Here is a 55,515-nt window from a genome sequence, read left to right on the forward strand (position 1 = left end):
TCCATCGCGCGGGCCTCCTCGAAGAGGTCGATCACCGCGTGGCTGTCGCTGCCGAGCGAGAGCGGGGAGCCGGCGTGCTGGAGGGCGGCCGCGGGGCCGATGCCGTCGGCGAGATCGCGTTCGGTGGTCGGGCACATGCAGGTGCCGGTGCCGGTCGAGCCGATGAGGGCGATGTCCTCGTCGGTGAGGTGGGTGTTGTGGACGCCGGTGGTGCGGAGCCCGAGGACGCCGTGGTCGGCCAGGAGCCGGGCCGGGGTGCGCCCGTGGGCGGCGAGGCAGGCGTCGTTCTCGGCCGTCTGCTCGGAGAGGTGGACGTGCAGGGGAGCCTGCCGCTCCTCGGCCCAGCGGGCGACGGTGGAGAGCTGCCCGGCCGGGACCGCCCGCACGGAGTGGACGGCGGCGCCGATGACCGTGTGGTCGTCGCCCTTGAGGAGGGCGGCGCGTTCGGCCCAGGCGTCGGCGGTCCCGTCGCTGAAGCGGGCCTGGTGCCGGTCGGGTTCGCGGTAGTCGTCGGGCCCGGAGCCGAATCCGGCGGAGAGGTAGGCGGTGTCGAGCAGGGTGATCCGGATGCCGGCCGCGCGGGCGGCCGCGATCAGCGCCTCGCCCATGGCGTTGGGGTTGTCGTAGGGCGTGCCGCCGGGCGCGTGGTGCAGATAGTGGAATTCGCCGACCGCGGTGATCCCGGCGAGCGCCATCTCCGCGTACACGGCGCGGGCGAGCGCGTAGTAGCTGTCGGGCGTGAGCCGGGACGCGACCTGGTACATGGTCTCGCGCCAGGTCCAGAAGGTGCCCGAGCCGACCTGGACGGTGGAGCGCAGGGCGCGGTGGAAGGCGTGCGAGTGGGCGTTGGCCAGGCCGGGCAGGGTCAGCCCGCGCAGTGCGGTGGCGCCGGGGGGCGCCGCGTCCACTCCGGTGCGTACGCGGGCGATCCGCCCGTCGGACACGTCCAGGGCGACGCCTGGCTCGACATGGGTGCCGAGCCAGGCGTGGGACAGCCAGTACGTCTCGGTGACGGGTGTGCCCGTCGCCTCCGTCGTCAGCGGCACGCGAGACCTTCCAGTACGTCGGCGAGTGCGGTGACCCCGGCCGCGCAGTCGTCCTCGGCGGCGTGTTCGGCCGGGGAGTGCGAGATCCCGGTCGGGTTCCGTACGAACAGCATGGCGGTCGGGACCGAAGCGGACAAAATACCCGCGTCGTGCCCGGCGCCGGTGCCGAGCACGGGGACCGGGCGCCCGGTGCCGCGGCCGGAGCCCTTGAGCAGGGTGGCGAGTTCGTCGCGCAGGGCGTGGCGGAACTCGACCACCGGCGTGAACGACTCGCGGACGACGTCGAGGTCGATGCCGGCCCGCTCCGCGTGCTCCCGGGCGGCGCGCTCGACGGCGGCGACGACCGTGTCCAGTGTTTCCTGGTCGGCGGCGCGCGAGTCGAGCCAGCCGCGCACGAGGGACGGGATGGCGTTGACCCCGTTGGGCTCGACGGCGACCTTGCCGAAGGTGGCGAGGGCGCCCGCGAGTTCCGCCTCCCGCCGGGCGGCGATGACGGTCTCGGCGTACGTGAGCATCGGGTCCCGGCGGTCGGCGAGCCGGGTGGTGCCCGCGTGGTTGGCCTCGCCCCGGAAGTCGAACCTCCAGCGTCCGTGCGGCCAGATCGCGGAGGCGATGCCGACGGGGTCGCCGGAGAGGTCGAGGGCGCGGCCCTGCTCGACGTGGAGCTCCACGAACGCGCCGATCCGGGCGAGCCGTTCGGGGTCGGGGCCGATGGCGTCGGGGTCGTGCCCGGCGGCGGCCATGGCCTGCGGGAGGGTGACGCCGTCCGCGTCGCGCAGCCGGTGCGCGGCCTCGACGGTCAGCTGCCCGGCGGCCAGCCGGGAGCCGACGCAGGCGAGGCCGAACCGGGCGCCTTCCTCGTCACCGAAGTTGGTGATGGCCAGCGGCTTGGTGAACTCCACTCCCCTGTGGCGGAGTTCATCGAGCGCGGCGAACGAGGAGACGACGCCGAGCGGCCCGTCGAAGGCTCCGCCGTCGGGCACCGAGTCGAGGTGCGAGCCGGTGACGACGGCGTCCCCGGCGAGCGGGTCCCCGAGCCAGGCCCACTGGTTGCCGTTCCGGTCGACCTCCAGGGTCAGCCCCCGCGCCCCGGCCTGCGCCCGGAACCACTCCCGGCAGTCGGAATCGGCCCCGGTCCAGGCGTACCGCCGGTATCCGCCGCTCGCGGCGTGCAGCCCGATGGGGGCCAGCTCGGCCCACATGGTCTGGAAGCCGGGCTGCGAGAGCGTCACGCGCCCTCCTCCATCGGCACCCGCACGCCCTTGTCCGCCGCCACGGACTCCGCGATGTCGTACCCGGCGTCGACGTGCCGGATCACGCCCATGCCCGGGTCGTTGGTCAGGACCCGGCGGATCTTCTCGCCGGCCAGCGGCGTGCCGTCCGCGACGGTCACCTGTCCGGCGTGGATGGACCGGCCCATGCCGACCCCGCCGCCGTGGTGGAGGGAGACCCAGGAGGCGCCCGACGCCACGTTGACCATGGCGTTCAGCAGCGGCCAGTCGGCGATCGCGTCGGAGCCGTCGAGCATGGCCTCGGTCTCGCGGTACGGGGAGGCGACGGACCCGCAGTCCAGGTGGTCGCGGCCGATCGCCAGCGGCGCCGCGAGTTCGCCGCTCGCCACCATGTCGTTGAAGCGCTCGCCGGCCCGGTCGCGTTCGCCGTAGCCGAGCCAGCAGATGCGGGCGGGCAGGCCCTGGAAGTGGACGCGCTCGCCGGCCATCCTGATCCAGCGGTGCAGGGACTCGTTCTCCGGGAAGAGTTCGAGCAGCGCCTTGTCCGTCTTGTGGATGTCGGACGCCTCGCCGGACAGGGCGGCCCAGCGGAACGGGCCCTTCCCCTCGCAGAACAGCGGCCGGATGTACGCCGGTACGAAGCCGGGGAAGTCGAAGGCCCGCTCGTACCCGGCGAGCTGCGCCTCGCCCCGGATCGAGTTGCCGTAGTCGAAGACCTCCGCGCCGGCGTCCATGAAGCCGACCATCGCCTCGACGTGCCGGGCCATCGACTCGCGGGCGCGGCTGGTGAAGTCGGCGGGCTTCTCGGCGGCGTACGAGGCCATGTCATCGAAGTCGACACCGGCCGGGAGGTAGGCCAGCGGGTCGTGGGCGCTGGTCTGGTCGGTGACGATGTCGACGGGGGCGCCCTCGGCGAGCATCCGGGGCAGCAGCTCCGCCGCGTTGCCCAGGAGGCCGATGGAGAGCGGGCGGCGGGCGTCCCGGGCCTCGACGGCGAGCTGGAGCGCGTGCTCCAGGGAGTCCGCCTTCACGTCCAGGTAGCGGTGCTCGATGCGGCGCTCGATGGCGCGCGGGTCGCAGTCGATACAGATCGCGACGCCGTCGTTCATGGTCACGGCGAGCGGCTGGGCGCCGCCCATGCCGCCGAGCCCGGCGGTCAGGGTGATCGTGCCGGCCAGCGTCCCGCCGAACTTCTTCGCGGCGACGGCGGCGAAGGTCTCGTACGTGCCCTGGAGGATGCCCTGGGTGCCGATGTAGATCCAGGAACCGGCGGTCATCTGGCCGTACATGGTGAGCCCGAGCGCCTCCAGGCGCCGGAACTCCTCCCAGTTCGCCCAGTCGCCGACCAGGTTGGAGTTGGCGATCAGGACGCGCGGCGCCCACTCGTGCGTCTGCATGACGCCGACGGGCCGCCCGGACTGGACGAGCATCGTCTCGTCCTGCTTGAGCGTGCGCAGCGTACGGACCATCGCGTCGAAGGAGCGCCAGTCGCGGGCCGCCTTGCCGGTGCCGCCGTAGACGACGAGCTTGTCGGGGTGCTCGGCGACCTCGGGGTCGAGGTTGTTCTGGAGCATCCGCAGGGCGGCTTCCTGCTGCCATCCCAGGGCGGTCAGTTCCGTACCGCGCGGCGCCCGTACGGGGCGGGGTCCTGACATGGCGGTGCCTCCTCGCGACTGTGATTTTTCTATTCACATCTTGAGCCGGTGAATACGTCCAGTCAACAGGCGGGGCCGCGGGACTCACCGGCACGTCAGAAGCCGCGCGTGGCGGGGCATTCTCCACCAACCACCCGCATGTACCGATGGAAAATGCCAGAACCTCCACCAGGAGAGAGCACGATGCGTAACCTCTGGGTCACAGCCGAACACCGTGTCGGAGGGGAATCCGCGTGCCCGGAATCGACGAGTGCCTGCTCGACGTCATGAGACTGCCCGGTGCCAGGGGCGCCGCCGTTGTCGACTGGACGAGCGGTCTGGCCCTCGGCACCGTCGGCGACTCGCCCAACGGCGACCACGAGGCCACCGCGGCGGAGACGGCGGAGGTGGCGCGGATGGCGGCCGAACAGCCCGCCTTCGCCCTCGGCTCGCCGGAGCCGGCGGCGGCCGGGGACGGCAGCGCTCCCCCGGTCGAGGACGTCATCGTCACCACCCGCGCCGGGTACCACATCCTCCGGTTCGTGGAGACGGACTTCGACAGCAGCGTCTTCCTCCACCTGTGGCTGGACCGCGCCGAGGGCAATCTCGCGCTGGCCCGGATTCGCCTCGGCGAGATCGCCGAGCGACTGGTCCTCGCGTGACCGCCGCCGCCCTCGCGGACGAGACCGCCGCCCCCGTGCTCTCCCCGATGCTCCAGCGGCTCGCCGCCGAACGGGCCACCGGTGCCCTGATGCGCGACCGGGGCACCCTCTACCTCGCCGACGGCAAGGTCGTCCACGCCGAGTCCCCCGCGACCCCCGGGATCGACGTCCTGCTGACCCGGGGCGGTGCTCTGCGCCGCGAGGGCTGGTGGGACGCGGTCGCCGAGGCGGGGGCCGGGCAGCGGGTCGGCCGGCATCTCGTGGACAGCGGCCGGGTGCCGGGCGGCGCGCTGGAGCTGTGCCACCTCGGCGCCCTGTACGACGCGGCGTTCTTCGCCCTGGCGCCGACCCAGACCCCCGCGCGCTTCCGGTACGGGGTCGCGCACTGGATCGGCCCCGTGCGGCCGGTCCCCGTGGACGCCGTGCAGCGCGAGACCCTGCGGCGCCGTGAACTGCTGGACCGGATCTGGCCGGACGCGGCGGTGGACACGGCCCCGGCGGTGCGGACGGGCCGCCCGTCCGACGCGCCCGTGCCGGTCGGCCGGCGCCGCGTGCTGGAGCGCGTGGACGGAGTGCTGACGGCCACCGACATCGCGCAGGAGCTCGGCAGGTCCGCGTTCCACGTCCTGGTCGACCTGCGGCGGCTTGCGGCGGCCGGTCTGGTGGAGCCGGTCCCAGCGGCGGCCCCGGGCGCCCCGGACCCGGGCCGGGTCGCCTTTCCGGAGGTCACGGCCGACCCCGACGTCGCCCTGCTGCGCCGGCTCCGAGACGCATTGGAGGCCCTGTGATACGCGCGCTCAGACAGCGTGCCGGAAGGAGACAGCTGATGGTGCCCGAAGCCGAAGCGCAGGACGTCCTCGCCGAGCTCCAGCGGTTACGAGCACGGGTCCCGCTCCTCTCCGGCGCGCTGGCGGCCAGCACCGACGGGCTCGTCCTGGCGCACGACACCCCGGGCGTGGAGGCCGAGGGGGTCGCCGCGCTCACCGCCGCCGCGCTCGGCGTCGCGATCCGGATGACCGAGGCGACCGGGCGGAACGGCTTCCGCGAACTGCTCGTGCGCGGCGAGACGGGCTACATCGCGACCTACGCGGCGGGGTCCCAGGCCGTCCTGACCCTGCTCGCCGAGGACCGGATCAACGTCGGCCGCCTCCATCTGGAGGGCCGCCGGGCCGGCACCCGTATCGGCGAACTGATCGACCGCGCCCTGGCCCGGGCCCCGCAGCCGGCCCCCGCGCCCCGCGCCCCGCAACAGCCGGGCGCCCTCCCGCAGCGCCCGACCTGAGCCCCCACCGTCACCACCCGCACCACACAACGGAACCGGCCGCAGTGGCCGGTCAGAGAAAGGGAGCACCACTCATGGCGAACACCGAAGCGTCACTGAAGGAAGCGATGTCGTCCATCGAGGGCACCACCGGTGTCGCCCTCGTCGACTACACGAGCGGCATGGCCCTGGGCACCCTCGGGGGCGGCAAGGACTTCAACCTGGAGGTCGCGGCGGCCGGCAACACCGACGTCGTCCGCGCCAAGCTGCGCACCATGGAGCACCTGGGCATCAAGGACGAGATCGAGGACATCCTGATCACCCTGGGCACCCAGTACCACCTGATCCGCCTCCTCAAGGCCCGCGGCAACAACGGCCTGTTCCTCTACCTGGTCCTTGACTCCGGCCGCGCGAACCTGGCGATGGCCCGCCACCAGCTGAAGAGGATCGAGGCCGATCTGGAGGTGTGAGCGGGCGGCTCCGCCGCCGGGGCGCGGGGCCGGGCCGCCCGGCTCCGCCCGTGCCCCGGTCCCGGGCACACGGTTCGGTTGTCAACCGCCGGACGCGCTGGAGTGGCCGGACCGGGGCGCGCCCTACTCCACGAACAGCCCCCGCGCCGCCGCCCCCGCGTCGAACTCCTCCAGGCGGGCCTGGGCGTCGGGGAGGTCGTCGCACATGGCCTCCAGGAGGACCCGGCCCAGCAGCATCGGGGCGCAGGCGGTGTCGAAGGCGAGGCCGGTGCCGACGGCGGCCGGGATGAGCAGGTCGCTGTGGTGGGCCACCGGCGCGAACGCGGAGTCGGCCACCGACACCACGGTCAGCCCCCGGCCGCGTGCGTACGCCAGGGCGTCCACGACCTCGCGCGGGTGGCGGGGCAGCGCGAAGCAGATCAGCGCGGTCGCCCCGGCCCGCCGGGCGGCGTCGATGCGGTCGTGCAGCATGCTGCCGCCCTCGTCGAGCACCCGGACGTCCGGGTGCACCTTCGCCGCGAAATACCCGAACCCGCGCGCCTGCGAGGACGCCGCGCGCAGCCCGAGCACCGGCAGCGGGCGGGACGCGGCGAGCAGCCGGCCCGCCCGCTCGACGGGGCCCGGGTCGGCGAGGAGTTCGGCCAGGTGGCGCAGGTTCTCGATCTCCCCGAGCACCGCCTGCTGGTACTCGTTGTACGTCTCGTCGCCCTCGTCCGCCTCCGCCCCGGCCGGGGCGACCTCGCGCAGGTGCTTGCGCAGCGCGGGGTAGCCGTCGAAGCCGAGCGCGACGGCGAACCGGGTGACGGACGGCTGGCTCACCCCGGCCAGCTCGGCCAGCTCGACACTGGAGAGGAACGGGGCGTCTCCGGCCCTGCGCACCATCGAGTGCGCGATGCGCCGCTGTGTGGGCGTGAGCCGGCGCCCCTCGAACAGCTCCTGCAACCGCGCGGCCGGGCTGCTCCCGCTCATCCTGTCCCCTCGGTAGATCCGCCGCGCCGCGGCCCGGCGCCGACGGATCCATTCAGCCAGCAAGGTGTCTGCATGTCCATATGCAGCCGGGCGGGTCAGCCGGCAGTCGGGCGGGTCAACAGGCAGCCGGGCGGGTCAGCCGGCGGGTGTCCCGTGCAGCACCTCCTCGACCGACACCCACGACTCCCACCGCCGGACGGTGACCCGGAGCGTCCGGCCGTCGGCCACCGTGCCGGACCACGCCGAGCTGCCCTCCTCCTTCTCCCGCGCGGTCGGCGACGCGGAATGCAGCCCGCACCGGGTCATCGCTCCGCGCAGCGCCGTCACCTGGGACCTGGCGGTCGCGGTGGCCTCGTACTCGATGACCCGGTGCTGGGCCAGGGCATGGCCGCTGCCCGTGTAGAGCACGGAGTACCGCTGCTGGCCCGGCTCGTCCGCCGGGACGAAGGAGGCGGGGCAGGCTCCGTCGAGCCCCACTTGGGGCAGGGCGTCGCTGCGCGGCCCGGCACCCTCCGGGAGGCCGGCGCTCTCCTTCCAGTGCCAGGTCGCGTACCCCGGGAGCTCGTCGGCCGGGCGCATCACCACCTCGCCGTCCGCCCGGAAAGGGTTGGCCGTCGTGGTGGCGACCGTCTGCCGGTCCTCGGTGCCGTCGGCCGGCAGGAGCAGGCCCCACGCTCCGGCCGCCGCCAGGACGAGCGCCCCCGCCGCGCCTCCCCGGACCACCCGGGCGCGGGTGCGCCGCCGCTGCCCCCGGGCCCGGATGTCCCCGGCCTCGGGCAGCCGTATGGAGACGTCCTCGATCAGGTCCTCGACCTCAGCCATGCCGCACCCGCCCCTTCCGCTCCGCCGCATTCCGCTCCGCCGCCGCATTCCGTGCCACCTGGCGCCCCGTCACCGCCGGGGTGTCGGCGAGCCGTTCGCCGAGGATCCGGCGCGCCCGGTGCAGCCGGGTCCGTACCGCGCCGTTCGATGCCCCCGTCTCCCGGGCCACCTCCTCCACGGGCAGGCCGAGCATGTGGTGCAGGACCACCGCCTGCCGCTGGTCCCTGTTCAGCTCCTCCAGAGCGCCCATCAACGCCACCCGGTCCTCGGAGAGGCCCGGCACGTCGGCGGGCACCCCGTGCCGGAAGTGCGCCCGCAATCTGCCGCGCGTCCGGCGCCAGGTGCTGATCGACAGCCGCACCGCCACGGTCCGCACCCACGGGAGCGGGTCGCCTGAGCCGGACACCTTGTCCCACCGCTGCCAGGCCCGCACATACGCCTCCTGCACCGCGTCCTCCGCCTCCCCCAGGTCGCCCGTCATCGCGTACACCGTGGCGACCAGGCGTTTGGCGGTCGCCGCGTAGAACGCGTCGAACGCCTCCACCTCCCCACTGCCTGCCGTCATGGCCCCCGCCTGTCTTCTCGCCCTGCCCGAGTACTGCTTCTGCCGCTGTCCGTGTTGTGCCTCTGTCCAGTTACACGCCCGGGCGGCGGCGGATGTTACCGACGACTTTCACGCATCCACGAGCGGCGCCGGAGCGATCCGGGCCGACCCCCCGAACGGCCCCAGGAACGGCCCGGAAACCGGGGGGCTAGCCCCACTGCCCCGGCCGCCTCCGCTCCGTACCGTGAGAACCATGGACGCACCCGACACCGAGCTCGACAGGGAGCTCAAGGCGACTTTGCAGGCCCGCAGCGAGCTGGGGGCCGACTACGACTCCGCGCTCGTGGAGTCGTTCCTGGAAAAGGTGGAGCAGCGGCTCGACGCCACGCTCGACCGCAGGGTCCGGCGGCATCTCGCCGAGGAGCGGACCGCTGTCGCGCGGGGCGCGCGCTCCCCGGAGCGGCCTCCCGGGAACTTCGGCGAGCGCTACGGCTTCGGCGTCGTCTCCCTGGTCCTGGCCGTCCCGCTGTCCGCGATCGGCGCCGCGAACGCGGGCATCGGCGGGCTCGTCGTGGCCTGGCTCGGGATCGTCGGCGTCAACGCCTTCCAGGCCGGCCACGGCAGGCGGCTGTTCCGGGGCCGCGAGGAGCGGCGGACAGCCTCCGACTGGGAGGACTGAACCTCACGCCTGACGGGTCGGCAGCACGACCAGCTGGCGCAGGTTGATGTGCCGGGCGCGGCTCGTGGTGTACGCGATGAGGTCGGCGATCTCGTCGGACGAGAGGCCGCCCAGCGCCTCGAACATGCCGTCCAGCTGTCCGCTGAGCTCCGCGTTGTCGACGTGTCCGGCCAGCTCCGAGTCGGTGAGGCCCGGCTCGATGTTGGTGACGCGGACGTCGCGCGGGCCGAGTTCGGTGCGCAGCGAGGCCGACAGGTAGGTGAGCGCGGCCTTCGTGGCGCCGTAGACCGCGTAGTTGGGAAACGTGATGTGCGCGCCGATCGAGGAGATGTTGACCAGGTCGGCGGTGCGGCCCTCGGCGGCGGCCGCCACCAGGTCCGCGGTGAAGGCCCGGATGACGCGCAGCGCCCCGGCCACATTGGTGTCGAGCATGCGCTGCCACTCGTCCACGCGCCCCGCGTCCACGGGGTTCGGCAGCATCACCCCGGCCGCGTTGACGACCAGGTCCACCGGGCCGAACGCGGCGTGCACCCGCTCCGCCGCGGCGTCCACGGATGCCTGGTCGGTGACGTCGGCGGCGACGGCGAGGGCCTGTCCGCCGTCCGCGGTGATCTTCGCGGCCAGCTCTTCCAGCCGATCCGCGCGGCGGGCCAGCAGCGCCACCCGCACGCCCTGCGCGGCGAGCAGGCGGGCGGTCGCCGCGCCCATGCCGCTGGCGGCTCCGGTGATCACGGCGGTGCGGTCGGCGAGGGTCTCGTACTGCATGGGGCGCTCCCTGGTGTGGTGTGTCGGGGTCGGGCACCACACTGCGCCGGGCCGCGCCTCCCACCCAGGGATGCGTTGTTCCTGGGTCCGCCAGTACCAGGCTGGGCGGAAACCGTTCTCCTACGATCGGGCCATGGACGGCGAACTCGGTGACTTCCTGCGCTCACGGCGTGCCCGCATCAGCCCGGAGGACGTGGGGCTCAACTCGTACGGCCGCAGGCGGGTCCCCGGGCTGCGGCGCGAGGAGGTGGCGCAGCTCGCCGGGGTGAGCGTGGACTACTACATCCGCCTGGAGCAGGGGCGCGGGCCCAGCGTCTCGGACGCGGTGCTCGACGCGATAGCCCGGGTGCTCCGGCTCGACGGGACGGAGCACGCGTATCTGCGGACGGTGGCGCGCCCCAAGGGCCGCAGGGCGCAAGGCCCTTCGGTGCGCGGATTGCGCCCGGGGCTGCGGCTGCTGCTCGACATGCTCGACCGGGCGCCCGCCTTCGTGCTGGGCCGCCGGATGGACGTGCTGGCGTGGAACGCGCTGGGGGACGCCCTCTCCGGCTTCTCCCGGATGCCTGCCGCCGAGCGGAACATGCCGCGCCAGGCGTTCCTGGCCCCGGGCGCGCGGGAGCTGTACCCGGACTGGCCCGCGGTGGCGGCGGAGACGGTCGCGTATCTGAGGCTGGACGCGGGGCTGCACCCGGACGACAAGGAGCTCGCGTCCCTGGTGGGTGAGCTGTCGCTGAAGAGCGAGGACTTCCGGCGTCTGTGGGCGGACCACCAGGTGAAGGCGAAGACGTACGGCGTGAAGCGGATGGACCATCCCGTGGTGGGCGCGCTGACGCTGCCGTACGAGACGCTGGCGGTGCCCGGTGAGCCGGATCTCTCGCTGGTCGTCTACACCCCGGAGCCCGGTTCGGAGACCGCCGAGCGCATCGCCCTGCTGGCGAGCTGGGCGGCCGACGGGAGCACGCCGGAGCCGCACGCCTAGAACAGACGGAAGCGCGCCATAGCTGCGCGCGTAGAACGGTAGTCGCGGGGACCGCCGCACCCCCGGTTTCCCAGGGGGCGGGACGACGGCGGTCCCCGCGAGGGACGCGGTCCGGGTCAGGGCCGGGTGACGCGTCCGGGCGACGGTGGAGGTCCGGGAGCCGCTCCGTAGTCCGTTGTCGCCGTTCCGGTGCCGGCGGGTCTCCCTGCCGACATCCACCAATGTGCCCGAGCCGTGTTAAGCCGGTGCTGCGCCCACGTGACGCGCGCGTACCGTTTTCGCGAAGGGCGCGGCCGACCGGCTACTTCGCGGCGGCCGGGGCGTCCTTCGCCAGGTACGCCAGCAGGTCCTGGCGGCTGACGACGCCCTTCGGCTTGCCCTCCACCAGCACGATCGCCGCGTCCGCCGCGCCGGTGCCGCCGAGCACCGCCATCAGGTCCTCGACCGGCTCGCCGGAGCCGACCTGCGGCAGCGGCGCCGACATGTGCTTCTCCAGCGGGTCGGTGAGCGAGGCGCGCTGGGCGAACAGGGCGTTCAGCAGCTCGCGCTCCACGACCGAACCGATGACCTCGGCGGCCATCACGTCCGGGTGGCCCGCCCCCGGCTTCACGATCGGCATCTGCGAGACGCCGTACTCGCGCAGCACGTCGATCGCCTCGCCGACCGTCTCCTCCGGGTGCATGTGGACGAGGGTGGGGATCGGCCCCTCCTTGTGGTTCAGGACGTCCGCGACCCGTGCCGAGGGACCGGTGTCCTCCAGGAAGCCGTAGTCCGCCATCCACTCGTCGTTGAAGATCTTGCTGAGGTAGCCGCGTCCGCTGTCGGGGAGCAGGACGACGACCACGTCCTCGGGCCCGAGCCGCTTCGCGACCTCCAGGGCGCCGACGACCGCCATGCCGCAGGAGCCACCGACGAGCAGCCCCTCCTCCTTGGCGAGCCGGCGGGTCATCTGGAAGGAGTCCTTGTCGGACACGGCGACGATCTCGTCGGTGACCGTCCGGTCGTAGGCGGAGGGCCAGAAGTCCTCGCCGACGCCCTCCACGAGGTAGGGCCGGCCGGAGCCGCCGGAGTAGACCGAGCCCTCCGGGTCGGCGCCGACGACCTGGACCCGGCCGCCGCTGGCCTCCTTCAGATAGCGGCCGGTGCCGCTGATCGTGCCGCCGGTCCCGACGCCCGCCACGAAGTGGGTGATCTTCCCCTCCGTCTGCTCCCACAGCTCCGGACCGGTGGTTTCGTAGTGCGAGCGCGGGTTGTTCGGGTTGGAGTACTGGTCGGGCTTCCAGGCGCCCGGCGTCTCACGGACCAGCCGGTCGGAGACGTTGTAGTACGAGTCGGGGTGCTCCGGGTCGACCGCCGTGGGGCAGACGACGACCTCGGCACCGTAGGCGCGCAGTACGTTGATCTTGTCCGTGGACACCTTGTCCGGGCAGACGAAGACGCACTTGTAGCCCTTCTGCTGCGCGACGATCGCCAGGCCCACACCCGTGTTGCCGCTCGTCGGCTCGACGATCGTGCCGCCGGGCTTCAGCTCGCCGCTCTGTTCGGCGGCCTCGATCATGCGCAGGGCGATGCGGTCCTTGACCGACCCGCCGGGGTTGAAGTACTCGACCTTGGCCAGGACCGTCGCCTGGATGCCGGCCGTGACACTGCGCAGCCTCACCAGCGGGGTATTGCCTACGAGACTGATCATCGAATCGTGGAATTGCACCGTGTACTCCGGGGTCTCCGAGATGGTCCGGCAAGCGTATGCGTACGGGCACGGGATTGGGCGGCGCGATTGAACAACGGGCGGTAGCGGGCAGGTAGCTCTGTGTACGGCTCTACTGCGGTACGTGGGACGAGGAGGTGGACCGGACTGTGTCGACGGCGAGAGTGGCACGGCGGATCGCGGCGGGCGCGGCCTACGGCGGGGGCAGCATCGGGCTGCTGGGCGCCGCGGCGGTGGGCGTCCTGCTGGCGGAGGTCCAGCTGGCGAAGCGGCAGGTGGGTGGCGGCATCGCCCCGGTCCCGCCGAGCGCGGACGGACGGTACGGAGTGGCGTTCACGGGCCCCGCGGAGCCCTTGCGCCTCGGGCTGCTCGGGGACTCCACGGCGGCCGGGCAGGGGGTGCGGCGGGCCGGGCAGACCCCGGGGGCGCTGCTGGCCTCGGGGCTCGCCGCGGTGTCCGAGCGGCCGGTGGACCTGCGCAACGTCGCGCTGCCGGGTGCCCGGTCGGACGATCTGGAGCGGCAGGTCTCGCTGATCCTCGCGGACCCGGCGCGGACGCCCGACGTGTGCGTGATCATGATCGGGGCGAACGACGTGACGCACCGGATGCCCGCGACCCAGTCGGTGCGCTGTCTGACGACGGCGGTGCGCAGGCTGCGGACGGCCGGGGCGGAGGTCGTCGTCGGGACCTGTCCGGACCTGGGGACGATCGAGCCGGTGTACCAGCCGTTGCGCTGGCTGGCCCGGCGGGTGAGCCGGCAGCTGGCGGCGGCGCAGACGATCGGCACGGTGGAGCAGGGCGGGCGCACGGTGTCGCTGGGCGACCTGCTGGGCCCGGAGTTCGAGGAGAACCCGCGGGAGCTGTTCGGCCCGGACAACTACCACCCGTCGGCCGAGGGGTACGCGACGGCTTCCATGGCGGTGCTGCCGACGCTGTGCGCGGTGCTCGGCCTGTGGCCGGAGTCGGACCGGCTGGACGGCGCCCGGCGCGAGGACATGCTGCCGGTGGCCAAGGCGGCCTCCCAGGCGGCCAAGGAGGCCGGTACGGAGGTCACGGGGGCCCGGGCGCCCTGGGCCCTGCTCAAGCACCGCAGGCGGCGGCGTCTGCCCGCCGCCACGGAGCCGCACCCGCATCCGCATCCGGAGCCCGGGGGCTCGACCCGTCTCGACCACTGGCCGGGCCCCGACCCGGACGGTTCGCCGAGGCACGCGTGGGTCCGCCGGCCGAGCGGGCGCCCCGGAAAGGGCACCGTTGACTGAGCGGCCCCGGGAAAGGAGCCATTGACTGAGCGGGCGCCCCGGAGAAGGGGCCGTTGACTGAGCGCTCGCTTAGAAAAGAGGCCCGCATCACATGCCGGTCCGGGTGACCCCGGCGCTACGTCCGGGTAATTTCCAGAGCAGTCGTGCCGTACCGCCGGGTCTGCCGGATCCCTCAGGCAGCCTGTCCGCCCTCAGCCACCATGGAGCCGCGTGATGCCCGAAGCCGTGATCGTCTCTGCCGCCCGTTCGCCCATCGGCCGGGCCTTCAAGGGCTCGCTCAAGGATCTGCGCGCGGACGACCTGACCGCGACGATCATCCAGACCGCGCTGGCCAAGGTCCCCGAGCTGGACCCCAAGGACATCGACGACCTGATGCTCGGCTGCGGTCTGCCCGGCGGCGAGCAGGGCAACAACCTGGGCCGCATCATCGCCGTGCAGATGGGGATGGACCACCTTCCCGGCTGCACGGTCACCCGCTACTGCTCGTCCTCGCTGCAGACCAGCCGCATGGCCCTGCACGCCATCAAGGCCGGCGAGGGCGACGTCTTCATCTCGGCCGGTGTCGAGATGGTGTCCCGCTTCGCCAAGGGCAACTCGGACAGCCTGCCGGACACGCACAACCCGCTCTTCGCGGAGGCCGAGGCCCGGACCGCCGCCCGCGCCGAGGAGTCCGGTGCGAGCTGGCACGACCCGCGCGAGGACGGCCTGGTCCCGGACGCCTACATCTCGATGGGCCAGACCGCGGAGAACCTGGCCCGGCTGAAGGGCGTGACGCGTCAGGACATGGACGAGTTCGGCGTACGGTCGCAGAACCTCGCCGAGGAGGCCCTGAAGAACGGCTTCTGGGAGCGCGAGATCACCCCGGTGACCACGCCGGACGGCACCGTCGTGGCCAAGGACGACGGCCCGCGCGCGGGCGTCACGCTGGAGGGCGTCCAGGGCCTGAAGCCGGTCTTCCGTCCGGACGGCCTGGTCACGGCGGGCAACTGCTGCCCGCTGAACGACGGTGCCGCCGCGCTCGTGATCATGTCCGACACCAAGGCGCGCGAGCTGGGCCTGACCCCGCTCGCCCGGATCGTCTCCACCGGCGTCTCCGGCCTCTCCCCCGAGATCATGGGCTACGGCCCGGTCGAGGCCAGCAAGCAGGCGCTGAAGCGGGCCGGGCTGACCGTCGGCGACATCGACCTCGCCGAGATCAACGAGGCGTTCGCCGCCCAGGTCATCCCCTCCTACCGCGACCTCGGCCTGCCGCTGGAGAAGGTCAACGTCAACGGTGGCGCCATCGCCGTCGGCCACCCCTTCGGCATGACCGGCGCACGGATCACCGGCACGCTGATCAACAGCCTCCAGTTCCACGACAAGCAGTTCGGGCTGGAGACCATGTGCGTCGGCGGTGGCCAGGGCATGGCCATGGTCATCGAGCGTCTGAGCTGATCAGGGCGGGTTTCGGGGCCCTGCGGGCCACCGAGCCCCGACCGTGACCGAATCTCCCCCAGGATGTGATCTATCTCCTGGGGGAGAGTCGTTTTCGCAGGTCACACCTACACCAGTGGTTTACACCGGGCCCAAAGTCCTGTCCATTTCGTGACGTAATGCACTGACACATGGTGCCGTCAGGGCCCAAGCTGATGTAGGAAGTCGGGGGATCGATTGAAACCGGGAGTATGTCAGTGAGCGCCATGCCTATTGCCCTGTTGCTGACCACCGCCGCTGCCACGGCTGTGGGCGCCGCTGCTCTGCACGCCGCTCACGGGCTGCGCAGGCAGGTCTCGGCGCTCCGGAAGGAGCTGGCCGACGGTCACGCCCGTACTGCCGCTGTACCCCCTCAGACCCGCAACGACACCACTTCCACCGAAGAAATACGCGCGGCCGTCGCCGAGGCGCTGGCCGAGGAGCGCGAGCGGGAGCTGGCCGAGGCCCGCGCGTTCTGGGCCTCGCAGGAGGCGCGTGACGCCGCGGACGCCCCGTCCCTGCTGGGCGGGCTGGCCGGGCTCGGCGAGGACGCCCCGTTCTTCATGCCGCGCCAGAGCGACTTCGCCGGCCTGGAGTCGATGGACCTCGACGCGGCCGAGGCCCTGGACGAGCTGACCGGGCTGGCCGAGCTGCCGGAGACGGAGTTCGCCGAGGACTCCCCCGAACTGGCCGCCGCCCGCCGCCGCCACCCCTCGCACCCGGACTTCGTGCCCGTCCAGACGCCCGTCGTCACCGACCACGAGCGCACGGTCAACCGCCTGGAGGAGCTGGCCGACAGCCGCACGGAGCTGTCCGACGTGCGCCCGGGCCCCCTCGGCACGCTCGACGTGTACGTGTTCGCGGACGGTACGACGCTCTGTATGACCCCCGGCCACCGCGAGACGGCCGAGCGCCTGGCCGAGTCGCTGCGCGCGGGCGAGCACCCGGTGCTGCTGGGCGGCTCCGGCGTCTCGGGGGCGTACGCCCTGACCTTCTCCTGCGGCAAGGAGAACGTGTACATACTCGCCGACCGCGTCATAGCGAGCTTCTGAGCCCGCCCCGTCGTCGGTCCCCGGCTTTACGGGAGGCTGCCGCCTCCCTGTGCGCCGCGCGCCCTACTCGAAGGCCCGCGCGGCCGCTTCCCCGACCTGTCGCACGGCCTCGTCCAGCTCCCCGGACGGGGCCGTTTCCAGTGCCACGGCCAGGTCCCGGCCGGCTACGGCGAGCTGGTCGCCGACCGCGAAGACCCCGGCGTCCGGCATGATCCTGGGCTCCCGGCCCGGCTCCTCGGCGCGCTGGGCCCGCACCGACAGCTCACGCGCGACGGCGAGGCCCTGGGCCGCCGCCCCCCGCTGGAGCCTGCTCTGCGGGGCGGCGCGCAGCCGGTCGGCGAATCGGTCCACGGCGATGATCAGGGGGGTCGTATCAAGCACCCCGCGACCCTATCGCCGTACACACGGAAGCGGCCCGCGCCCTCCTTCCGGAGGCCGCGGGCCGCTTTCGCTTGCGCCGGACGATCAGTCGTCGCCGCTGAGGATGGAGAGCAGGCGCAGCATCTCCAGGTAGATCCACACCAGGGTCATGGTGAGGCCGAAGGCGGCCAGCCAGGACTCCTCGCGCGGAGCGCCGTACGCGATGCCGTCCTCGACCTGCTTGAAGTCGAGGGCCAGGAAGCAGGCGCCGAGGATGATGCCGATGACACCGAAGAGGATGCCGAGGCCACCGCTGCGGAAGCCGAGGCCGTCACCGCCACCGAAGACGGCGAACAGCAGGTTGACGGCCATCAGGAGCAGGAAGCCCATGGCGGCGGCCATCACGAAGCCGTAGAAGCGGCGGGTGACGCGGATCCAGCGCATCTTGTACGCGAGGAGCACACCGGCGAAGACACACATGGTGCCCATCACCGCCTGCATCACGACGCCGGGCCCGATGTACGTGCTCACCGCGCTGGAGATGACGCCGAGGAAGACACCCTCGAAGGCGGCGTACGCGATGATCAGCGCGGGGACGGGCTTGCGCTTGAAGGACTGGACCATCGACAGCACGAACGCGATGAGCGCGGCGCCGATGGCGATGCCGTACGACTTGCTGAGGTTCGCCTCGTCCACCGGCAGCAGCGCCCAGGCGAGCGCGGCACCGAGCACGACCGTGCCCAGCGTCATCGCCGTGCGGGTGACGACGTCGTCGATCGTCATGGCGCCGGTACGGACGGGCGCGGGGGCGCCCGTGGGGGCGTAGGGGTTGGTCGCGTACGGGTTCGGGGCGGTGCCCTGCGCGTACGGGTTGGCACCCGCTGCGGGGGCCCCGGCCTGCGGTGCCGCGTTGAAGCCCGCGTAACCGTTGTCGCGGCTGAAGCCCCGTCGCGAGAAGACCGGGTTGCTGCTCCTCATCTCACTCCTCCATGGCCACCCAGCGTGGCCTTCCCACAAGAGTAATGGGTAGGCAAAGCTATCGGCCTAGTGCCGGAGGAGGATCTTTCCCCGAACGGACCGGCCGTGCGCGGTCACCCTGCGGTACGTCCGCCCGCTTCCCGGGCCGCGCTCTCCACCCGTTCCCGGTGCCGGCGCCACCATGCCTCGTCCCCGGGCGCCATGTCCTCGCTCCCCCGCCGCAGCCCGGCCGCCCCGTCGATCAGCTCGCGGACGACGTCGGCGTGCCCGGCATGGCGCTGGGTCTCGGCGACCAGGTGGACGAGTACGCGGTGGAGCGACAGCTCGGGCCCGCCCTCCCCGGGGAGGACTCCCACGGCGTCCAGCCCGAACGCCTCGACGGTCGCGTCGGAGTGCGCCCACACCCGGCGGTACCGTCCGGTGATCTCCTCACGGGACTCGTCGGGCATGGCCCACAGGTCGGCGTTCGGCTCCGCGTCCCCGGCGATCCACAGCGCGGGCGCGTCGACGGGCCGCCCGAAGACGGCCCCGAGGTAGAACGCCTCGGCCCCGGTCACATGCTTGACGAGCCCGAGCAGGCTGGTGCCGGTGGGAGTGAGAGGGCGCCGGATGTCGTACTCGGACAGCCCGTCGATTTTCCAGAGAAAGGCATCGCGGGCATCCTGAAGATAGAGCCGCAGGTCGTGTTTGAACTGATCCGTATCGGTCATACGTCCAAACCTGCCGGTCGAACCGCCCCCGGCCCACCGCGTTTCTCAGCCCGTGGACTCCGGCTGTCCGGCAGTGCCGATTCATCGGTCCATGGCGCCCGGTTTTGGGTCCGTGATTGCTTGGGACCTCGTACGCGATGGTGCCCGGAACCGGACTCGAACCGGTACGCCCCCGAGGGGCAGCGAGGTTTAAGCTCGCCGTGTCTGCATTCCACCATCCGGGCTTGGCGCGGCTCCGCGTTGGCACATGACCCTATCCGGGGGGCTCGGTGCGATCAGCCGAACAGTGGCTCGATGTTGTCTTATTTATCGATCTCTTGAGTCCCCGTCAGTGCACGTCGGAGGCATACCCACATGCCCGGGCAAGATGGCGGCAGTGCAGGGGTGCCGGGCGAATTGACGGAAAGTCGCCGCACCGCCGCAGTCGATCCGCCAGGGGCGCGCCACCGATCGCCAGGGGCGCGCCACCTCGTGGCCGATTTTAGGTGGTGATCAGGTCGTTCACGCACCGCAGCACCGGGCGAGTCGCGAGCGCCGAGGGGTCCTCCAGCACCGCGCCCGTGACCCGGATCGTGGTGCTCTCGCCGGGGAGGAGCGTGACGAGCATGGTGTCGGCCTCGGCGTCCGGGTGGAGGCGGTCGGGGAAGAGGCAGAGGTCCCGGAGAAGGGTCTTCGCCGTCACCTCGACGCGGTACGCAGGGGCCCGGGCGCCCTCCTCCTCCGTGACCGTCACCCCGTAGCGCGCCCGCGGCAGGGCGAGTCGCGTGTCCTCCTCGTAGAAGTGCAGGGCCCTGGTCCCGTCCAGGCGGGCGACGAGGAGTTCGCGGGCCGGGTCGGCCGGGGTCGCGAGCGCGGCGGGCAGCGGGACGCTTGTCGTGGCGCGGGGGGCCGTCGTCACCGGCAGGGCCTCCTCGGCCAGGACCGTGCCGTCCAGGGCGTGCCGGGTCAGGCGCAGGGTGCCCGCCCACGGGGCCGCCGTGTCGTTGACCAGGTGGACGGAGCCGTCGCGGACGGCGATCAGGTGGTCCTCGTACACCGAACGCAGCGCGTGCCAGAGGGGCTTGCGGCGGCCGTCGCCGTCGACCGCCGACCAGGAGACGACCGGCCAGCAGTCGTTGAGCTGCCAGACGATCGTGCCCATGCAGTACGGCGCGTGCGAGCGGAAGTGGCGGATGCCGAACGCGACGGCGCGGGCCTGGTTGAGCTGGGTGAGCCAGTGCCAGTCGTCGAAGTCCGCGCCGGGCTGCGGCAGGTGGTCGCCCAGGCCGCGCAGCAGCTTCGCGTCGCCGTCCTCGGCCTTCTGGTGGTGGGCCAGGAGCGGGGCGCCGGGGGCGAGCGGGCCGCTGACCGCGCGGCGGAGTGTGGCGTACGCGGGCGGCCCCTGGAAGCCGAACTCCGCGACGAATCGCGGCACCCGGTCGGCGTACGCGCGGTAGTCGGCGCGGTTCCACACGTCCCAGATGTGGATCGTGCCCCGCTCCGGGTCCTGCGGGTGGGCGTCGGGGCTGCCGGAGTACGGCGATCCCGGCCAGTACGGGCGCGTCGGGTCGGTCTCGGCGACGATCCCGGGCAGCAGCCGGTGGTAGTAGCCGTGGCCCCACGTGCGGTCGCCGAGCTCCTTCTGCCAGCCCCAGTCGGCGTGGCCCTCCAGGTTCTCGTTGTTTCCGCACCACAGGACGAGGGAAGGGTGGGGCGCCAGACGGGTGACGTTCTCGCGCGCCTCGGCCGCCACCTCGGCCCACAGCGGCTGCTCCTCCGGGTACGCGGCGCAGGCGAACGGGAAGTCCTGCCAGACCAGGAGCCCCTTCTCGTCGCAGAGCTCGTAGAAGTCGTCGCTCTCGTAGAGCCCGCCGCCCCACACCCGGACCAGGTTGACGTGGGCGGCGACGGCCTGGTCGAGGCGGTCGGAGAGCTGCTGCCGCGTCAGGCGGGACGGGAAGCAGTCCTCGGGGATCCAGTTGACCCCGCGCACGAAGACCGGCTGGTCGTTCACGGAGATCCGGAACGCCTCCTGTTCGAGCGTGACGGACCGGAAGCCCGTGCGGAGGCGCCGCACGTGGTCGCCGGCGCGCACCTCCACCTCGTACAGCGGCTGTTCGCCGTGGCTGTGCGGCCACCACGGCTCCGCCTCCGGGACCGGCAGGCCGACGGTGACGCGGTGCTCGTCCCCCGAGAGGATGAAGGCGCTTCCCGAGCCGATCACCTCGACCGAGCCCGAGACGGGTTCGCGGCCGTCGTGTTCGATCTCCACCTCGGCCGTCAGGAACGGCACGCCCTCCGGGTCCAGGTCCGGCAGCAGCTTCACGGACGCGATGCGCGGACCGCTCCACGTCTCCAGGGCGACCGGACGCCAGATGCCGGAGGTGACCAGCGTCGGGCCCCAGTCCCAGCCGAAGTTGCAGGCCATCTTGCGGATGAAGGCGTACGGCTCCGCGTACGCGCCGGGGCGGTCGCCGAGCCTGTCGCGCAGTTCCTCGGCGTAGGTGTACGGCGCGGTGAAGATTACGTCGAGGGTGTTTTCACCCTCGGCCAGAAGATCGCGCACGGGAAAGCGGTACGACCGGTGCTGGTTCGCCGTCCGGCCGATCTCCGTACCGTTGAGCAGGATCGTCGCGACCGTGTCGAGGCCGTCGAAGCACAGGGCCGCGTGGTCGTGGCCGTCGGGCGTCCAGTCGAAGGCGGTGCGGTACGCCCAGTCGGTGCGGCCGATCCAGCCGAGCCGGGTCTCGTTGTCGTCCAGATACGGATCCTCGATGATTCCGGCGGCCAGCAGGTCCGTGTGGACGCATCCGGGGACGGTGGCGGGGATGCCGTCGGGAATGCCGCCTGTGGGGAGCCCGGAGGGCACGGGTCCGGCCGGGCGGAGCGTCCAGCCGTCGTGCAGGGGCAGGTGGCGAAGGGTCACGCCGGGGTCCTTCCGCAGTCGGGGAGCTGGGCACAGGCGACGAAGTGGTCCGGCTCGGTCTCGTACAGGTCGGTGGCGGCGCCGCCGCCTCCCTCGTGGAAGGCGCACGACCGCACCGGCTCCGGAGGGTCCCACGGCTGGTTGAGGCGGGGCACGGCCGCGAGCAGGGTGCGGGTGTACGGGTGGAGGGGGTTGCCGAAGACCTTCTGGGTGTCGCCGCGTTCGACCACCCGGCCGCGGCGCAGGACCACCGTCTTCTCCGCCAGGTACGTGCCGAGTGCGAGGTCGTGCGTGATGTAGAGGACGCCGAGGCCGCGCTCCTTGAGCCCGGCGAGGAGGTTGAGGACGTCGATGCGGGTGGAGGCGTCGAGCATGCTGGTGATCTCGTCGGCGACCAGGAAGCTCAGGTCGAGCAGGAGGGCGCGGGCGATGAGCAGGCGTTGCAGCTGGCCGCCGCTGAGCTGGTGCGGGTAGCGGCCGAGGACCTGCGCGGGGTCCAGGCGCACATCGCGTACCGCCTTCTCGACGCGGTCGGCCCACTCCGCGTTGCGGACGCCCGGGTGGTACGCGCGGCGGACCAGGTCGAAGACGCGGTCGGCGCGGAAGACGGGGTTGTAGCAGGAGAAGGGGTCCTGGAAGACGCCCTGGACGCGGCGGTAGAAGTCCTTGCCGGGCCGCACCCGCTGCCCGTCCAGGGTGAGGGTGCCGGAGCTGACTCCGGTGAGGCCGAGGATCATGCGGCCGATCGTGGACTTGCCGCTGCCGCTCTCGCCGATGAGGGAGACGACCTCGCCGGGCGCGGCCGTGAAGGAGACCCGGTCGACGGCGGTGACGGAGCCGCCTCCGAACGCCCCGGCCCGGTAGGTCTTGGTGACGTGGTCGAGGGTCAGCATCAGGCCTTCCAGCATGCGACGGAGTGGCGGGGGGCGATCTCCACGACCGGGGGCTCCTCGGCGCAGCGCTCGTCCGCGACGGGGCAGCGGTCGCGGAAGCGGCAGCCGGCCGGGGGGTTCAGGAGCGAGGGCGGGGCCCCGGCGATGCCCGTGAGGGGCCGGTCGGCGTGCCGGGCCCCGACCTCGGGGAGCGCGCCGAGCAGGAGCTTGGTGTACGGGTGGCGGGGCGCGGTCGTCAGGGTCTTCGTGGGCGCCTTCTCGGCGAGCTTGCCCGCGTACATGACCATGATGGAGTCCGCGATGTGCGAGGTGAGCCCGAGGTCGTGGGTCACGAAGATCATGCTGGTGACCAGGCCCTTGTCGCGCAGCCCGGTGAGCGCGCCGACGACGGCGCGCTGGGTGGAGACGTCGAGCGCGGAGGTGACCTCGTCGGCGATGAGGACGGACGGGTCGAGCAGGGTGGAGATCACCATGACGGTGCGCTGCTTCATTCCGCCGGACAGCTCGATCGGATAGCGGTCCAGGACGTCGTGGTCCAGGCCCACCAGGTCGAGCCTGCGGTGCAGTTCGGCGGTGTCCACGCTCGCCCCGCGCGACGCGAGCAGCTCGCGGATCATGCGGCCGATGCGGCGGGTCGGGTTGAGGGCGCTCATGGAGTACTGCGGGACCAGCGAGATCCGGTGGAAGCGGAAGGCGTTCATCGCCCGGTCGTCGGCCACGGGCACGTCGTCACCGTCCAGCGTGACGGTGCCGCCCGCGTACCGCATCCGGCCGTCGAGGCGGATCAGCGACTTGCCGAGCGTGCTCTTGCCGCACCCGGACTCACCGGCGAGGCCCAGGATCTCCCCGTCGGCGAGGTCGAAGGAGACGCCGTCCAGGGCCCGCACCTCACCGCGCAGGGTGCGGTAGTGGACCCGGAGGTCGGTCACGGTCAGGGTCATGCGCTCAGACCTCCCGGAGCGGTCGCGGTCATGGTCATGCCTCCCGCAGCTTGGGGTTGAAGACCTCGTCGAGGCCGACGTTGGCGACGTACAGCGCTCCGACGATCGCGGTGATCCCGGCGCCGGGCGGAACGAACCACCACCACATGCCGAGCTGGAGGGCGCTCCACTGCTGGGCGCTCTGGAGCATCAGCCCGAGGGAGACGCCCTCGGTGGGGCCGAGCCCGATGAAGTCGAGCGAGGAGGCGATCAGGACCGAGCCGCCGAACAGCAGGATGAACATCATGAAGAGGTACGAGCTCATGTTGGGCGCGATCTCGCGGAAGATGATCCGCCAGGTGCCGCTGCCGCTGAGCCGGGCGAGGTCCACGAACTCACGGGTGCGCAGCGAGAACGTCTGCGCCCGGATGGCCCTGGCCGCCCACGGCCAGGAGGTGAGCCCGATGAACAGGCCCTGCACGGGCACCGAGCGGACCCCGAGGTACGCGTTGATGATGAGCAGGACGGCGAGCGCGGGGAGCACCAGCACGACGTTGGTGAGCATGTTGAGGATCTCGTCCACGGCACCCCCTCGGTAGCCGGCCAGGAAGCCGACGAGCATGGCGATCGCGGCGGCGATGGCCCCGCCGACGACGCCGACCAGGAACGTCGAGCGCAGCCCGTGCACGAACTGGGCGTAGACGTCCTGCCCGAAGGTGGTGGTGCCCATCCAGTACGTGGAGTCCGGCGGGGCGGCCTGCGGTCCGACGTACTCGTTGGGGTCGGAGTTGTCGAGCAGCGGGGGGCCGATGATCCCGACGAGCAGGAGCAGCACGACGACGGTGAACCCGATGAGCAGCTTCGGGTTGCGGACGGCGTAGTGCAGTGTCTCGCGGCCGGGCCGGGCGGCGGGGGCGGAGGGCGCCGCGGGTTCGGTGGCCGGTTCGGGCACGGTGCTCATGACTGGCCTCCTGCCATGCCGGTGCGGGTACGGGGGTCGACCACGACGTACACGATGTCGATGAGGAAGTTGGCGATCAGGACGCCGATGACGATGAACAGGAACGCGCCCTGGAGCAGGAAGAAGTCCTGGTTCTGGATCGCGGCGAGGATGAGCGAGCCGAGTCCGGGGTACGCGAAGACGATCTCCGTGACCAGCGCTCCGGCGACCAGGACGCCCAGTTGGAGGGCGAGTCCGGTGATCTGGGGCAGGACGGCGTTGCGGAAGGCGTAGCGGCGGATGAGGCGCTGGGGCGCGCCGAGGGCCGAGAGGTAGTTCGAGTAGTCCGACTCCAGCTCGTAGATGATCATGTTGCGCATGCCGATGGCCCAGCCGCCCAGCGCGACCAGGAAGAGCGACAGGAACGGCAGCACCCAGTGCTGGAACAGGTCCGCCGCGAAGGCGAAGGACCAGGTGGGCTGGATGTCGAGGCTGTAGCCGCCGGAGAGCGGGAACCAGCCCGCCTTGGAGCCGAGCGCCCAGGCGAGGATGACGGCGATCCACATGTAGGGCATGGCGGTGAGCAGATAGCCGGCCGGGAGCACGGTGTTGTCGAGCACCTTGCGCCGGGCGGCGAGCGCCCCGGCCCAGTTCCCGACGAACCAGCTGAGCAGCACGGCCGGGATCATCAGCCCGAGGGTGTACGGGAGTGCGTCGAGCAGGACGTCGGCGACGGGTTTCGGGAACACCCAGATGGAAAGGCCGAAGTCGCCCTGGAGGAGGGCGCTCCAGAAGTGCAGGTACTGCTGCCAGACGGGTTCGTCGAAGCCGAAGAGGTTGTTGTAGTAGGCGCGCATGGCCTCGACGGCCTCGGGCTGGGAGACCCGGGCCCGGGCCACCATGGCGGCGACCGGGTCGCCGGGCATGAAGCGCGGGATCATCCAGTTGACGGTGACGGCGACGACGAAGGTCAGCGCGTAGATCAGTAGTTTGCGGGCGAAGTAGCGGCGCAAGAGGGCTCCCCGGAGAGAGCCCCGCCGCGCGGTCGGCGGTCAGGTCGGCGCGCACGGCGGGGCGGTCGTGGATGAGGAGCGGCCGGCGGGGGAAGGGCCCCCAGGAGCCGGCCGCCCTCAGAACTGCCGTGTCACTTGGCGGGCTTCAGCTGTGTGAGGGCTTCAAAGCCGCCCATCTCCAGCCAGTTGCGCCACATCGCGGGGGCGTACTTGGGCGCTCCGGGCGCGTCCGAGGGCCAGTTGGTCCAGGTGCCGGTGGTGGACTGGGCCCACAGGCCGTTGTACCAGAGGGGGATGACGGGCATCTCCTTCAGCTGGATGTCCTGGATCTTCGAGATGACCTTCTTCATGCCCTCGGTGTCGTCGGTCTTCACCGCGCCGAGCTGCTGGACGAGCTTCCAGGCGTCCTCGTTCTCGTAGCGGCCGAAGTTGACGGTGTTCTGCTGCTTCTGGACGGGCAGCTGGAACATGTACTCGTAGTAGGTCCACGGGGTGCTGGAGAGCTGGCGCTCGTTGTTGACGACGAGGTCGAAGTTGCCCTTGCCGCGCTGCTCGTTGAGGGCGTTGGCGTCGGGGAACTCGGTGGTGATCCTGATGCCGGCGGCCTTGGCGGAGGAGGCGATGACCTTGGCGGCCTCCATCCAGTCGGTCCAGCCGGTGGGCACGGCCAGCTTCAGGCTGATCTTCGAGCCGTCCTTGTTCTCCACCAGGCCGTCGCCGTCGGTGTCCCGGTAGCCGGCGTCCGCGAGGATCTGCTTGGCCTTGGCGGTGTCGAAGGTGAAACCCTCGCTCGCGACGAGTCCCTTGTCGATGTACTTGTCCCACTGCGGGAGCAGCCCGGTCGGGTCGGCCCCCTTGACCAGGCCGCCGTACACGCCCTTGACGATCTTCCCGGTGTCGACGGAGGCGGCGAGCGCCCGGCGGAAGGCGGCGTCGTCCATCGGCTTCTTCGTGGTGTTGGGCACCAGCCAGGCGGTGTTGGCGGAGAGCATGTAGGGCGGCTCCGCGTAGTACGAGACGACCTTCTTGCTCTTGACCAGGGAGGCGGCGCCGGGCAGGAAGTTGTTGCTCAGGTCCAGCTGGTTCTGGCCGAGCTGGCCGATGACGACCTCGTTGCTGGGGTTGGAGACGTCCACGATGTAGCGGGGCGCGGGCTTCATGGAGAGCGCCTTGACGCCCCACCAGTCGTCGCGCCGCTGCCAGACGACCCGGTCCTGGGTGTGGCTCTTGAGCGTGTACGCGCCGGTGCCGACGGGCTTGTCGTTGACGCCGTCCAGGATCTCCTTCTCGGAACGCTTGCCCCAGATGTGTTCGGGGACGACGGGCTGCCCATAGAGCGTGAAGTCCCACTCCTGGTAGCGGGCCTCCTTGAAGGTGAAGCGGACCGTGGTGGCGTCCACCGCCTCGGCGCCGGAGAGCCAGCTCCACAGGCTGTGGAAGGCGGACGCCTCGATCTTCCCGATCTCGTAGGAGTAGGCGACGTCCTTGGCGGTGAGGGGCTTGCCGTCGGACCACTTGATGCCGGGGCGCAGCTTCACTTCGTAGGTCTTGGCCCCGGTCCAGCTGCCCGACTCGGCGAGCCAGGGCGTGAGCTTGCCCGCGTTGGGGTCGAAGTGGAACAGGGTCTCGTAGACGAGGCCCTTGGTGCCGGTGGCGTGGTCCCAGTTGTGCAGCGGGTTGTAGTTGGCCGGCGGCCCCCACTGGGTGCCGGTGGTGTAGAGCGTCTCGTTACGGGGAAGGGCGCCGCCTCCCCCACCGCCGGTACCACCCGAGCCGCCCGACGAGCCGCCCCCCGTGCACGCGGTGGCGGCGAGTGCGATCACGGCGAGCGTGGCCGCGACCCGTCCGCGGAATCCCGTGCCCATCGTCCCTCCTTCTCCCCGCCGTCCCTGCCGAGCGGAGTTACTGAACCGGGTAAGTGCCGTGAAGTTAAGGCTGCCTCATGCCCCTGTCAAGGGTGCGGGAGCGCTCCCATTTCATGTATGGCCCAGCCGGGTCGCACGGTCCCGGTGGGCGAAGAATCCGTGCGCGCCCGCCATGACGGCTAGGATGTGCACGCTGCACGAACCGGTTAAGCGAGGCCACATGCCCAAGCACCGCCCCACGATCGCCGACATCGCGGCCCGCGCCGGGGTGTCCAAGGTCGCCGTGTCCTACGCGCTGAACGACCGGCCGGGCGTCTCCCCGGCGACCCGGTCCGCCATCAAGGCCATCGCGCAGGAGATCGGCTGGCGCCCCAACAGCGCGGCGCGCGCCCTCACCCGGGCCAGGGCCGACGCGGTGGGCCTCGCGCTGTGCCGGCCCGCCCAGCTGCTCGGGGTCGAGCCGTTCTTCATGGAGCTGATCAGCGGCATCGAGTCCGAGCTCTCGCCGCGCGGCTGTGCCCTGCTCCTCCAGGTCGTCACGGACCCGGCCCAGGAGCTGGAGGTCTACCGCCGCTGGTGGGGCGAGGGCCGGGTGGACGGCGTCTTCCTCACCGACCTGCGCGGCGCCGACCCCCGCATCGAGGGCGTCGCCGGGCTCGGCCTGCCCGCCGTGGTGATCGGCCATCCCTCCGCGGCCGGGCCCCTCCCCGCCGTGTGGTCCGACGACGCGGCGGCGGTCCGCGACACCTTCGCGTATCTCGCCGCCCTCGGCCACCGCTCGGTCGCCCGGGTCGCCGGGATGCCGGAGCTGAACCACACCGCCCTGCGCGACCGGGCCCAGCGCGAGGTCTGCGCCGAACTGGGCCTCGGCGAGCCGGTCGTCGTGCACACGGGCTACTCCGGCGACGACGGGGCGCACGCCACGCGCCGCCTGGTCAGCTCGCCCGGGCGGCCCACCGCGATCGTGTACGACAACGACATCATGGCCGTCGCCGGGCTGTCGGTCGCCCAGGAGATGGGGCTCGACGTGCCGGGCGACCTCTCGCTCGTCGCCTGGGACGACTCCCAGCTCTCCCGGGTCGTCCGGCCCCCGCTGACGGCGCTGAGCCGCGACATCCCGGCGTACGGGGGGCTCGCGGCCCGGACCCTGCTGTCCCTGGTCACGGACGGTGGCGCCGAGGGGTACGAGGACAAGGCGGCCCGCCTGGTGCCGCGGGGGTCGACGGGGGCGCCCGACAAGGCCCCCCTGGGCCGCGCAGGGGCGTAGGCCGGACCTGGACAGGCCCTAGGCCGCCCGGCGGCGCATGTCATACCCGAGGAGGACGCCGACGGGCGGATCATGCGACTCAAGAGGGCCCCTGGAACGGGCACCGGGAGTGACGACCGGACGCCGTCCGGCGGGGACGATGGAGCGGTACCCCTGACCCGGGGCCCACGCCGAAGCGGCGGGCCGCCGGGCGGGTTCCGTCCCGTACGCACCCCACCCTGGAGTCTGCTGTGACCACCATGTCCACCGCTCACCGCGCCACCGCGGTGGCCGCCCGCGCCACGGAACTGTCCAAGGTCTACGGCGAGGGCGAGACCCGGGTGACGGCTCTCGACCGGGTCACCGTGGACTTCCCGCAGGGCGAGTTCACCGCGATCATGGGCCCGTCGGGCTCCGGCAAGTCCACGCTGATGCACTGCGTGGCGGGCCTCGACAGCTTCAGCAGCGGTTCGGTGCGCATCGGCGAGACGGAGCTGGGCGCGCTCAAGGACAAGCAGCTCACGCAGCTGCGCCGGGACAAGATCGGCTTCATCTTCCAGGCGTTCAACCTGCTGCCGACGCTCACCGCCCTGGAGAACATCACGCTCCCGATGGACATCGCGGGCCGCAGGCCGAACCAGGAGTGGCTGCACCGGGTCATCGACATGGTGGGCCTCTCCGACCGGCTGAAGCACCGCCCCACCGAGCTCTCCGGCGGCCAGCAGCAGCGCGTGGCGGTGGCCCGCGCCCTGGCCTCGCAGCCCGAGATCATCTTCGGGGACGAGCCGACCGGCAACCTCGACTCCCGCTCCGGCGCCGAGGTCCTGGGCTTCCTCCGCAACTCCGTGCGCGAACTGGGCCAGACCGTGGTGATGGTGACCCACGACCCGGTCGCCGCCTCCTACGCGGACCGGGTCATCTTCCTGGCGGACGGGGCGATCGTCGACCAGATGATCCACCCCACCGCCGACGGGGTGCTGGACCGGATGAAGGCGTTCGACGCCAAGGGCCGCACCAGCTGAGCAGGCCCGTACCGGCGCTTCGTACCCCTTCCTCCGGCTCCCCGTTCCCCGGGCCGGCAGACACCCAGGACTGACTGACATGTTCCGTACCGCCCTGCGCAATGTGCTCGCGCACAAGGCCAGGCTGCTGATGACGATCCTCGCCGTGATGCTCGGCGTGGCCTTCGTCTCCGGCACCCTGGTCTTCACCGACACCCTCGGCAACGCCTTCCGCAACCAGTCGGCCAAGAGCTACGACGACATCGCCGTCGCCGTCACCACCCACGCCGACCAGCTCGACAAGGAGACCCCCGCCGTCGGCGAGGCCGCCCTGGAGAAGATCCGGGCCCTGGACGGCGTCGCGTCCGTCACCGGCCGGGTCGACGGCTTCGCCGGGGTCGCCGACCCCGACGGCAAGCTGATCGGCAACGGCTGGTCCAACACCGGCTCCAACTTCGCCCCCGGCAAGGACGGCAAGGACCCCGCGTACACCTTCACCGACGGCACGGGGCCCACCCGGCCCGGCAGCATCGCGCTGGACCGCGACACCGCGGAGAAGGGCGAGTACGAGGTCGGCGACAAGGTCCGCGTGGCCACCAACGGACCGGTGAAGGAGTACACCCTGTCCGGGGTGTTCACCACCGAGGACGGCGCGGTCAACGCGGGCGGCAGCCTGGTCCTGTTCGACACCCCGGTCGCGCAGAAGCTGTTCCTGCGCCCCGGCGAGTTCAAGGACGTCTCCGTCGCCGCCGCGCCCGGTGCCTCCGACCAGGAGCTACTGGCGGCCGTGAAGCCGCTGCTGCCGAAGGACGCCGAGGCCAAGACCGGCAAGGCGCGCGCGGACGAGCAGGCCGCGGACATCGAAGCGGGGCTCAGCGACCTCAACAAGCTGCTGCTCGCCTTCGCCGGGGTCGCCCTCTTCGTCGGCGTCTTCCTGATCGCCAACACCTTCACCATGCTGGTCGCCCAGCGCACCAAGGAGCTGGCCCTGATGCGCGCCGTCGGTGCGTCGCGCCGCCAGGTGAAGCGCTCCGTGCTCCTGGAGGCGGCCGTGGTCGGCCTCATCGCCTCCGTCGTCGGTTTCGCCGTGGGCCTCGGCCTCGCGACCGGGCTGCGCTCCGCGATGAGCCTGCTCGGCGGCAAGATCCCGGCCGGGCCGCTGGTGATCGCCCCGGTGACGGTGATCGCCGCGTTCGCCGTCGGCGTCCTGATCACCGTGCTGGCCGCCTGGCTGCCCGCCCGCCGGGCCGCGAAGATCCCGCCGGTCGCGGCGATGAACAGCGCGCACGCGGTGGCCACGGTCAAGTCGCTCGTCGTGCGCAACACCATCGGCGGCGTCATCACGCTGCTGGGCACGGCCGCGATCGTCGGCGGCGCGGCCAAGGCCGGTTCGGACGGCCAGCTGCTCATCGCGGGCGGCACGTTCCTCGCGCTGATCGGCGTCATCGTCCTCATCCCGCTGCTGTCCCGCCCGGCGATCGCCCTGGTGCGCCCGCTGCTGCGGCGGCTGTTCGGGGTCTCCGGCAAGCTGGCCGCGCAGAACGCCGTCCGCAATCCCCGCCGCACCGGTGCCACCGCGTCCGCGCTGGCGATCGGCCTCACCCTCGTCACCGGCATCTCGGTGCTCGGCGTCACCCTCGGCCAGGCGGTCGACAAGGTGACCACGGACAACATCAAGGCCGACTACATGGTCTCGATGGCCAGCGGTGACGCGCTCGACGACTCGGCGCTGACCGCCCTGGAGAAGGCCGACGGCGTCACCGCCGCATCGCCCCAGCAGGCCGTCTGGCTGACGATCGGCGGGAAGGGCGTGTCGGCCTCCGGCGTCACCCCGGGCGACGTGCAGCAGGTGCTCACCGTCGACACCGTCGCGGGCTCCCTGGACACCCTGGAGAAGGGGCAGATCGCGGTCGCCGAGAAGACCGCGAAGTCGCACGGCTGGAAGCCCGGGGACACCGTCTCGGTCACGTACCAGGACGAGAAGAAGGAGACGCTGAAGGTCGGCGCGCTCTACACGGACAACGAGTTCCTCTCGCCGGTCCTGATCCCCCGCGCCACCGTCGCCCCGCACGAGGAGAAGGGCGACATCCGGGAGGTCTGGGTGAAGACGGACGGCGGTGCGAGCGCGGCCAACGAACAGGCGCTGGTGGACGCGCTGGGCGACAACCCGGGCATGAGCATCATGGACCGTCAGGACATCCGGGACATGTTCGGCGGCGGCGTCAACCTCGCGATGAACATCATGTACGGCCTGCTCGGCATGGCGCTGATCATCGCGGTGCTCGGGGTCGTCAACACCCTGGCCATGTCGGTGTTCGAGCGCCAGCAGGAGATCGGCATGCTGCGGGCGATCGGCCTGGACCGGCGCCGGGTGAAGCGGATGATCCGGCTGGAGGCGGTGGTGATCTCGCTGTTCGGCGCGCTCGTCGGCATCGGACTCGGGCTGTTCCTCGGCTGGGCGATCGGTCAGACCGTCGCCGCGAGCATCCCGCAGTACGTGCTGGTCATCCCGTGGAGCCGGATCGCGGTCTTCCTGCTCCTGGCCGGTCTGGTCGGCGTGCTCGCCGCCCTGTGGCCCGCCCGCAGCGCCGCGAAACTCAACATGCTGACGGCCATCAAGACCGAGTGACCGCAGCGGTACGGGGAAGGGGCCGGCGTCCGCGGACACCGGCCCCTTCCGTGCGTACTCCCGTGCTCTGCGTCGCTCAGGCGGTCGCGTCGGCCTTCCAGGCGCGGGCGCGCAACGGCATGCGCGAGGCGCCGTCCGTACCCGGGCGCACCGCGAGGATCTGGTTGACCCCGATCTTGTTGCGCTCGAAGGAGAGCGCGGACGCGGCCATGTAGAGCCGCCACACCCGGGCCCGCCCGGGCGAGACCAGCTTCACGGCGCTCCCCCAGCCCCGCTCCAGGTTGGCCACCCACTGGCGCAGGGTCAGTGCGTAGTGCTCGCGCAGCGCCTCGACGTCCCGGGCCTCGAAGCCGGCCTCCTCCAGGATGGCGAGGGTCCGGCCGACCGGGGCCAGTTCCCCGTCCGGGAAGACATAGGCGTCGATGAACGCGTCGATCTCGTACGCCGACTCGTCCTTCTCCGGGCGGCGGCCGATCTGGTGGTTGAGGAGGCGTCCGCCGGGCTTGAGGAGGGCGAAGAGGTCGTCGGCGTACTCCCGGTAGCGGACGGAGCCGACGTGCTCCGCCATGCCGATGGACGAGATGGCGTCGTAGGGGCCGTCGCGGACGTCCCGGTAGTCCTGGACCCTGATCTCCACTCGGTCGGTCAGGCCCTCGTCGGCGACGCGCTTGCGGGCGTAGGCGGCCTGTTCGGTGGAGAGGGTGACGCCGGTGACGTGGGCGCCGTACTCGCGGGCGGCGTGAATGGCCATGGAGCCCCAGCCGCAGCCGACGTCCAGCAGGCGGTCGCCCTCCTTGAGGGCCAGTTTGCGGCAGACGAGGTCCAGCTTGTCGCGCTGGGCGTCCTCCAGGGTCCCGGCGTCCTCCCAGTAGGCGCAGGAGTAGACCATGGACGGGCCCAGCACCAGTTCGTAGAAGTCGTTGCCCACGTCGTAGTGGTGGCTGATCGCCTCCTTGTCGCGGTGTCTGGTGTGCAGGGGGCCGCTGCGGCGGCGCACCTCCTCGGGCGGCGGGGCGGGCGGCAGCCAGGGCCCGGACAGCTTCAGCAGGTCCGCGGCGGCGGCGCGCGTCTTCGGGTCGCGCAGGGCCTGGAGGCCGCCCGGCGCGTCGGTGCCGCGCTCCCAGATGAGCCCGGCCATCAGGTCCAGGGCCTCGTAGAGGTCGCCCTCGATGTCGAGTTCGCCGGCCACCCAGGCGCGGGCCAGGCCGAGTTCGCCCGGCTTCCACAGCAGTCGGCGCAGGGCCCGGCGGTTCTTGATGACGAGGACGGGGGCTCCGGGCGGTCCGGATTCGCTGCCGTCCCAGGCCCGGACGCGGACCGGTAGGGGTTGGCCCAGCAACTGCTGGGCGAGAGCGGTCAGCCGCAATGCGGCGTCTGCCATGGCGCACACCTCCGTGACGGTGTTTCCCGACGTGCCCAGACATGCCCACACATGTCCCGGACCACGCCCCCGGCACCCGGGGCGCCGTGGCGTGGTACATCCCCCACAACAGTCTGGGGCGGCCCCGCCATCCCGCTACCGGGCAAGGGAACGGCAAAATGCGTGCACGGCACATGCATCCGCCGGGGGTGCGGCCCGCGCCGCACCCCGCCCCTTCGGACCCGGATACGCCGAAGGGGCCGTCCGCACCACGGATGGCGGACGGCCCCTTCGGGCGTCGTACTGCTCGCTCCGGCGGGAGCGGCGGGCTAGGAGGCCTTCGCCTTCTCGCCCACGGGCTTGGCGGCGGCCGGCGCGGGGGCCGGCTTGGCGGCCTCGTAGAACTCCTCGCGCGGCGTCTCCATGGCGCCGAGGGAGACGACCTCGCGCTTGAGGAACATCGCGAGGGTCCAGTCGGCGAAGATCCGGATCTTGCGGTTCCAGGTCGGCATCGCCAGACCGTGGTAGCCACGGTGCATGTACCAGGCGAGGCGGCCCTTGAGCTTGATCTTCATCTTGCCCATGACGATCATCGCCACGCCCTTGTGCAGGCCCAGGCCGGCGACCGCGCCCTTGTTGGCGTGGCTGTAGTCGGCCTGCGGGAAGCCGCGCATCCCGGAGATCACGTTGTCGCCGAGGACCTTGGCCTGGCGCAGCGCGTGCTGGGCGTTCGGCGGGCACCAGGCGTTGGGGTTGCCCGCCTTGCGGCCGACCATGTCCGGGACCTGGGCGTTGTCGCCCGCGGCCCAGATGTAGTCGGTGCCCTGCACCTGGAGCTTCTCGGTGGTGTCCACGTGGCCGCGGGGGCCGAGCGGCAGGCCGAAGCGGGCCAGCGCCGGGTTCGGCTTCACACCGGCGGTCCACACGATGGTGTTGGAGTCGACCTCCAGGCCGTTCTTCAGCACCACGTGGCCGTCGACGCAGGAGTCCATGGAGGTCGAGAGGAAGACCTCGACACCACGGGACTCCAGGTGCTCGCGGCCCCAGGTCCCGAGCTTCGGGCCGACCTCGGGGAGGATCTTGTCGGCGGCGTCGACCAGGATGAAGCGCATGTCCTCGCGCTTCACGTTGGTGTAGTACTTGGCCGCGTCGCGGGCCATGTCCTCGACCTCGCCGATGGTCTCCGCACCGGCGAACCCGCCGCCCACGAAGACGAAGGTGAGGGCCCGGCGGCGGACGTCCTCGTCGGTCGTGGAGTCGGCCTTGTCCAGCTGCTCCAGGACGTGGTTGCGCAGGCCGATGGCCTCCTCGATGCCCTTCATGCCGATGCCCTGCTCGGCGAGGCCGGGGATCGGGAAGGTGCGGGAGACCGCGCCGAGCGCGATGACCAGGTAGTCGAAGGGCAGCTCGTAGGCCTCGCCGACGAGGGGCGCGACCGTGGCGACCTTGCGGTCCTGGTCGATCGTGGTGACACGCCCGGTGAGCACCTCGGCCTTGGGCAGGACGCGTCGCAGCGGGACGACGACATGCCGGGGCGAGATGCTGCCGGCGGCAGCTTCGGGGAGGAAGGGCTGATAGGTCATGTACGACCGGGGGTCGACGACCGTGACGGTCGCCTCGCCGTAGCGCATCTTCTTGAGGATGCGCCGAGCTGCGTACAGACCTACGTACCCACCGCCTACTACGAGGATCCTGGGACGCTCCGTGGTGCTCATGCCATCGAGTATCCACCCCACTCGGGGGGCATGCTCGTGAGCCCCTTCACAAGGTTGTGGCAACCCTCTGCTATAGTTCGCCGCCCGCGTGACCCAGGTCATGGCCCGCACCGGGAACCTCGTTACTGTGGTGAACGTTGTTCACCGCCTGCGAGCTGGCCCTTGGCCCTCGGCCCCGAGCCAGGGGCCCTCCCGGTCCACCCTGGCGTAACACCCCCGGAACCTCTCGGTCCGGCCCCCGAGTGACCCCGCTCACCTCCGGCGCGACCCATCCGGAGCAGAAGACGGGGCCGGGGTGGGCAATTCCTTGTGAAGAAGTTCACGAAGTTGGCGGCGAGGCGGCCCGAAAGCCGCCCCACCAGGCACGTCCCACCCTCTCAACAGTGCGGGCGGGGCGACGCATGAGCACCCGGCTCAGGCCAGCGAAAAGGCGATTCCGTCCAGGATGTCGTGTTCGCTCACCACGACCTCGCGCACCCCGGTCCGCTCCATCACGGCCTGGAGGATCAGCGCACCGGACGGGATCACGTCGACCCGGCCCGGATGCATCGCGCTGATCGCCGCGCGCTCCGCATGGGTCGAGGACAGCAGCCGCGCGGTGATCTCCCGGACCTGCTCCAGGGAGACGCGGGAGTGGTGGATCGCCTCGGAGTCGTACTCCTCCAGGCCCAGCGCCATCGCGGCCACCGTGGTGACCGTCCCGGCGAGGCCCACCAGCGTGGCCGCCGAGGAGAGCGGCACGGTCTCCTCGGCGAGGTCGAGGGCGGCCGCCACGTCGGCGCGGACCGCCTCGATCCCGTCGGCCGAGGGCGGATCGGCGACGACGCCGTCGCGCACGAGGTGGCGCTCGGTCATCCGGACGCAGCCGATGTCCACGGACCGGGCGGCCCGCACCCGGTCGTCGCCGACGACGAGTTCGGTGGAGCCGCCGCCGATGTCCACGACCAGGTACGGCTTCGCGAGGTCGTCGCGCCCGGTCAGCTCCTTGGTCGCCCCGGCGAACGAGAACGCGGCCTCCTGGTCCCCGCTGATCACCTCGGGCTCGACGCCCAGGATGTCCACCACGCCGCGCACGAATTCGTCCCGGTTCTCCGCGTCCCGGGAGGCGGAGGTGGCGACGAAGCGCACCTTCTCGGCGCCGTGCTCCTCGATCACCGCCGCGTAGGTCCGGCAGACGGCGAACGTGCGCTCCAGCGCCTCGGGGGCGAGCCGGCCGGTCCGGTCGACGCCCTGCCCCAGCCGGACGACCTCCATCCGCCGGGCGTGCTCGACGAGCTCCCCGGTGACCGGATCGGCCTCCGCGACCAGCAGGCGGATCGAGTTGGTGCCGCAGTCTATGGCGGCCACGCGCGTCATGTCCGGCGCCCCCTCAGCCCTCGTCCGTGCCCTGGTCGCCGCACGGCGACACGCACGGGCCCTTGCGCCACCACTCCGGGAGCATCGCGATCGCCTCGTCGCCCAGCGGGTTGACGCCGGGACCGGCCGCCAGCGAGTGCCCGACGAGCACGTGCAGGCACTTCACCCGGTCCGGCATGCCGCCGGCGCTCGGGAAGCCCTCCAGGACCTCGATGGCGTCGCGCCGCGCGATGTAGTCCTCGTGCGCCGCCCGGTAGGCCGCCGCGAGCTCGGGGTCCTTGCCCAGGCGCTCGGTCATCTCCTTCATGACCCCGTTCGCCTCCAGCGTGCCGATCGCGGACGCGGCGCGCGGGCACGTCAGGTAGTACGTCGTCGGGAACGGCGTGCCGTCCTCCAGCCGGGGCTGCGTCTCGACCACGTCCGGGTTGCCGCACGGACAGCGGTGCGCGATGGCGCGCAGCCCGCGCGGCGGGCGGCCCAGCTGCTGCTGGAACGCGGCGATGTCCGCCTCGGTGGGAAGGGTGGGCTCGGTCTGGGGAGGGGGCGTTTCCATGCCTGCCTAGGGTGCTGATCGGACTGCTCGAACCGCGGGTTCTGCAGAGGTACGGGGATGGGGACGGCCGTCAGCCGCGGTCGGCGCTGTCCACGCCGTCCCACAGGTTGGAGTGCCAGGGCCGGTCCGTCTCGGCCGGCTTCCCGTTGCGCTCCTTGACCGCGTCGGGATCGACCACGGTGTAGCCGGTCTCCCCCGGAAGAACGTAGTGCAGGTGCTCACGGGCCAGCCGCTTGATGTACGCGTCGTCCTGGAGCCGGGCCTTCTGGTCCCGCAGCTCCTCGGTGCGCGCCTCGGCCTCCCGCGCCTGCCTGCGCTGGTCGGCGATCTCGTCACGCTGCGACACGTACTGACGCATCGGATACGCGAGGGCGACGACCAGGGAGCAGACGACCAGGGCCAGGAAGGCGGCCCGGCCGGTGAGCCGGGAGCGGCGGGCCTGACGCCGGTTCTGGGACCGGTAGACGCGGGCGGCGGTCTGCTCACCGAGCAGCCGCAGCCGGGTCGCGGTGGAGAACCGGTCCCGGTCCTTCACGGCCATGTTCCCGCCTCCCCATTACGACGTCCGTCCCCGCACACGGTACGTGACCGGGCGCGGGGACGGACGGAGGCGGGGGCGGTCGCCCTGCCGGGCTGTGATCAGCCCTTGAAGCGCGGGAACGCCGAACGGCCCGCGTACACCGCGGCGTCGTCCAGGATCTCCTCGATGCGCAGCAGCTGGTTGTACTTGGCGACACGGTCCGAGCGGGCCGGGGCGCCGGTCTTGATCTGACCGCAGTTCACGGCGACGGCGAGGTCGGCGATGGTGACGTCCTCGGTCTCGCCGGAGCGGTGCGACATCATGCACTTGAAGCCGTTGCGCTGGGCCAGCTCGACGGCGTCCAGGGTCTCGGTCAGCGAACCGATCTGGTTGACCTTGACGAGCAGGGCGTTGGCGGAGCCCTCCTCGATGCCGCGGGCCAGGCGCTCCGGGTTGGTGACGAAGAGGTCGTCGCCGACGATCTGGACCTTGGCGCCCAGCTTGTCGGTGATGACCTTCCAGCCGGCCCAGTCGTCCTCGTACAGCGGGTCCTCGATGGAGACCAGCGGGTACGCGGAGACGAGCTCCTCGTAGTACTCGGTCATCTCGGCGGCCGAGCGGGACTTGCCCTCGAACTCGTACGAGCCGTCCTTGTAGAACTCCGAGGCGGCGACGTCGAGCGCGAGCGCGATGTCCTTGCCCGGGGCGTAACCGGCCTCCTTGATGGCCTCGATGATGAGGTCGAGGGCGGCGCGGTTGGACTCCAGGTTCGGCGCGAAGCCGCCCTCGTCGCCGAGGCCGGTGGACAGGCCCTTGGTCTTGAGGACCTTCTTCAGCGTGTGGTAGACCTCGGCGCCCCAGCGCAGGGCCTCGGAGAAGGACTCGGCGCCGATGGGCGCGATCATGAACTCCTGGATGTCCACGTTGGAGTCGGCGTGCGAGCCGCCGTTCAGGATGTTCATCATCGGAACGGGCAGCAGGTGCGCGTTCGGGCCGCCGAGGTAGCGGAACAGCGGGAGGTCGCTGGCCTCGGAGGCGGCGTGGGCGACGGCGAGGGAGACGCCGAGGATGGCGTTGGCGCCGAGCGAGCCCTTGTTCTCCGTGGCGTCCAGGTCGAACATCGCCTGGTCGATGAGGCGCTGCTCGGTGGCGTCGTAGCCGACGAGCTCCGGGCCGATCTGCTCGATCACGGCGAGGACGGCCTTCTCGACGCCCTTGCCCTGGTAGCGGTTGGGGTCGCCGTCACGAAGCTCAATGGCCTCGAACGCGCCGGTGGAGGCGCCGGACGGAACAGCAGCACGACCGGTGCTGCCGTCGTCGAGGCCGACCTCGACCTCGACCGTGGGGTTGCCCCGGGAGTCGAGGATTTCCCGGGCTACGACGACGTCGATGGACGGCACGAGGCATCTCCTTCTGGGATATGACGCTGGTTGTGCAGGGTCACTTTGGCCTTGCGACAAGAGCCTAACCGGCCCGGCCGTCGGCGTCGGCCGACCGCCCGTCCCCTGGGACGAAAAAGGACCCAAGGGCGGGCATACCGGGCCGAAAGACCGGATAACTACTGACCAGTAACTACAACAGTTGAACGATCACGGGCCGCCCGCCGGCCCCAATGCGGCGTGCCCCGGCCCGGCACACACGGGGGGAGAGTGCGTGCCGGGCCGGGGCGGCCTGAGCGGTCAGCGAGGAGGGGCCGCGGTTACTTCGTCAGGTGGAGCTGCTGGCCCGGGTAGATCAGGTCGGCGTCCTGGACGATGTCCTTGTTCAGCTTGAACAGCTGCTCCCAGCCACCCTTGACGTGGTGGTCCGCGGCGATCCCGCTCAGCGTGTCACCGGCGACGACCTTGTACTCGCCGTCACCCTTGGCGACCTTCTTGCCGGTGGGGGTGGTGACCGTCTTCTTCGGGGCGTCCGAGCGGTCGGAGCGGTTGGTGGCCGGGGCCTCGGTGCGCTCGGCCTTCTTCGGGGCGGCCTCCTGCTTGGGGGCGGCCTCCTGCTTCGCGGCACCGGAGCCGGTGTCGACACCCGGGTCGACACCGTCGTTGGTCAGGTTTCCGGCACCGGCGCAGGACCAGGCGCCCGGGCCCTGCATGTCGAGGAGCTTCTCGGCGGTGGCGATCTGCTGGGCCTTGGTGGCCAGGTCGGCGCGGGGCGCGTACTGCGTACCGCCGGCGGCGGCCCAGCTGGACTGGGAGAACTGCAGGCCGCCGTAGTAGCCGTTGCCGGTGTTGATCGACCAGTTGCCGCCGGACTCGCACTGGGCGACGGCGTCCCACGTGGCGACGGAGGCGGCGGAGGCGTTGGTCGCACCCATCAGCGGCACGGCAACGGCGGCACCGGCGACACCGGCGAGCGTCGCGACACGGACGGCCTTGGAGGGGCGGCGGTGCTTGTTGCCCTTGCGGTTGAACAGCATCGAGTCTTCTCCTCACCGACGCCTGCGAGGTGAGCTGTCGGGTTCGGGCCAAGTGAGTTGCCCGGCCGCGCTCCTGGCGCGACTTCACCCCTAGCCGGCCCCGGTTCGTCTCCCGACGACCGGGCCCAGCGCCTACCTGGGTCCCCCGCTCCTGCCTACGGCGCTTTCGCGTCTGTTCCCCCCGACCGACGGCAGGATTCGGCGTGACGGTCGACGGGGCCCGCGGTGCGAGCGGTTCCGACCGTAATCACACCCACCGGCCATATTCAAAGAAGGACATACCGGATAATCATCCCGTAAGAGCATCCGATGAACCCTCATTTGTGCAGGTCGGAAGGGATGCGGCGGGACCTCCCGGACAAGGGGCGTCAGTTCACGCAAAGAGACCCATGTCTCACTCGGTCAAAAGTGGGACATGGGCCTCTTAAACCACCCAAAGCACAAAGGGCTCTAACGGCTCATCCGGCGCTCGCTGCGGCCCGCTCCGGGGCCGTGTCACCCAGGCCCAGATCGAGGTTCTGGCCGGGCAGGATGAGGTCCGGGTCGGAGCCCACCTCGCCCTTGTTCGCCTCGTACAGCTCGGGCCAGCCGCCGGGCAGGTCCTGCGCGTCGGCGATCGCCCAGAGGTTGTCGCCCGGCCGCACGGTGTACGTGCCGTCGGCCGGCCGCGTGGCGCTGTCGCGCGCGTCGCCGTCACCCCGCGAAGCGTGCCGGCCGGCATCGCGCCCGTCGGCCGCCCGGGCGGCGTCGTCGGCGGCCGGGGCGCCCCGGTGCTTGCCACCCTTCGCCCCCGCGTCGTCCGTCGCACGGGCGGAGGGGTCCGCGGAGGGGTCGGCCGAGGGCGCGGAAGAGGGGTCGGCCGAGGCGGACGGGGTGTCGGACGGAGTGCCCGAGGGGTCGGCGGACGGGGAGGCGTCGGCCTCGGCGCTCCTGCCCGCATGCTTGCCGGAGCTCTTGCCGGCGGCCTTGCCCGTGGTGGCCGCGCCGGACGCCTCGTCCGAGGGGGTGGCCGACGCGTCCGAGGAGGCGTCGTCCACCGGGTCGGTGCCGAGACCGGCGTCGAGGCCCGAGTCGGCGCCCCGCGCGGGCTCGCCCGCGTCCTCGTCGCCCGGGTCCACGTCCGCCGCGCCCGCGGCCTTGGTGAGCCCGGAGATCACCGCACAGCTCGGCCACGCCTTCGGGCCCTTGGCGGCCAGGACCCGCTCGGCCACCGCGATCTGCTGCGAGCGGCTGGCGAGGTCGGCGCGCTCGGCGTAGGCCTCACCGCCGTACGCCTTCCACAGCTCCGGCGTGAACTGGAGGCCGCCGTAGGAGCCGTTGCCGAGGTCGGCGCTCCACATCCCGCCGCTCTCGCAGTCGGCCACCCGGTCCCAGGTCGTCGCGTCCGCGGCGTGTGCGCTTGCCGCGCCGAGCAGCGGGATGGCGATGGCCGAGCCGGTGACGCCTGCGGCGACCACGATCGCGGGTGCCTGACGAGGGCGGCGGTGTCTGCCGTTCGCGGAGCCCATGGGAGATGCCTTCCGTGTGACTGACAAGCGACTGGAGAGTCGAACGGTGAACCTAGCGAAACTCGAACGTGAGTCACAAGTCGATGCAGCAGAGATCACGTGAAAGTCACAGAGTTGACGGAGTGTCACTTTCCTCGGTGCGCGCTCCCGGCGTGAAGTGCACCGGCAGGGTGCGCAGTCCGCGCATGATGAGCCCGCCACGCCACCGCAAATCGCCCGATTCTCCCGCGAGTCGCAGGTCCGGAAGGCGTGTCAGCAGGGTGGCGAGCGCGGCCTGTCCCTCCAGCCGGGCGAGCGGCGCTCCCAGACAGTAATGAATGCCGTGGCCGTAGCCGAGGTGCTGATTGTCACTCCGAGACAGGTCCAGGGTGTCCGGCCCGGCGAACCGCTCGGGGTCCCGGTCGGCCGCCGCGAGCACCACGAGCACCGGATCGCCCTCGGCGACGCGCTGCCCTCCGATGGTCAGCGGCTCGGTGGCGAACCGCCAGGTGGCGAGCTCCACCGGGCCGTCGTAGCGCAGCAGTTCCTCGATGCCGGTGGCCAGCAGTTCGCCGTCACCCGCCGCCAGCGCATGGTGCAGCCGCTCGCGCTCGGCGGGGTGGTTCAGCAGGGTGTGGACGCCGTTCCCGATCAGGTTCACGGTCGTCTCGAAGCCGGCGAAGAGCAGGATGAAGGCCATCGCCGCGGCCTCGTTCTCGGTCAGGTGCTCGCCGTGGTCGCTCGCCCGGATCAGCCCGGAGATGAGGTCGTCGCCCAGGTCCTCGCGCTTGCGGTGAATGAGTTCGAGCAGATACGCCCGCATCTTCTTCACGGACCGGGCGACCCCGCCGCGCGGCCCGCCGCCGTGCCGGATCATCATGCCCGCCCAGTCCCGGAAGTCGTCCTGGTCCTCGCGGGGCACGCCGAGCAGGTCGCAGATCGCGTAGATGGGGAGCGGGAAGGCGAACTCGTGGATCAGGTCGGCCTCCCCCTTCTCCACGAACCCGTCGATGAGCCGGTCCGTCAGCTCCTGCACCCGGGGCGCGAACTGCGCGATGCGCCGGGGCGTGAACGCCTTGGAGACCAGGCGGCGCAGCCGGGTGTGGTCGGGCGGGTCGATGTTGAGCAGGTGCGTCATCAGCTCGGCCTTGCGCTCCCCGGGGATACCGGTCTTCCCCTTGGCGTGCGCGGGCTCTGCGTGGTGCGCCGGGTTCTTGGACAGCCGGGAGTCGGCGAGGGCCTGCCGGGCGTCCGCGTACCGGGTGACCAGCCATGCCTCGACCCCGCTGGGCAGCGTGGTGCGGTGCACGGGGCTGTGCTCGCGCAGCCAGGCGTACGCGGGGTACGGGTCGGTCGCGAACTCCCAGGTGAAGAGCTCGGGCGCGGGCGGTACGGCGGCGGAAGAGGTGTGGGCGGGGCAGCCGGCGGGTACGGAGGCGGCTTCGGCGGGGCGGTCGGCGTGGCTGTCGTTCACTTCCCCGACGTTATCCGGTGCTCTCCGCCGTCCGGATCGCGTCCCGGTACGCGCGTCCCGCGGCGCGCAGCGCGGCCTCCGGGTCGACGCCCTCCTCCTGGGCCTGTACGGCGAGGGCGAGGAGGCGGTAGCCGATGCCGTCGCCCTCGGGGAGCGGCACGTCGAGTCCGGCGGTACGGACCCGGCTCGCGAGCTTGGCGGCGAGCGCCAGGCCGGGCTGGCCGACCGGTACCCCGTCGGTGACCGACGCACGCTGCTTCTCGATCGCCTTGGTGCGCAGCCAGTGCGCGTGGACGTCCTCCGGGGTCTCGGCGGTCTCGTCGCCGAAGACGTGCGGGTGGCGGTGGATCAGCTTCTCGATGAGCGTGCCGGCGACGTCGTCCACGGAGAACGGCTCCTCGCCGCTTCCCGGGATGCCTTCCTCCGCGATGCGCGCGTGGAAGACCACCTGGAGCAGTACGTCCCCCAGTTCCTCGCGCAGTTCGTCGCGGTCGCCGTCCTCGATCGCCTCGACCAGCTCGTACGCCTCCTCGATGGCGTACTTGGCGAGGCCCTCGTGGGTCTTCTGCGAGGTCCACGGGCACTCGACGCGGATGCGGTCCATGACCTGGACGAGGTCGAGGAGCCGGGCGCCCGGCAGGTCGTACGAGCCGGGCAGCAGCTCCAGGTCGGGCATCCGCACCCGTCCGGAGCCGGCCAGCCGGGCCAGGCCGTCGGTGAGCGGCTGCTGGCCCGCGCCGCCGGTGAGGACGACCACGGTCCGGCCGCCCGCGCAGGCGTCCACGAGCTCCTGGGCGTCCGGGACGCCCGGGGTGACGCTGACACCGGCCTCGCGCAGATACGGCAGCTGCGGCTGCTCCGGTTCGCCGCAGCGCACCTCGTCGGCGCCGTGCAGCGTCTGCCAGGCGGGCCAGGACAGCAGTCCGGGTGCGACCCGGTGGCTGGCGGTGAGCAGGACGATGCGGCCGGGGTCTTCAGCGTTCACAGCACCGAATCTACCCCGGCCGTCGCAGAGGGCTCAGGCCCCGGCCTCGGCGGCCGCCTGGGCGGGCTTGGTGACCTGGGAGATCCACGGGGCCTTGTAGTCGGCGAGCTGGATCTGCTGGTTGTCCCAGGTGCCGTAGCGGGGGTTGACGTCGACGTTCAGCGCCTTGGACGCCTTGGTCAGCGCGTCGCCGATGGCCTTGGTGCCCTCGGGCGTGGAGGGGTCGGCGCCCAGGGCCTGGCCGAGCTTCGTGATCTGGATCTGCTCGCGCAGGAAGGCGTCGATCTGGCCCGGGGCGAGCCAGCGCTCCTGGAGGACGGCCTGCTGGAGGCCCTTCTCGCCGCTGTACTGGGCGACGGCAGACTGGCGCATCTGCTGGATCTCCGCGCGGCTCACCGTGACGCCCGCGTCCGCCGCGGCCCGGTCGAGGACGCGGTCGAGGATCAGCCCGTGCAGCTTGGCGCGGGCCAGCTGGCCGGACTGGTCGGTGAGCTGGGCGGACTGCGGGGACGAGCCCTGCGCCTCGCGTACGTCGGCCACCTGCGCCTGCACGGTGGACACCGTGATCCGGTCACCGCCCACCACGGCCGCGGCGCCGGGGTGGGCCTGGCTGCCGCAGGCGGAGAGGAGCGGCGCAGCGGCGAGCAGCGCGGCGGAGACGGTGAGCGCGGTGCGACGGCGGCGGTGCAAAGGAGCCTCCCGAGGAGATTGTGCGGCGGTGCACAAAGCCTTGCGATGATCGATGTTAGGGAGTGGAACCGGTCCGGGCCACTGATTCGACCAACGATTCGGGAGGAGTTGGGGATGCGGGCCGCCGGGGCTCAGGCGGTGACTCCCGCTTCGGGGACGAGTCCGGCCACGACGTCCAGGCTGTTGTTCCTGACCAGAGCGGGGAAGAAGATGCGCAGCGCGCTGCCCGTGGACTCGTCGACCAGGTCGAAGGACTTCTTCAGCACCCGGTTCTTGATCCCGGAGCGCTTGAGGCCCTGGAGCGGGAACGTGGCCAGGTGCCGGTCCGGCTTGGCGAAGGCGGGGTTGGCGACGAAGAGGAAGAGCCGCTCGTGGCTGGCCGCGAGGTAGATCGGCTGGGGGGAGGCCGCCGCGATCATCGTCCCGCCGCTCAGTACCGCCGCGGCGACGCCCATCGCCAGGTTCCGCTTGACCGATATCTCGCTCAGGTTCACCAGGGACATCGCCACGACCTGCTCCCCGGGCTCCAGCATCGGCGTCACGGCCTTCAGCAGAGCCCGGCTTCTTCTTCCGTTCACAACACCCCTAGGTGACTCGTGCGATTCGAGCGGCGGACGGGTGGTCCGTGCGCGCGCAGGGGACATTGTGACCTACCCGCCCCGGCTTCCCGACCGCCGTCTCAGCGCACCGGTTCCGGCCGCTTCCGGGGCGGGGCGTCCGGCCGCAGCATGATCGTGCGCGAGACCACGAACGTGATGGGGATGGCGGCCGCGGCGGCCACCAGTGGGGCGTAGCGGTCGCTGAATCCGGCCAGGCCGACCAGGAGGTAGACGCCCCCGGTGGTGATGACGAAGTTCGCCGCGTTGGTGAGCGGGAAGAGCAGGAACTTCCGCCAGGTGGGCCGGGTGCGGTAGGTGAAGTACGAGTTCAGGAAGAACGACCCGGTCATGCTGAGCACGAAGGCGAGCACGTGGGCGGCGATGTACGGCAGCCCGTGCAGCAGAAGCAGGTAGAGCCCGTAGTACGTGCCGGTGTTCACGGCGCCCACGACGGCGAAGCGTGCCATTTGCGCGGTGACCGTCATCGGCGTACGAACTCCCGGGGTTCCGGCTCGGCGGGGGCTGCGCCGGTCCGGGTGTTGGTCGCCTTGACCAGGAAGTGCGGGCGGCGTTTGACCTCGTAGTAGATGCGCCCGACGTATTCGCCGACGACCCCGGCGAGCACCATTTGGACGCCGGCGAGCGCGGTGACCACGACGATCAGGGTGACGTAGCCGGGGGTGTCGACGCCCCGCACGAGGGCGACGCCGACGATCCAGGCGGCGTAGGCGAGGGCGACGGAGGTGAGGAGCAGGCCAAGGTAGAGGGCGGCGCGCAGGGGCTTGTTGTTGAAGGAGAGCAGCCCGTCCAGGCCGTAGTTGAGGAGCTTGCCGAAGGTCCAGGCGGAGCGGCCCTGTTCCCGTACGGCGTTCTCGTAGCTGAACGTCGTGGTGGGGAAGCCGACCCAGGCGAAGAGGCCCTTGGAGAAACGGTTGTACTCGGTGAGCGAGAGCACGGCGTCGGCCGCGCGGCGGGACAGGAGCCGGAAGTCCCCGACGCCGTCGACCAGTTCGACGTCCACGAGACGGTTGATCAGCCAGTAGTAGGCGCGTGCGGTGAGGGTGCGGGTGACGCGGTCGCCGGCGCGGGTGCGGCGGGCGATGACCTGGTCGTAGCCCCGGGTGTGCTCCTGGAGCATGCGGCCGACCAGCTCCGGCGGGTGCTGGAGGTCGGCGTCCATCAGGACGACGGCGTCGCCCTCGGCGTGCTGGAGGCCGGCCAGCATGGCGGCCTCCTTGCCGAAGTTGCGGCTGAAGGAGACGTACCGGACGCGCGGGTCGGCGGTGGACAGCTCCTGGATGAGGGGCAGGGTCCGGTCGGCGCTTCCGTCGTCGATGTACACGACTTCGAACGCGTGCCCGAGGCGGGACATTTCGTCCGTGACGCGTTCATGGAAGCGTTCGAGGATCTCCTCCTCGTTGAAACAAGGCACCACCAGCGAGATCAGCACTCATGTACATCAACCGGTCAATGTGTCGCCCTCCGGAGCCCGGTGTGACCGGTGGGCGGCCATCGGGTGAACGACCCGTCCCGGGGCCTCAGCCGCCCCGAACCTCCATCTGGCGTTCCAGCTGCCGGCGCAGCTCGACGGGCAGCGGGTGGTGCGGGCCGTAGGCGCGTTCGGTGTCGTACAGCAGGGACTGGAGCTGGGCGCGCGCGTTCGCGTGGTCGCCGAGGGCGAGCAGCAGCTGGCCGATGCGGTGCCGGATCTCGTACGAGCGCGCCGGGTCGTTGCCGGTGGCGTACTGGTTCTCGTAGTACGGCAGCACGGCGCGGTACTCCGCGAGCGCGGCGGCGGGTTCGCCGAGTTGTTCCAGGCACTGGGCGACGTCGCAGCGGTGGCCGAGGACCTGCGGGTCGGCGGGGCCCGTCTCGGCGGCCCGGTCGTCGGCGAGGCGGCGCAGCTCGGGCAGGGCGCGGCGGTACTGGCCGTCGTCCATCAGGGTCGCCGCGTACTGCTTGCGCAGGATGCGGACGACCGGGGAGCCGGGCCCGTGCTGTTCGGCGGCGACCGGGAGGAGCCCGCCGAGCATGTCCACGGCCTGGGTGATGCGGCCCTCGCCGAGGAGCCGCTTGACCTCGTCCACGGCGGCGGCGACGTCCGTCCGGGCGGGCGGGGTGGCGGGCATGGCCGGCGGCGGGACGGTGGCGCGGTCGGGCCAGGGGGCGTGCGGGCGCAGGAACGGGCGGGTGGGGTCGAGCGGCCCGGCGGGTGGCCGTGAGCCGCGCGCGGGCAGCAGCGGGGCGAGGTGCTCGTACACCTCCTGGGCGCTGCCCGGGCGGTGCTGCGGGTCCTTGGCGAGCAGCCGCAGCACGAGTGCTTCCAGCGCCTCGGGGATGTCGGGCCGGATCCGGCGGACCGGCAGCGGCGGTTCGTACAGGTGCCGGTGCAGCACGCCGAGGGCGGTGGACCCGGCGAACGGCACGTCGCCGCTGAGCAGTTCGTGCAGCAGGACACCGAGGGCGTAGAGGTCGGTGTACGGGCCGACGGCGCCGCCCATGGCCTGCTCGGGGGCCATGTAGGCCGGGGAGCCGATGGGCGAGCCGGTGTGCGTGAGGCGGGTGGTGTCGCTGTCGAGGACGGACGCGACCCCGAGGTCGAGGACGAGGACGGTGCCGTCCGGACGGACCATCACGTTGCGGGGCTTGAGGTCGCGGTGGACGATCGGCACGGCGTGCACGGCGCTGAGGACGGCGCAGAGCTGCGCGGCCACCGCGACGGCCCAGGGCCAGGGGTAGGGGTCGTGTTCGGCGAGGTGGTCGCCGAGGTCGGCGCCCTCCACGTACTGCATGACGAGGAACAGGTCGTCGCCGTCGCTGCCCGCGTCGTGCACGGTGACCAGGCCCGGGTGGTCCACCTGCGCGGTGACCCGGCACTCGCGGACGAAGCGGCGGCGCAGCTCGTCGGCGGCCTCGCTGCCGATGGGCCCGGTGACCCGGTCGGGGCGCAGCAGCTTGACCGCGACCCGGCGGTCGAGGCGCTGGTCGTAGGCCGTCCAGACCTGGCCCATGCCGCCCTGGCCGAGGATCGTCGCCAGCTCGTACCGCCCGCCGATGAGGCGACCGTTCACCGGCCCTCCTCCTTGCGGAGGTAGTCGCTCAGCTCGTCCAGCTCGGCGCGGACCTGGTCGATGCGCTGGGGCGGGGCGGGGCGGGCGTCCTCGGGCTGGGGGCAGCGCGTGAGGGGAAGCTGGTGGGGCTGCTGCTGACCGGGGTGCGGCGGGTAGGGCTGCGGCTGGCCGTACGGCGGTGTGGGCACGGTCGTCACGTACGCGTAGCCGGGCCCCTGGTGCGGGAGTCCGGCGCCCTTCCCGGCCGGGCGCGCGTAGAAACGTACGTCGGCGACGAGGTAGTGCACACAGACGGCCGCGAGGGCCAGGAGCTGCAGCGCTATGAGCGCGTTGTCGAGGGCGTCCGCCTCCACGTCCGACTCGTTCCTGCCGAGCACGGCGATCGCCACACAGCTGAACACGAAGCCGGCGCCGGCCGTCCACCAGTCGAGGGCACGGCGGCGGACGAACGCGAGCCTGAGCAGCGGTGCCCACAGCAGAAAGCCCAAGGAGCAGACCGCGAGCAGGGTGAACAGCACCCGCATGGAGACGATCCAGGCCCTGCCGGGGACCCGGCGCGGCGCCGTGGGCGGAAGACCCGGGGCGTACATGGCTGCTCCTGGAGTGCCTGGTCGTGAAACGTCCGCGCGCACACGGGCGTGCGTGCGGATTCGAGCGTAAGGGGCGACACCGACAGAGGGCCCGGGGTTGTACGGAACCGTTGTGGTTCCGGTCACTCCGGCGTGACCGTACCGTCCGTCAGGCCGTCGTACAGGCCCTGGACGAGCTGTCCGCCGAGGCGGCCGGCGAGCCGCAGCGCGTCCTCGAACGCGGCGAGCGCGCGGAACCGTTCGCCGTAGCGCCGCTGCTCCGCCAGGGGCAGGCGCGGCAGTTGGAGGCGGCGGGCGTCGAGCCGCGTCGCGGTGGACGCGTGGCTGCTGGCCTGCCGGTTGTTGGTGGTGCCGCGCAGGAACCCGGCGAGGAACCAGGGGTCGAGCACGGCCGGGTCGGGGCGCAGCAGCTGGAGGTTGCGTCCGAGCGCGGCGCCCGCGGTCGCCTCGTCCACGACCCGGACGACGGTGACGCCGCCGAGCACAGGCACGACCACGTCGCCCGCCTCGACCAGGACGGGTTCCTCGGGGGTGCCGCCCGCGGCCGGGGTGCCGGAGGGCGGGGTGGAGCCGAGAACGTCGTGTTCCGTGAGGACGGGTCCGGTCCCGGTGCCCGCGCCGCCGTGGCGGAGCTGGAGGGCGCCGGCCCGGGCGAGTTCGCCGATGGTGGTGGTCGGTCGGTGCGCGGGTGCGACCGGGGCGGGGGGCGGCGGGGTGAGGCTCGCGGCGAGGCCCAGGGTCGTGGTCAGCCGCTCCCGTACGCCGACGAGCTCGGCGGGTCCGCCGGTGGCGGCGGGGGACGGGAGGTGGCGGGCGGGGGCGAGGTCGACGTCGTCGTCGAGGAGTTCGATGACGGGGACGGTGCGGGAGGCGGCGGCGCGCGGTGCCGCGGGCTGCGGCCGCTGTCCCTCGTACGCGTGCCAGGCGGCGAGTACGGCGTGGCGCAGGGCCGGCCAGTCGAGGCGGTCCCGGCCGCCGCCGTTGGTCTGCTCGGCGGGCTCCGCGGTGTCGATCAGCAGCAGTTCGGGCGTGGGCTGCGGCTCGGCGCCGGGCCTGCGGAGCACCCACAGGTGGAGCGGGACACCGTAGGGGGGTGCGGCGCCGGCCGGGAGCGCGATGACGGCACGCAGGGCGCCCCGGCGCAGGAGGTCGGCGCGGACGCGGCGGCCGGAGCGGCGGGAGGCGGCGGCGGGCGGCATCAGGAGAACGGCGGTGCCGCCGTCGCGCAGCCGGGCCAGCGCGTGCTGCACCCAGGCGAGTTCGGACTCGGTGCGGGCGGGGAAGCCGTACTCCCAGCGGGGGTCGTAGGCCAGTTCGTCGTGGCCCCAGTTGCGCTCGTTGAACGGCGGGTGGCAGAGCACCGCGTCGGCGGCCAGGTCCGGGAAGGCGTCGGCGCGCAGGGAGTCCCCGGTGCGTACGTCGAGCGTGCGGTCCGTGGGGGCGGTGCGCGGGGTGCCCCCGGTGCGCGGGGTGCCCCCGGTGCGCAGGGCGAGGCGGAGCGCGGTGACGGCGGCGAGGCCGGGGTCGCTCTCCTGGGCGTACAGCCCGGCCTGCCCGGCAGCGGTGAGCAGGGCGCCGGTGCCCGCTGCCGGGTCGAGCACCGTGCGCGCGTCCGGTCCGCCGGTGCCGGCCAGCTCCGCCATCAGCTCGGCGAGACCGGGCGGGGTCAGCGTGTACTGGCGCGGGTTGGCGTCGAGCTGACGGCCGAGCAGGAACTCGTACGCCTCCCGGACGCCGGTCTCCGCGGCCAGCTCGGCGGCGCCGCGCAGGAGCGGCACGGACGGCAGCAGCTCGGCGCGGTCCGGGGTGCGGACGGCGCGCCCGTTCCCGGCGGGCCCGAAGCGGTCGGCGAGGGCGTCGTCCAGTGCGAGGGAGAGCACCCCGGCCATCCGCTCGTCGGACACGCCGGTGATCTCCCGCCAGGCGGCGGGGCTGCGGTTCACCAGGAGCAGGGCGCAGCCGGTGTGGACGAGGGCGGTGACGGGGCCCGCCGGGTGGCCGGCCAGCTGCTGCCAGACGCGTTCGCGGAGGGGGACCTCGACCAGCTTGCCCTGGTCGCGCAGCCACCGCTCGACCTCGGGCAGGGCGAAGGACGGGCTGGTCTCGGTGCCGCCCACGGGCTGGGGGAAGTCGGCGTGCCTGCGGCGCCAGTTGCTGACGGCGGCGCGTCCCACGCCCGCCAGGCGGGCGATCCCGGCGGCGGTCACCTCTGTCGCGTTCTCCGGCACTTGCTGTCTCCCTGTGCTGTACCGCTGGCGGGTCCGGGGCGAGCATACCGACCCGTACACAGCAGCGCACTCGCCATCGATTCACACCGTGCATGAACCCGTTTCTCGTGAACCGTGTTGACTCGGTTCACAGATGATGCTGTGATTGACCCGTCGCCGAACGAGCGGCGCAGGTGGATCCGCTCACCAGTCATCCCGTACTTGCCGAAGGGCACAGCCATGTCCCAGTTCACGCAGCCGCCGCAGTCCCCGCAGCCCGCGCACCCCCAGCCGCAGCAGCCGTACGGCCCCGCCCACGCCCCCGGCCTGCGCCCCGCTCGCAACGGGCTGGGCATCGCCGCCCTGATCCTCGGGCTCATCGGCGCGGTGTCCGGCCTCATCCCGTTCCTCTTCTGGCTGGCCGGCATCCTCGGGACGATCGCGCTGATCCTGGGGCTCGTCGGCCGCGGCCGCGCCAAGAGGGGCGAGGCGACGAACAAGAACATGGCCACGTTCGGCACGGTCCTCGCGCTGATCGCGCTGATCATGTCGGTGGTCGGTGCGGTGATCACCTTCAAGGCGGTGGACGACGCGGTGGACGACCTGAACGCGGCGGTGTCGGACACCAAGGCGTCCGCGAAGGCGAAGGCGGACGGGGACGCCGGCAAGGGCGAGGAGAAGGGGAAGCCCGGCGGCGACAAGGCCGGCAGCGACAAGGCCGGCAAGGAGGAGAAGCCCACCGGCGAGGCACTGGAGGCCGGTGACGCGATCGTCTACGACGACGACCTCACGGTCACGGTCGGCGACGCGACGAAGTACTCCCCCGGCGAGTTCGCGGCCGGTCACACCAAGGGCAACAAGGCGTACCAGGTGGCCGTCGTGATCGAGAACGCGGGCAAGGAGAAGTTCGACTCCGCGCTGGTCACCGTCGAGGGCCGGGCCGGGAAGGACGGGGTGGACGCGGAGCAGATCTTCGACGACAAGGTCGGCTCCGGCTTCACGGGCACGATCCTGCCGGGCAAGAAGGTCACGGTCCTCTACGCGTTCGACGCACCGGCCGACGCGAAGAACCTCACCGTGGAGGTCGGCCCGAGCTTCACGTACGAGTCGACGCAGTGGGACCTGAAGCTCTGACCCGCGCGGCGCGCCGCACTCGTGGAACCCGCCCCCCAGGGGCGGGCTTTCCGCGTCTCAGCCCTCGCGCTCCCCCGGCCAGGCTCCCAGCGCCACTTCGGCGATCTCGGCCAGTTCCTCCGGGCCCGCCCCGTCGCAGGAGCGCTGCGACATGCCCTGGACGACAGTCGCGAAGTACCCGGCGAGCGCCCGGGGGTTCACCCGCTCCGGCAGTTCGCCCGCGCGCTGCGCGTCCCGCAGCCGCGCCTCCCAGACCGTGACATTGGAATTGCGCACCCCTCTCAGCCGGTCTGCCACCCCGGCGTCCTGCGGGGTGACGTTCGTTGCCGCCGTGATCACCATGCAGCCCGCCGGGTGCGAGGGGTCCGCGTAGATCCGGGCGGCATCCCGCAGGAGGCGCGCGAACGCGCGGTAGGCCGTGGGCTCCTGCTCCAGGGCGTCGCGCATGAAGGTCCCGACGGGTGTCGTCCCGTACGCGGCGACCGCCTCCTCGAAGAGGGACCGCTTGTCGCCGAACGCGGCGTAGAGGCTCGCGGGCCGGATGCCCATCGCCTCCGTCAGCTCACCGATCGAGGTCGCCCCGTAACCACGCTCCCAGAACAGCCGGACGGCAGCCGCGAGCGCGGCGTCCCGGTCGAAGGAGCGCGGCCGTCCGCGCGCCGCACCTGTCTCACCCATGCCTCACATTCTAGAGCGCCCACTCAAGAACTCGTGCTACGTTCTTTCTGGAACGATCACTCAACAAATGGCTGAGGGGTAACAGGCATGTCCGCACACACACTTGAGGGCAAGGTCGCGCTGGTCACCGGGGGCAGCCGGGGCATCGGCCGGGGCATCGCGGAACGGCTGGGCCGCGAGGGCGCCGTCGTCGCCGTCGCCTACGCCCGGGACGCGGCGGCGGCCGGCGAGGTCGTGGAGGTCATCCGGAAGAACGGCGGCTCGGCGTTCGCCCTGCGCGCCGAACTGGGCGCCCACGGGGACGCGGCCGCGCTGTGGGAGGCGTTCGACGAGCGGATCACCGCGCACGCGCCCGGCGGCGGCGGCGTGGACATTATCGTGAACAACGCGGGCGCCGGGCTCTACTCCGAGCTGTCCTCGCTCACCGAGGAGGCGTTCGACGCGGTCTTCGCCGTCAATGTGCGGGCGCCGTTCTTCATCGTCCGCCACGGGCTCGGCCGGCTGCGCGACGGCGGCCGGGTCATCAACATCTCCAGCGGCGCGGCCAGGATCGCGATGCCGAACATCATCGCCTACAGCGCGACGAAGGGCGCTCTGGACAACTTCACGCTGACCCTCGCCAAGGAGCTGGGCCCCCGCGGCATCACGGTCAACTCGGTGGCCCCCGGCATCATCGACACCGACATCAACGCGGACTGGCTGCGGGGCGACGCCGAGGCGGAGAAGGGCGCCGCGTCACTGGCCGCGCTGGGCCGGGTCGGACAGCCGCGCGACGTCGCGGACATCGTGGCGTTCCTCGCCTCGGACGACTCCCGCTGGGTGACGGGCACGGTGATCGACGCGACGGGGGGCTCGGGGCTCTGAGGGGGCACCCGGAGGGCGGCGGACCGGACCCGCCGCCCCTCGTGACCACCGCAGCGTCAGCCGCCGCACTGCTCCAGCATCATGTCCTTGTCCGCGCTCGTCACCGGCAGCGCGTACTTCAGCGAGACCTGCGCGAAGCGGAGCGCGTACGCGCAGCGGATCGGCTTGTACGGCGGCAGCCAGGTCGCGGGGCCCGCGTCGCGTTTGGCGTTGTTGGCCGGGCCGTCGACGGGGATGAGGTTGAGCGGGTCGTTGGCGATCTGCTGGCGCTTGGCCTCGTTCCAGTGGGCGGCGCCCATCTGCCAGTCGTACGACAGCGGCATGACGTGGTCGATCTGGACCTTGGTCGCCTGCTGCTTGCGCCACTCGATGGTCTTGCCCGTGTACGGGTCCTTGAGCGTCATGGAGACGACCACGCACTTCGAACCGGAGCGCAGCTCGACGTCCTTGCCGTCCCGGGCGAGCAGGTCGTTGCGGGTGTCGCAGCCGTTGTGGGACAGGGGTACGCCGTCCACCGAGTCCTTCCACGCGTACCCGAACTTGTCCCGCTCGTAACCGGTCTTGGGGCCGCGGCCCTTGGTGGCGACCGTCTCGATGATCTTCCGTGCCGCCGCGCGGTCCTTGTCGGAGGTGAGGGGCGCGAGGCCGGGCTTCGTACCGTCGTCGTTGGTCAGCGGGCTGGCGCCGAAGCCGGTGGCGGACTGGCCGCCGCCGTCCGCGCCGCCACCGGAGGCGTCGATGTCCGAGGGGAGTTGATCGGGGTCGCAGCCGCTCAGCGCCAGCACGGCCGCGGCGGCCAGGGCGGGGACCATCACTCGACACACGCGGGGAGATATCACTCGTAGCCGTCCTGACGGTGAGAAAGCCGAACCAACCAGGGAATTCTACGAATGCCTTCCCCGCGAGGAGGATTTCATGGCCGTGCCCCGTTCCCGTGTGCGGGCCGGATCACACCTCGCCCCTCACACCTTCCCGATCCCCAGCGTGTTCTCGGACGGCAGCAGTCCCGACCCGATCGCCGCCACCCACAGCGGCCCCAGCAGTTCTACCAGCCGTTCCCGCTCCGCGTCCGCGAGCACCCGCCACGGCCCCGCCGCCGCCTCGTCCGTACGCCGCTCGACCTCGGCCCGCAGCGCCCGGCCCGCCTCGGTCGCCGTGCCGTCGGCGCCCACCAGGCCCCGCTTCTCCAGCCGGTCGAGCGCCGCCCGCCACTCACCCTCGTCCCAGCCCCGGCTGCCGAAGACCTCGGGCCGGGCCGCCCCTATCGCCGCGAAGGAGACCAGCGACTCGACGGGATCCAGCTCCGCCTGCGCGAGGGCCGCGAGGTGGCCGTCGCCCCGGTGTTCGCGCAGGACGGTCGCCGCGTGCCACAGGGCGAGGTGGGGAGCGTCGGGCCAGGGCAGCGCGGCGTTCGCCGCGGCGAGCGGCCGGCCCGCCGTGTCGGCGGCTTCCACCACGCGCCGCAGCAGAACGGCGGCCTCGGCCGTGCCCGGCGCGGCGGCCTCGGCCCCCAGAAGCGCCCGGTACGCACGGTCCACGGCCCGGCCGCGCGCCGCGAGCACCGCGTCCGGCGAGGCGACCGACCAGACGGCGGGGACGTGCGCGCCGACCATACGCGGGCTGAAGCTGTGGAACGTCTCGGCGACCCGGTCCGCCCCCGCCGCACCCAGCGGCGCCGCGCGCCAGGCGAAGTAGCTCGGCCACCTCTCGTCGACGGCGTACCCGAGGGCCGCGGCCTCCTCGAACGCCTCCGGCGCGTAGTAGAGGACGGCATGCACGGGCTCCAGCAGATGCCACAGCTGCCGTACGCGACCCAGTTCCT

General features: G+C 72.1%; 51 protein-coding genes, 1 tRNA gene and 1 riboswitch (2 of these 53 cut by a window edge). Of the genes, 14 read left to right on the forward strand and 38 right to left on the reverse strand.

Going from position 1 to position 55,515, the window contains the following annotated elements; all coding sequences use genetic code 11:
* The 3 genes in view from ACZ6C6_RS20765 to hutU are tightly spaced (at most 26 nt apart) and all read right to left on the reverse strand, a layout consistent with a single transcriptional unit that may run on beyond the window.
* Positions 1 to 1,046, reverse strand: the 5' portion of a protein-coding gene (locus tag ACZ6C6_RS20765; RefSeq protein ID WP_469204748.1) for a formimidoylglutamate deiminase. It extends 340 nt beyond the left edge of the window; 1,046 of the gene's 1,386 nt are visible here — the first part of the coding sequence; the start codon lies at positions 1,044 to 1,046; the stop codon falls past the left edge of the window.
* On the reverse strand, positions 1,037 to 2,248 hold the full coding sequence (locus ACZ6C6_RS20770) for an allantoate amidohydrolase (RefSeq protein WP_469205015.1): 1,212 nt from the start codon (positions 2,246 to 2,248) through the stop codon (positions 1,037 to 1,039). The genes ACZ6C6_RS20765 and ACZ6C6_RS20770 overlap by 10 nt, the downstream gene beginning before the upstream one ends.
* A gap of 26 nt (positions 2,249 to 2,274) precedes the next feature.
* Positions 2,275 to 3,933 carry a urocanate hydratase gene (hutU, locus tag ACZ6C6_RS20775; RefSeq protein WP_469204749.1) on the reverse strand — a complete coding sequence of 553 codons (1,659 nt, stop codon included), beginning with the start codon at positions 3,931 to 3,933 and terminating at the stop codon, positions 2,275 to 2,277.
* A 233-nt stretch (positions 3,934 to 4,166) separates the two neighbouring features.
* Between hutU and ACZ6C6_RS20780 the strand changes: the two genes are divergently transcribed.
* The 4 genes from ACZ6C6_RS20780 to ACZ6C6_RS20795 all read left to right on the forward strand — a co-directional run bounded on the left by ACZ6C6_RS20780 (position 4,167) and on the right by ACZ6C6_RS20795 (position 6,305).
* Complete coding sequence (locus tag ACZ6C6_RS20780) at positions 4,167 to 4,574, forward strand: hypothetical protein (protein ID WP_469204750.1); 408 nt, start codon at positions 4,167 to 4,169, stop codon at positions 4,572 to 4,574.
* A gap of 47 nt (positions 4,575 to 4,621) precedes the next feature.
* Positions 4,622 to 5,362 carry a transcriptional regulator gene (locus ACZ6C6_RS20785; protein WP_469205016.1) on the forward strand — a complete coding sequence of 247 codons (741 nt, stop codon included), beginning with the start codon at positions 4,622 to 4,624 and terminating at the stop codon, positions 5,360 to 5,362.
* A 38-nt stretch (positions 5,363 to 5,400) separates the two neighbouring features.
* Entirely contained in the window at positions 5,401 to 5,856 is a 456-nt protein-coding gene (locus ACZ6C6_RS20790; protein ID WP_469204751.1) for a roadblock/LC7 domain-containing protein, read from the forward strand.
* Positions 5,857 to 5,930: 74 nt separating this feature from the next.
* Positions 5,931 to 6,305: a hypothetical protein gene (locus ACZ6C6_RS20795; RefSeq protein WP_469204752.1), complete on the forward strand. Its 375-nt coding sequence runs from the start codon at positions 5,931 to 5,933 to the stop codon at positions 6,303 to 6,305.
* Positions 6,306 to 6,428: 123 nt separating this feature from the next.
* Here the strand turns inward: ACZ6C6_RS20795 and ACZ6C6_RS20800 are convergent, their stop codons facing one another.
* The 3 genes from ACZ6C6_RS20800 to ACZ6C6_RS20810 form a co-directional block, all read right to left on the reverse strand.
* Complete coding sequence (locus ACZ6C6_RS20800; RefSeq protein ID WP_469204753.1) at positions 6,429 to 7,274, reverse strand: MurR/RpiR family transcriptional regulator; 846 nt, start codon at positions 7,272 to 7,274, stop codon at positions 6,429 to 6,431.
* Positions 7,275 to 7,409: 135 nt separating this feature from the next.
* Positions 7,410 to 8,096, reverse strand: coding sequence for a hypothetical protein (locus ACZ6C6_RS20805; RefSeq protein ID WP_469204754.1), 687 nt, complete (start codon positions 8,094 to 8,096; stop codon positions 7,410 to 7,412).
* Positions 8,089 to 8,661 carry a SigE family RNA polymerase sigma factor gene (locus ACZ6C6_RS20810; RefSeq protein WP_469204755.1) on the reverse strand — a complete coding sequence of 191 codons (573 nt, stop codon included), beginning with the start codon at positions 8,659 to 8,661 and terminating at the stop codon, positions 8,089 to 8,091. Before ACZ6C6_RS20810 ends, ACZ6C6_RS20805 begins: the two co-directional genes overlap by 8 nt.
* 232 nt (positions 8,662 to 8,893) lie before the next feature.
* On the opposite strand from ACZ6C6_RS20810, the gene ACZ6C6_RS20815 reads away from it, so the two are divergent.
* Positions 8,894 to 9,319 (forward strand): hypothetical protein, encoded by a 426-nt coding sequence (locus ACZ6C6_RS20815; RefSeq protein WP_469204756.1) that lies wholly within the window; start codon positions 8,894 to 8,896, stop codon positions 9,317 to 9,319.
* Positions 9,320 to 9,322: 3 nt separating this feature from the next.
* Here the strand turns inward: ACZ6C6_RS20815 and ACZ6C6_RS20820 are convergent, their stop codons facing one another.
* Positions 9,323 to 10,084, reverse strand: a complete 762-nt coding sequence (locus tag ACZ6C6_RS20820; protein WP_469204757.1) for an SDR family oxidoreductase — start codon at positions 10,082 to 10,084, stop codon at positions 9,323 to 9,325.
* A gap of 133 nt (positions 10,085 to 10,217) precedes the next feature.
* Between ACZ6C6_RS20820 and ACZ6C6_RS20825 the strand changes: the two genes are divergently transcribed.
* On the forward strand, positions 10,218 to 11,063 hold the full coding sequence (locus ACZ6C6_RS20825) for a helix-turn-helix transcriptional regulator (RefSeq protein ID WP_469204758.1): 846 nt from the start codon (positions 10,218 to 10,220) through the stop codon (positions 11,061 to 11,063).
* A 301-nt stretch (positions 11,064 to 11,364) separates the two neighbouring features.
* Here ACZ6C6_RS20825 and ACZ6C6_RS20830 read toward each other — a convergent pair whose 3' ends face one another.
* Entirely contained in the window at positions 11,365 to 12,771 is a 1,407-nt protein-coding gene (locus ACZ6C6_RS20830; RefSeq protein ID WP_469204759.1) for a cystathionine beta-synthase, read from the reverse strand.
* A gap of 164 nt (positions 12,772 to 12,935) precedes the next feature.
* Here ACZ6C6_RS20830 and ACZ6C6_RS20835 point away from each other — a divergent pair, with 164 nt between their 5' ends.
* The 3 genes from ACZ6C6_RS20835 (at position 12,936) to ACZ6C6_RS20845 (ending at position 16,534) form a co-directional block, all read left to right on the forward strand.
* On the forward strand, positions 12,936 to 14,030 hold the full coding sequence (locus ACZ6C6_RS20835; protein ID WP_469205017.1) for an SGNH/GDSL hydrolase family protein: 1,095 nt from the start codon (positions 12,936 to 12,938) through the stop codon (positions 14,028 to 14,030).
* 213 nt (positions 14,031 to 14,243) lie between these two features.
* Positions 14,244 to 15,464: an acetyl-CoA C-acetyltransferase gene (locus ACZ6C6_RS20840; protein WP_266534619.1), complete on the forward strand. Its 1,221-nt coding sequence runs from the start codon at positions 14,244 to 14,246 to the stop codon at positions 15,462 to 15,464.
* A 260-nt stretch (positions 15,465 to 15,724) separates the two neighbouring features.
* Positions 15,725 to 16,534 carry a hypothetical protein gene (locus ACZ6C6_RS20845; RefSeq protein WP_469205018.1) on the forward strand — a complete coding sequence of 270 codons (810 nt, stop codon included), beginning with the start codon at positions 15,725 to 15,727 and terminating at the stop codon, positions 16,532 to 16,534.
* Between the two features lie 63 nt (positions 16,535 to 16,597).
* On the opposite strand, the gene ACZ6C6_RS20850 is transcribed toward ACZ6C6_RS20845, so the two are convergent.
* From ACZ6C6_RS20850 to ACZ6C6_RS20895, 10 genes are all read right to left on the reverse strand, one after another.
* Positions 16,598 to 16,915: a hypothetical protein gene (locus tag ACZ6C6_RS20850; RefSeq protein ID WP_469204760.1), complete on the reverse strand. Its 318-nt coding sequence runs from the start codon at positions 16,913 to 16,915 to the stop codon at positions 16,598 to 16,600.
* 84 nt (positions 16,916 to 16,999) lie between these two features.
* Positions 17,000 to 17,872 carry a Bax inhibitor-1/YccA family protein gene (locus tag ACZ6C6_RS20855; RefSeq protein ID WP_469204761.1) on the reverse strand — a complete coding sequence of 291 codons (873 nt, stop codon included), beginning with the start codon at positions 17,870 to 17,872 and terminating at the stop codon, positions 17,000 to 17,002.
* 113 nt (positions 17,873 to 17,985) lie between these two features.
* Positions 17,986 to 18,582: a DinB family protein gene (locus ACZ6C6_RS20860; protein WP_469204763.1), complete on the reverse strand. Its 597-nt coding sequence runs from the start codon at positions 18,580 to 18,582 to the stop codon at positions 17,986 to 17,988.
* A gap of 138 nt (positions 18,583 to 18,720) precedes the next feature.
* Positions 18,721 to 18,806, reverse strand: a tRNA-Leu gene (locus tag ACZ6C6_RS20865).
* Between the two features lie 257 nt (positions 18,807 to 19,063).
* Positions 19,064 to 21,487, reverse strand: a complete 2,424-nt coding sequence (locus tag ACZ6C6_RS20870) for a glycoside hydrolase family 2 protein (RefSeq protein WP_469204765.1) — start codon at positions 21,485 to 21,487, stop codon at positions 19,064 to 19,066.
* The gene (locus tag ACZ6C6_RS20875; RefSeq protein WP_469204767.1) at positions 21,484 to 22,395 is read right to left on the reverse strand and encodes an ATP-binding cassette domain-containing protein; all 912 of its coding nucleotides are present in this window, start codon (positions 22,393 to 22,395) and stop codon (positions 21,484 to 21,486) included. Before ACZ6C6_RS20875 ends, ACZ6C6_RS20870 begins: the two co-directional genes overlap by 4 nt.
* Positions 22,380 to 23,321, reverse strand: a complete 942-nt coding sequence (locus ACZ6C6_RS20880) for an ABC transporter ATP-binding protein (RefSeq protein WP_469204768.1) — start codon at positions 23,319 to 23,321, stop codon at positions 22,380 to 22,382. The genes ACZ6C6_RS20875 and ACZ6C6_RS20880 overlap by 16 nt, the downstream gene beginning before the upstream one ends.
* A 34-nt stretch (positions 23,322 to 23,355) precedes the next feature.
* Positions 23,356 to 24,261, reverse strand: coding sequence for an ABC transporter permease (locus ACZ6C6_RS20885; RefSeq protein WP_469204769.1), 906 nt, complete (start codon positions 24,259 to 24,261; stop codon positions 23,356 to 23,358).
* Positions 24,258 to 25,253: an ABC transporter permease gene (locus ACZ6C6_RS20890; protein WP_073968539.1), complete on the reverse strand. Its 996-nt coding sequence runs from the start codon at positions 25,251 to 25,253 to the stop codon at positions 24,258 to 24,260. The genes ACZ6C6_RS20885 and ACZ6C6_RS20890 overlap by 4 nt, the downstream gene beginning before the upstream one ends.
* Before the next feature lie 131 nt (positions 25,254 to 25,384).
* Positions 25,385 to 27,118, reverse strand: a complete 1,734-nt coding sequence (locus ACZ6C6_RS20895; RefSeq protein ID WP_469204770.1) for an ABC transporter substrate-binding protein — start codon at positions 27,116 to 27,118, stop codon at positions 25,385 to 25,387.
* A 220-nt stretch (positions 27,119 to 27,338) separates the two neighbouring features.
* On the opposite strand from ACZ6C6_RS20895, the gene ACZ6C6_RS20900 reads away from it, so the two are divergent.
* The 3 genes from ACZ6C6_RS20900 (at position 27,339) to ACZ6C6_RS20910 (ending at position 31,994) form a co-directional block, all read left to right on the forward strand.
* Positions 27,339 to 28,385 carry a LacI family DNA-binding transcriptional regulator gene (locus tag ACZ6C6_RS20900; protein WP_469204771.1) on the forward strand — a complete coding sequence of 349 codons (1,047 nt, stop codon included), beginning with the start codon at positions 27,339 to 27,341 and terminating at the stop codon, positions 28,383 to 28,385.
* A gap of 230 nt (positions 28,386 to 28,615) precedes the next feature.
* Positions 28,616 to 29,386 (forward strand): ABC transporter ATP-binding protein, encoded by a 771-nt coding sequence (locus ACZ6C6_RS20905; RefSeq protein ID WP_445067783.1) that lies wholly within the window; start codon positions 28,616 to 28,618, stop codon positions 29,384 to 29,386.
* A 79-nt stretch (positions 29,387 to 29,465) separates the two neighbouring features.
* A complete protein-coding gene (locus ACZ6C6_RS20910; protein WP_469204772.1) occupies positions 29,466 to 31,994 on the forward strand; it encodes an ABC transporter permease in 2,529 nt (842 codons plus the stop codon).
* Positions 31,995 to 32,070: 76 nt separating this feature from the next.
* Here the strand turns inward: ACZ6C6_RS20910 and ACZ6C6_RS20915 are convergent, their stop codons facing one another.
* The 17 genes from ACZ6C6_RS20915 to ACZ6C6_RS20995 all read right to left on the reverse strand — a co-directional run bounded on the left by ACZ6C6_RS20915 (position 32,071) and on the right by ACZ6C6_RS20995 (position 51,038).
* On the reverse strand, positions 32,071 to 33,375 hold the full coding sequence (locus ACZ6C6_RS20915; RefSeq protein WP_469204773.1) for a class I SAM-dependent methyltransferase: 1,305 nt from the start codon (positions 33,373 to 33,375) through the stop codon (positions 32,071 to 32,073).
* Between the two features lie 308 nt (positions 33,376 to 33,683).
* Complete coding sequence (locus ACZ6C6_RS20920) at positions 33,684 to 35,069, reverse strand: NAD(P)/FAD-dependent oxidoreductase (RefSeq protein ID WP_073968545.1); 1,386 nt, start codon at positions 35,067 to 35,069, stop codon at positions 33,684 to 33,686.
* A 414-nt stretch (positions 35,070 to 35,483) separates the two neighbouring features.
* Positions 35,484 to 36,425, reverse strand: coding sequence for a Ppx/GppA phosphatase family protein (locus ACZ6C6_RS20925; RefSeq protein WP_469204774.1), 942 nt, complete (start codon positions 36,423 to 36,425; stop codon positions 35,484 to 35,486).
* Positions 36,426 to 36,438: 13 nt separating this feature from the next.
* Positions 36,439 to 36,978: a DUF501 domain-containing protein gene (locus tag ACZ6C6_RS20930; protein WP_469204775.1), complete on the reverse strand. Its 540-nt coding sequence runs from the start codon at positions 36,976 to 36,978 to the stop codon at positions 36,439 to 36,441.
* A gap of 70 nt (positions 36,979 to 37,048) precedes the next feature.
* Entirely contained in the window at positions 37,049 to 37,519 is a 471-nt protein-coding gene (locus ACZ6C6_RS20935; RefSeq protein ID WP_164400414.1) for an FtsB family cell division protein, read from the reverse strand.
* A 98-nt stretch (positions 37,520 to 37,617) separates the two neighbouring features.
* Positions 37,618 to 38,898, reverse strand: coding sequence for a phosphopyruvate hydratase (eno, locus tag ACZ6C6_RS20940; RefSeq protein ID WP_018104074.1), 1,281 nt, complete (start codon positions 38,896 to 38,898; stop codon positions 37,618 to 37,620).
* A 299-nt stretch (positions 38,899 to 39,197) separates the two neighbouring features.
* Positions 39,198 to 39,914, reverse strand: a complete 717-nt coding sequence (locus tag ACZ6C6_RS20945) for a transglycosylase family protein (protein WP_469204776.1) — start codon at positions 39,912 to 39,914, stop codon at positions 39,198 to 39,200.
* A 4-nt stretch (positions 39,915 to 39,918) separates the two neighbouring features.
* Positions 39,919 to 40,087: riboswitch (cyclic di-AMP (ydaO/yuaA leader) on the reverse strand.
* Positions 40,088 to 40,372: 285 nt separating this feature from the next.
* Positions 40,373 to 41,422: a transglycosylase family protein gene (locus ACZ6C6_RS20950; RefSeq protein WP_469204777.1), complete on the reverse strand. Its 1,050-nt coding sequence runs from the start codon at positions 41,420 to 41,422 to the stop codon at positions 40,373 to 40,375.
* A gap of 106 nt (positions 41,423 to 41,528) precedes the next feature.
* Entirely contained in the window at positions 41,529 to 42,875 is a 1,347-nt protein-coding gene (locus tag ACZ6C6_RS20955; RefSeq protein ID WP_469204778.1) for a cytochrome P450 family protein, read from the reverse strand.
* Positions 42,876 to 42,885: 10 nt separating this feature from the next.
* The gene (locus tag ACZ6C6_RS20960; RefSeq protein WP_469204779.1) at positions 42,886 to 43,860 is read right to left on the reverse strand and encodes a nucleoside triphosphate pyrophosphohydrolase; all 975 of its coding nucleotides are present in this window, start codon (positions 43,858 to 43,860) and stop codon (positions 42,886 to 42,888) included.
* A 33-nt stretch (positions 43,861 to 43,893) separates the two neighbouring features.
* Positions 43,894 to 44,550 carry a SurA N-terminal domain-containing protein gene (locus tag ACZ6C6_RS20965; protein WP_469204780.1) on the reverse strand — a complete coding sequence of 219 codons (657 nt, stop codon included), beginning with the start codon at positions 44,548 to 44,550 and terminating at the stop codon, positions 43,894 to 43,896.
* A 131-nt stretch (positions 44,551 to 44,681) separates the two neighbouring features.
* On the reverse strand, positions 44,682 to 45,083 hold the full coding sequence (locus tag ACZ6C6_RS20970) for a hypothetical protein (RefSeq protein WP_469205019.1): 402 nt from the start codon (positions 45,081 to 45,083) through the stop codon (positions 44,682 to 44,684).
* A 146-nt stretch (positions 45,084 to 45,229) separates the two neighbouring features.
* The gene (locus ACZ6C6_RS20975; protein WP_469204781.1) at positions 45,230 to 45,634 is read right to left on the reverse strand and encodes a GtrA family protein; all 405 of its coding nucleotides are present in this window, start codon (positions 45,632 to 45,634) and stop codon (positions 45,230 to 45,232) included.
* Positions 45,631 to 46,599: a glycosyltransferase family 2 protein gene (locus ACZ6C6_RS20980; protein WP_469204782.1), complete on the reverse strand. Its 969-nt coding sequence runs from the start codon at positions 46,597 to 46,599 to the stop codon at positions 45,631 to 45,633. Before ACZ6C6_RS20980 ends, ACZ6C6_RS20975 begins: the two co-directional genes overlap by 4 nt.
* An 88-nt stretch (positions 46,600 to 46,687) precedes the next feature.
* Entirely contained in the window at positions 46,688 to 48,220 is a 1,533-nt protein-coding gene (locus tag ACZ6C6_RS20985; RefSeq protein WP_469204783.1) for a protein kinase domain-containing protein, read from the reverse strand.
* Complete coding sequence (locus tag ACZ6C6_RS20990) at positions 48,217 to 48,810, reverse strand: hypothetical protein (RefSeq protein WP_469204784.1); 594 nt, start codon at positions 48,808 to 48,810, stop codon at positions 48,217 to 48,219. The genes ACZ6C6_RS20985 and ACZ6C6_RS20990 overlap by 4 nt, the downstream gene beginning before the upstream one ends.
* Positions 48,811 to 48,932: 122 nt before the next feature.
* Complete coding sequence (locus tag ACZ6C6_RS20995) at positions 48,933 to 51,038, reverse strand: N-6 DNA methylase (RefSeq protein WP_469204785.1); 2,106 nt, start codon at positions 51,036 to 51,038, stop codon at positions 48,933 to 48,935.
* A gap of 219 nt (positions 51,039 to 51,257) precedes the next feature.
* Between ACZ6C6_RS20995 and ACZ6C6_RS21000 the strand changes: the two genes are divergently transcribed.
* Positions 51,258 to 52,151: a DUF4190 domain-containing protein gene (locus ACZ6C6_RS21000; RefSeq protein WP_469204786.1), complete on the forward strand. Its 894-nt coding sequence runs from the start codon at positions 51,258 to 51,260 to the stop codon at positions 52,149 to 52,151.
* Positions 52,152 to 52,208: 57 nt separating this feature from the next.
* Here the strand turns inward: ACZ6C6_RS21000 and ACZ6C6_RS21005 are convergent, their stop codons facing one another.
* Positions 52,209 to 52,829: a TetR/AcrR family transcriptional regulator gene (locus ACZ6C6_RS21005; RefSeq protein WP_469204787.1), complete on the reverse strand. Its 621-nt coding sequence runs from the start codon at positions 52,827 to 52,829 to the stop codon at positions 52,209 to 52,211.
* 87 nt (positions 52,830 to 52,916) lie between these two features.
* Here ACZ6C6_RS21005 and ACZ6C6_RS21010 point away from each other — a divergent pair, with 87 nt between their 5' ends.
* Positions 52,917 to 53,693, forward strand: a complete 777-nt coding sequence (locus ACZ6C6_RS21010; RefSeq protein ID WP_469204788.1) for an SDR family oxidoreductase — start codon at positions 52,917 to 52,919, stop codon at positions 53,691 to 53,693.
* Positions 53,694 to 53,749: 56 nt separating this feature from the next.
* On the opposite strand, the gene ACZ6C6_RS21015 is transcribed toward ACZ6C6_RS21010, so the two are convergent.
* Together ACZ6C6_RS21015 and ACZ6C6_RS21020 are read right to left on the reverse strand one after the other, a co-directional pair.
* Positions 53,750 to 54,505 carry an HNH endonuclease family protein gene (locus ACZ6C6_RS21015; protein ID WP_469205020.1) on the reverse strand — a complete coding sequence of 252 codons (756 nt, stop codon included), beginning with the start codon at positions 54,503 to 54,505 and terminating at the stop codon, positions 53,750 to 53,752.
* Between the two features lie 150 nt (positions 54,506 to 54,655).
* Positions 54,656 to 55,515: the 3' portion of an SCO6745 family protein gene (locus ACZ6C6_RS21020; protein WP_469204789.1), read on the reverse strand. The gene runs 7 nt beyond the window's last position; 860 of the gene's 867 nt are visible here — the last part of the coding sequence; its start codon lies off the right edge, out of view; the stop codon is at positions 54,656 to 54,658.

It is taken from the genome of Streptomyces sp. NPDC041814, assembly GCF_055590565.1.

Excerpts from the sequence above, each read along its gene's own strand:
- ACZ6C6_RS20855 (WP_469204761.1), bottom strand. The coding sequence starts at position 17,872 with ATGAGGAGCAGCAACCCGGTCTTCTCGCGACGGGGCTTCAGCCGCGAC.
- ACZ6C6_RS20800 (WP_469204753.1), bottom strand. The coding sequence starts at position 7,274 with ATGAGCGGGAGCAGCCCGGCCGCGCGGTTGCAGGAGCTGTTCGAGGGG.
- ACZ6C6_RS20880 (WP_469204768.1), bottom strand. The coding sequence starts at position 23,321 with ATGACCCTGACCGTGACCGACCTCCGGGTCCACTACCGCACCCTGCGC.
- ACZ6C6_RS20935 (WP_164400414.1), bottom strand. The coding sequence starts at position 37,519 with ATGGCCGTGAAGGACCGGGACCGGTTCTCCACCGCGACCCGGCTGCGG.
- ACZ6C6_RS21015 (WP_469205020.1), bottom strand. The coding sequence starts at position 54,505 with ATGGTCCCCGCCCTGGCCGCCGCGGCCGTGCTGGCGCTGAGCGGCTGC.
- ACZ6C6_RS20970 (WP_469205019.1), bottom strand. The coding sequence starts at position 45,083 with ATGCTGGAGCCCGGGGAGCAGGTCGTGGCGATGTCCCTGGTGAACCTG.
- ACZ6C6_RS21005 (WP_469204787.1), bottom strand. The coding sequence starts at position 52,829 with ATGGGTGAGACAGGTGCGGCGCGCGGACGGCCGCGCTCCTTCGACCGG.
- ACZ6C6_RS20875 (WP_469204767.1), bottom strand. The coding sequence starts at position 22,395 with ATGCTGGAAGGCCTGATGCTGACCCTCGACCACGTCACCAAGACCTAC.
- ACZ6C6_RS20785 (WP_469205016.1), top strand. The coding sequence starts at position 4,622 with ATGCTCCAGCGGCTCGCCGCCGAACGGGCCACCGGTGCCCTGATGCGC.
- hutU (WP_469204749.1), bottom strand. The coding sequence starts at position 3,933 with ATGTCAGGACCCCGCCCCGTACGGGCGCCGCGCGGTACGGAACTGACC.
- ACZ6C6_RS20825 (WP_469204758.1), top strand. The coding sequence starts at position 10,218 with ATGGACGGCGAACTCGGTGACTTCCTGCGCTCACGGCGTGCCCGCATC.
- ACZ6C6_RS20930 (WP_469204775.1), bottom strand. The coding sequence starts at position 36,978 with ATGGAAACGCCCCCTCCCCAGACCGAGCCCACCCTTCCCACCGAGGCG.
- ACZ6C6_RS20770 (WP_469205015.1), bottom strand. The coding sequence starts at position 2,248 with ATGTGGGCCGAGCTGGCCCCCATCGGGCTGCACGCCGCGAGCGGCGGA.
- ACZ6C6_RS20950 (WP_469204777.1), bottom strand. The coding sequence starts at position 41,422 with ATGGGCTCCGCGAACGGCAGACACCGCCGCCCTCGTCAGGCACCCGCG.
- ACZ6C6_RS20900 (WP_469204771.1), top strand. The coding sequence starts at position 27,339 with ATGCCCAAGCACCGCCCCACGATCGCCGACATCGCGGCCCGCGCCGGG.
- ACZ6C6_RS20920 (WP_073968545.1), bottom strand. The coding sequence starts at position 35,069 with ATGAGCACCACGGAGCGTCCCAGGATCCTCGTAGTAGGCGGTGGGTAC.
- ACZ6C6_RS20820 (WP_469204757.1), bottom strand. The coding sequence starts at position 10,084 with ATGCAGTACGAGACCCTCGCCGACCGCACCGCCGTGATCACCGGAGCC.
- ACZ6C6_RS20990 (WP_469204784.1), bottom strand. The coding sequence starts at position 48,810 with ATGTACGCCCCGGGTCTTCCGCCCACGGCGCCGCGCCGGGTCCCCGGC.
- ACZ6C6_RS20840 (WP_266534619.1), top strand. The coding sequence starts at position 14,244 with ATGCCCGAAGCCGTGATCGTCTCTGCCGCCCGTTCGCCCATCGGCCGG.
- ACZ6C6_RS21000 (WP_469204786.1), top strand. The coding sequence starts at position 51,258 with ATGTCCCAGTTCACGCAGCCGCCGCAGTCCCCGCAGCCCGCGCACCCC.
- ACZ6C6_RS20910 (WP_469204772.1), top strand. The coding sequence starts at position 29,466 with ATGTTCCGTACCGCCCTGCGCAATGTGCTCGCGCACAAGGCCAGGCTG.
- ACZ6C6_RS20810 (WP_469204755.1), bottom strand. The coding sequence starts at position 8,661 with ATGACGGCAGGCAGTGGGGAGGTGGAGGCGTTCGACGCGTTCTACGCG.
- ACZ6C6_RS20805 (WP_469204754.1), bottom strand. The coding sequence starts at position 8,096 with ATGGCTGAGGTCGAGGACCTGATCGAGGACGTCTCCATACGGCTGCCC.
- ACZ6C6_RS20975 (WP_469204781.1), bottom strand. The coding sequence starts at position 45,634 with ATGACGGTCACCGCGCAAATGGCACGCTTCGCCGTCGTGGGCGCCGTG.
- ACZ6C6_RS20860 (WP_469204763.1), bottom strand. The coding sequence starts at position 18,582 with ATGACCGATACGGATCAGTTCAAACACGACCTGCGGCTCTATCTTCAG.
- ACZ6C6_RS21010 (WP_469204788.1), top strand. The coding sequence starts at position 52,917 with ATGTCCGCACACACACTTGAGGGCAAGGTCGCGCTGGTCACCGGGGGC.
- ACZ6C6_RS20790 (WP_469204751.1), top strand. The coding sequence starts at position 5,401 with ATGGTGCCCGAAGCCGAAGCGCAGGACGTCCTCGCCGAGCTCCAGCGG.
- ACZ6C6_RS20885 (WP_469204769.1), bottom strand. The coding sequence starts at position 24,261 with ATGAGCACCGTGCCCGAACCGGCCACCGAACCCGCGGCGCCCTCCGCC.
- ACZ6C6_RS20795 (WP_469204752.1), top strand. The coding sequence starts at position 5,931 with ATGGCGAACACCGAAGCGTCACTGAAGGAAGCGATGTCGTCCATCGAG.
- ACZ6C6_RS20915 (WP_469204773.1), bottom strand. The coding sequence starts at position 33,375 with ATGGCAGACGCCGCATTGCGGCTGACCGCTCTCGCCCAGCAGTTGCTG.
- ACZ6C6_RS20895 (WP_469204770.1), bottom strand. The coding sequence starts at position 27,118 with ATGGGCACGGGATTCCGCGGACGGGTCGCGGCCACGCTCGCCGTGATC.
- ACZ6C6_RS20945 (WP_469204776.1), bottom strand. The coding sequence starts at position 39,914 with ATGCTGTTCAACCGCAAGGGCAACAAGCACCGCCGCCCCTCCAAGGCC.
- ACZ6C6_RS20925 (WP_469204774.1), bottom strand. The coding sequence starts at position 36,425 with ATGACGCGCGTGGCCGCCATAGACTGCGGCACCAACTCGATCCGCCTG.
- ACZ6C6_RS20815 (WP_469204756.1), top strand. The coding sequence starts at position 8,894 with ATGGACGCACCCGACACCGAGCTCGACAGGGAGCTCAAGGCGACTTTG.